Source organism: Pseudomonas sp. BF-RE-22, from assembly GCF_019956155.1.
Lineage (GTDB): Bacteria > Pseudomonadota > Gammaproteobacteria > Pseudomonadales > Pseudomonadaceae > Aquipseudomonas > Aquipseudomonas migulae.
In genome coordinates this window covers 170,505-223,633 of sequence record NZ_JAHBDD010000086.1, presented here as the reverse complement: position 1 = coordinate 223,633, position 53,129 = coordinate 170,505, and the positions used below count along the sequence as shown (strand labels likewise).

The following is a 53,129-nucleotide window of genomic DNA, read 5'->3' as shown; positions in this document are numbered from 1 at the left end:
GAACGATAACGCGGACATTCAGACAGACCGCGTTATCGTTCTTCGCGGGCAAGCCTCGCTCCTACAGGGGCGTCGTTAGCCGTTAGATGTTGGCGCGCAGCACGGTCGCTGGAAGCGGCTCGCCGCGCTCGACACTCGCTGCCACCGCCGCCATCAACCCACTCAACTCATACCCCTGCGCCTTGAGCCAGGCCTGATCGTAATAACTGGTCTCATAGCGCTCGCCGCCATCGCACAGAATCGCCACGATCGACCCCGTTTCCCCCGCCGCCACCATCTGTTGCGCCGCCATCAACGCACCAATCAGATTGGTCCCGCTCGACCCGCCCACCCGACGTCCCAAACGCTGCGCCAGGTAATGCATGGCCGCCAGTGACAGATCGTCCGGCACCTTGACCATCGCATCGATCACCTTTGGCAGAAACGACGCCTCGACCCGTGGCCGACCGATGCCTTCGATCCGCGAACCGTGATCCAGGCGAAGACTGGCATCGCCAGTCAGGTAGTAATCGAAAAACACCGAGCGCTCGGCATCGGCACACAGCACACGAGTGCAATGCTGGCGATAACGCACGTATCGCCCGAGGGTCGCCGTGGTGCCGCCGGTGCCGGGGCTGGAAATCAGCCAGCTCGGCTCCGGGTGCTGTTCAAAACGCATCTGATGGAAGATCGATTCGGCGATGTTGTTGTTCGCCCGCCAGTCGGTGGCGCGTTCGGCGTAGGTGAACTGATCGATAAAGTGCCCGTCGTGCTCGCGCGCCAGGCGCTCGGATTCGGCATAGATCTGCGTCGGATCATCCACCAAATGGCTCTTGCCACCGTAGAACTCGATCTGCGCGATCTTCTCTTTGGAGGTGGTGGCCGGCATCACTGCAATAAACGGCAGGCCGAGCAAACGGGCGAAGTACGCCTCGGAAATCGCCGTCGAACCGCTGGACGCTTCGATCACCGGCGCGCCGGGTTTAAGCCAGCCGTTACACAGCGCATAGAGGAACAACGAACGCGCCAGGCGATGTTTCAGGCTGCCGGTGGGATGGCTCGACTCATCCTTGAAATACAACTCGATGCCCGGCAACCCCGGCAGCGGCAAGGGGATCAGGTGGGTGTCGGCGCTGCGCTGGAAGTCCGCTTCGATGATCCGGATGGCTTCCCGGGCCCACTGTCGGTTGTCGCTCATGATGGTTTTCTCGTTGAGTCGGCCTTGGCACAAGGCTCAGCCCACAAGCTTAGGAAAAATCCGACATCGCGCACAGATACAGCTGAGCTTCAATACGTCCGGCAACTGCTAGGCTCAGGTCCGTGTCGCCTTTCGCGCTGTAACGGCATATAACAAAAAAGAATATAACTTTTGTTTTAACAACTAACGGTACGGGTTAGGGTGTGCCACCTTTTTGATTATTCGATGGAGAGCGACCTTGCCTCTGCGTAGCACTTTCACGCGTTTCTTTCAGTTGGAAGCTGCCAGCGGTCTGTTGTTGATCGCCGCAGCAGCCCTGGCTTTGATCATCAACAACTCCCCGTTGTCGTGGCTCTACAGCAGCTTTCTGGACACCCCGGTGGTGGCTCAGGTCGGCGCGCTGCAAATCGCCAAACCGGCACTGCTGTGGATCAACGACGGCCTGATGGCCCTGTTCTTCCTGCTGATCGGCCTGGAAGTAAAGCGCGAAGTCCTCGACGGTCAGCTGTCGAAGCCTTCACAGGTGGTCCTGCCCGGAGCTGCGGCGATTGGCGGCATGGTCGTGCCGGCGTTGGTCTACTGGTTCTTCAACCGTGACAACCCCGCTGCGCTCGGTGGCTGGGCCATTCCGATGGCGACCGACATCGCCTTCGCCCTCGGCGTCCTCGCCCTGCTGGGCAAGCGTGTGCCGGTGTCGCTGAAACTGTTCCTGATGACCCTGGCGATCATCGACGACCTCGGCGCGATCATCGTCATTGCGATCTTCTATTCCGGCGCGCTGTCGACCCTGTCCCTGGCGTTGGCCGCGGCCTGCATCGTCGCGCTGATCGCGATGAACCGGCTCGGCGTGGTCAAGCTCGGGCCGTACATGATCATCGGTTTGATCCTGTGGGTGTGCGTACTCAAAAGCGGTGTCCACGCCACGCTGGCCGGCGTAACCCTGGCCTTCTGCATTCCACTGCGCACCAAAAACGCCGAGCCGTCGCCGCTGCTGACGCTGGAACACGCCCTGCACCCGTGGGTCGCCTACGGCATCCTGCCGCTGTTCGCCTTCGCCAACGCCGGCCTGTCCCTGAGCGGCGTGACCGTCGAAAGCTTCACCCATCACGTGCCGATGGGCATCGCGATCGGCCTGCTGCTGGGCAAGACACTCGGCGTGTTCGGCCTGACCTGGCTCGCGGTAAAAACCGGCATCGCCGCCCTGCCCCAAGGCGCCAATTGGGGCCAGGTGCTGGGGGTTGCGATCCTCTGCGGGATTGGTTTCACCATGAGTTTGTTTGTCGGTTCCCTGGCGTTTGAACCGGGCGTCAGTGAGTACGCCGGGATGGACCGGATGGGGATTTTGACCGGGTCGATATTGGCAGCGTTGATTGGATATGCGGTGACGGCGGCGGCAAGTCGCAAGCAAGGCGAGCGCTAATCCTGAATGGTTGTGGTGGCATCGCTCGCACATTAACCCTGTAGGAGCCGGCTTGCTGGCGATGGCGATGGCGGTGGCGGTGGCGGTGGCGGTGGGTCAATCAACCTGTTTATTGACTGGACGGACGCCATCGCCGGCTAGCCGGCTCCTACAGGAAATCGCCATACGCTTTTGCTTTTCACCACTCAGCAGGCCGAGCGTTAGCTCGCCTTCAGCTTTTGATCTGAGCGCCCCCTCGAGAGGCCGAGCGCAGGTTCTGCGCAGTGGGCAACCCGGCATGGATGCCGGGTTAGCCGCGCACGGCCAAGGATGGCCGATCGCGGCGGGCCCACGGAGCAGGACCGGAGCGAGGGCATGGCGAGCATTAGCGAGCCACCGAACGAAAGGGGCAAAAGCGCTTGGTTACTTGGCGCTTCTCCAAGTGACTCGCCGTAAGGGCGAAACCGATGGAAGCCGTTACCGCAGAAACGGATATCCCCCCAATCCAAAACCCCGCCTCAAAAAAAACCCCAACCAGCTCACGCTGATCGGGGTTTTCTTTTACCCGCTTTCCCGCTTAGTGCGTAACGCGGCTCGTACCATCTACAGTAGCAATCCGCACCCGCTCACCCACACGGAACACTTCATTCTCCTGAACCTGCTGCACATAGGCACGCATGCTGCCGTCGTCTTCACGAACGGTGATTTCCACACCTTGGGTACGGGTCAGGCCTTCTTCAGTGGCCGAGCCGATCAGCCCGCCAGCCACGGCGCCGATGACTGCAGCGACGATGCTGCCTTTACCACCGCCGATGGCGCTGCCGCCAACACCACCGACCGCCGCGCCGGCGAGGCCGCCGATCGGAGTCTTGGTGCCTTCGATTTTCACCGGACGCAGGGATTCGATGGTGCCCATGCGAACGGTCTGCACACGACGCGCTTCGTCACGGGAATAGGAGTCACCGGTCAAGCTCGATTGGCAGCCAGTGAGCAACATTGCCATCGTGGAAAAGGAAGCAACCAGCAGAACAGACTTACGCATAACATCAACTCCAAAGGACAGGTAACCATTAAACTCCGCAGCTTGACGTGTGTCACGACGTCGCCCCGATAATATTGGTTTGATTCAGGCCCGGTACAGGGACCTCCACGAACTCATCAAACAGTAGCGGCAAATGACGAGATCTGCGCCGCTGCCCCAAGGATTTTCATGGATTACTTCATCATTGTCGTCACCACGGTCGCCGGCCTGTACTTCCATGGGTGGTTGTACGTACGGATCAAACGCTGGATGGACCGCGATATGGCGCTAGCCCTGGCGGGGAGCGATGAGCAGAAAAGAGCCTACATGCTCCAGCAACTGGCGAACGCTCAAGCGCAGAAAATCAAGCGTCGGGACCTGCCGCAGTGGCTGGAGGCCGCTGCCGCAGGCTATCCCGGTCGGTAGACTGCTCAGGGCGCCAGACGTTCAAGAATCCAGTCGGCGCCTTGCAAACGATAGTTGAGGCGATCGTGCAGGCGGCTCGAACGGCCCTGCCAGAATTCGATGCGCTCAGGCAGCAGACGATAACCGCCCCAGTGCTCAGGGCAATGAGGCTGCGTATCGCTGAAACGTTGCTCGGTGTTCTTGAGCAACGCTTCCAGCTCGGCGCGATCGGCGATCACGCGGCTTTGCGGCGAAGCCCAGGCACCAAGGCGACTGCCCAGCGGCCGGACCTGGAAGTAGGCATCGGACTCCTCAGGCGTGACCTTCACCACCCGACCTTCTACACGGACCTGACGCTCAAGGGCCGGCCAGAAAAACGTCATGGCCGCGAACGGGTTCGCGGTCAGATGCTGGCCCTTGGCGCTGTCGTAGTTGGTGAAGAAGGTGAAGCCCTGCGCATCCAGGCCCTTGAGCAGCAAAATGCGGCAATGCGGCCGACCGTCCTGGTCGACGGTGGCCAGGGTCATGGCGTTGGCTTCCACCGGCGGCTGCTCGGTTTTCACCGCGTCGGCAAACCACTGATGGAACAGCGCGAACGGCTCGGCCGGGGCTTGTGCCTCGGTCAGGCCGTCTCGGGTGTAGTCGCGACGCATATCAGCCAGGCCCTGGGTCATGGCGCATTCCTTTTGGTTAACGAATCACTTTTTCACAGGATCGGCGACAACGACTTTTTTGTCAGCTGCCGCGGCTTTGGCCGGCGTGGTCTTTTTGGCCGGCGTCGCGGTTTTAGCCGGAGCCTTCTTGGCGGCGGCTTTCTTGGCCGGCGCTTTTTTCGTGGCAGGTACAGCGGCTTTCTTCGCGGCCGGTGCCGGGGTGACCGGCTTGGCCACTGGCTTGACGTCCTGGGCAGCGACCAGTTTCACCGGTGCAGGAGCTGGCATGTTGTACTTGCTCAACAGCGCAACCATGGTGTTTTGCGGAGTCACCAGCAGTTCGACACGACGGTTCAAGGCACGGCCTTCAACGCTGTCGTTAGCCGCACGCGGGGCTTCGCCGCCCATGCCGCGCAGCATCAGGCGATCACGCTGCAGACCGCTGAGGCGGAAAATCGCCGCCACGGCTTGTGCGCGTTCCTGGCTCAGTTTCACGTTGGCCGGTGCGGCGCCCGAGGTGTCGCTGTGACCCAATACCAGCACGGCGGTCTTCGGATCGACTTCAAGGATTTTCGCAACGCGAGTGAACGGGCCGAGAGTCACCGGCAGCAACATGGCCGGACGGTCCGGGTTGAACGAACCTTCTACTGGCGCGGTGACCACCAGCACGTTTTCACGGCGCTCGAGTTGCAGGTTGCTGTCCTTGATCGCGGTGCGCAGGCGCGGTTCGTAATCGTCGAGCCAGGCCTGAGTGACTTTAGGGTCAGGCATCGGCACGACTTTGGCCGTGCTCTGCTCTTTGCCGCCGAACGGCCACCACCATTTGCCACCGGCGTCGGCTTCAACCTTGGCAACCGGGGCCACCTCGGCAGGCTTCACAGGTGCCGGCGCGGGAGCCGGCTCTTTCGCCGCGACTTTGTCGGAGGAACCGAACGGCCACCAGCTGCTGCCATCCGAATCATTTTTTGGTGTCTGCGCACAACCGGTAACAGCGACACACAGGGCCAAAGCGAGGGTGGTTTTATTGAGTGACATTGGAAATCCACAAAAAAGAAGTCATAAAAATTCAGGCCGGCATGACCCGGATAAACAGACGGTTGGAAAACATAAAGGCTTTCGGGTTCCGGCCCTGGAACCCTTCAGCGCGTTTTACAGACAAGTGGCCAGTACCCGCGCGAGCTTTTGCGCGCGCGGATCCATCAAGACGTAAGGCCCCAGTGTATTTGTCACAAAACCGAAGGCGACATCGTGTTCAGGGTCAGCAAAACCGATGGAGCCGCCAGCGCCCGGGTGACCGAACGCACGTGGGCCGAGACCGTATGTGGCGTTCGGGACATCCGGTTGATCGAGCATGCAACCCAGACCGAAACGGGTCCGGGTCAGTAAAGTCTTGTCTTCGCCGAGGCTGTGTTCGCGGGTCAGCTCATCGAGCATCTCGCTTTCCAGCAGGCTGCCGTCGAGCAGCCCGGCGTAGAACCCGGCCAGGCTGCGGGCATTGCCGTGGCCGTTGGCCGCCGGTTGTTGCATGCGCCGCCATTCCGGTTTGTTGGTGCTGGTCAGGACCGACGGCGGGTTAGTAAAGGCCCGCGTGGTCATGGCCGTCGGTTCACGCATCGTCACTTGCAGCAGACGCTGGGCCGCGGCATCGCCGACGTTGCCCTTGCCACGGGCGATGTGCGCCACGCGATGGAATTCTTCATCCGCCAGACCGACGTGAAAATCCAGGCCCAACGGTTTGGCCACGCGGGCCACAATGGACTCGCCCGGCCCACGGCCGTCGGCACGGCGCAGTAACTCGCCGACCAGCCAGCCATAGGTGATCGCGGCATAACCGTGACCGGTGCCCGGCGTCCACCAAGGCGATTCGGCGGCCAGCGCATCGACCATGGTTTGCCAGTCGTAAAGCGCTTCCGGAGCCAGCAACTCGCGCAACGCCGGCAAACCAGCCTGATGGCAGAGCAGTTGACGCAAGGTGACGGATTCCTTGCCGGCGGCAGCGAATTCGGGCCAATAGCGGGCAACCGGGGCATCCAGTTGCAGCTTGCCTTCGGCGACCAGTTGCAGGGCGGTGACGGCGGTGAAGGTCTTGGTGCAGGAAAACAGGTTGGCGATGGTGTCGCTGTGCCAGGCCTCATGGCCATCCTTGTCGGCGGTGCCGGACCAGAGGTCGAGAACGGTTTCGCCGCCGACCTGGATGCACAACGCTGCGCCACGCTCCTGGGGATCGTCGAACAACGCCGCGAACGCTTCGCGAACCGCTTCGAACTTAAGCTCGTAATGACCCTGAATCTGCACCCGCTACTCCCTCGGACAAACGTTCTACAAAGTGGCCGGCATTGTTCCAGCCATTGATGGTTTTGGGAACAGGGTTGGGCCGGGCGGTCGGATTGCCGATCTATTGGATCTGGAATTCATGGTGTTTTTGAGGACGCCTTCGCGGGCAAGCCTCGCTCCTACAGGAGCACCACCGAACCTGTAGGAGCGAGGCTTGCCCGCGAAGAACGATAACGCAGTAGATCAGGCCTTAATGACCATTCCCCGAATGCCCACCCGCCTGCCCGGCGCCCTTCCCCGGGCCCTTGCCGGCTTCAGCTTTTCGCCCGCCTTCGGCATCGTGGCTGGCTTTATCCGCTTCAGCCTTGGCCTTCTCGGCCTCTTTGCCCAACTGATCAACGGCCGCCAGGTTGCTCTTGCGCACGCTTTCGACGAAGCCCTGAAACGGCAGATCGGTAATGCCGACCAAACCAAAGTGCCCGTTTTCACCGTCCAGCAGACGACCGGTCACCGGTTGATCGAGGTACTGGAACCAGTGCGCGCCGACAATCGACGGCTCGCTCAGTGCCTGTTTCAGGAAGTTGGCGTAAGCCGGGCCACGATCCTCTTCCTTCGCCAGTTGCGTCACGCCGCCCCAGAACGGGCCGCGATCGGCCGAGCCGAAGTTGAATTCGGTGATCAGCACCGGTTTGTCCAGGCTGCGCAATTTGGCGAAGTCGTAACCGTCTTGCGGTTGCAGGGTGTACATGTTGAAGCTCAGCACATCGCAATACTGCGCACAGGATTCCACGGCTTCCGGGGTGCTGATGGCGAAACGGCCGCCCAGCAGCAGCTGATTCGGTGCGTGCCACTTGAGCGAGTCGGAAATGGTTTTGAAGTACGTGTCAGCGAAGACCTTCTGGAAGTATTTGAAGTCGGCTTCGATTTCCGGGTACTCAGCACTTGGCAGCGGCGGCACGAAGCCCGGGTCTTCCATCAATTCCCAAGCCGGCAAGTCGATGCCCCAGGCTTTGGACAGGCCTGCCTGATTGCGGTACTTGTCGCGCAGTTGCTTGAGGAACGCGCGTTTGGCCGGCACGTCGGTGGTCATTTTCAAGGTGCCGTAGGCCAGCGCGTAGCGGGCTTTCGGGTCGTCACCAGGACCGGCCCAGGCCAGTTCGTTGTCGGCGAAGTAACCGATCAGCCAAGGGTCGTCTCGATGATCGCGGGCGGCGATGGCCACGGCGCGCTCGGTGGCCATGGCGAAACGCGGGTCGAACGGGTCAGGCATGCCGCCCCACCAGTCGGTGCCGGTGCTGATGCTGGCGTAATCGCCGACGATCGACAGCGGCAAGGTGTAGGGCACGCGGTCCGCGTTGCCCAGCTCCGGGGCGCTCCAGTTGCCGATGGTGTTGAAGCCCCAGGCTTGCAGGCGATCCAGGGTGTGGCTGGCCCAGCGTTGTTCATCAATCACGGCGGTGCAAGGTTCGGCGGGTTTCTGCTCGACCGCTTTCGCGACGGTCGCGTCCTCTGCGCCGGCCTTGGCGGCTTCGGCAACACCGGCTTCGGCCGTGGAAGGAACGACGGGTTGTTCAGCGGTCTTCTCGACCGTCGCCTCAACCGCGTCGGCCTTGGCCGCTTCGGCAACACCGGCCTTGGTGTCGCTGCCCGGTGTGCAAGGGGCGCCATACAGACGCTGCAGGTTCGCGCCATAGAAATCGTACCAGCGCCCGGCGTTGTAGCCTCGGCCCTGATCGACGCCATTGCCACCCCGGTTGTCGCCTTCGCCAAAGTGACTGGCCAGCGGTTCTTCGGGTTTAGGCAGCGATTCGAACATCCACTCGCGACCGGCGATGTAAGTCTGGTTGACGTCCGGCGCAACGGTGTTGACCCCGAGCGAATAAAAAGGATGGCCTTCCGGGGTCACCAGATACCAGCGACCGTCACGTTTCTCGCTGCGGAAAAAACCGCTGGCCTTGAACGTCGGGCCTTTTATCCAGCCCCCGAATTTGTCCAGCGACGACTTCTCGCGCTCGGCCAGCCAGGTTTTGGTTTGTTGCTGTTCCTTGGCGGCGGCGCTTTTCAGTTGCTCGTCGCTGCCGACCTTCTCCGGCCACTTGGTCCGGGTCGACTGACCGAAAGCGTCCACCAGGCCGCCATAAACGGCTTGGGTGACCGCCTCGCCTTCCTGCACGCCAAAGCGTTCCAGCAGGATACTTTGCGCGACTTTCGGCTGATCCATCGACAACGTCACCGACACCACCTGGCTGCGATCCAGCTCACCGGCGCTGCTGGCCAACAGGATGCGTTGACCGTCGACAGTCATCGGCATCGGCGGACCGGCCTTCATGCCCAGGCTCAGCGGCGAGCTCGGCTGCAACGGCACCAGCAGCGTCTGCGCAGGGCCGGCCGGCAGATCGACGCGGCTGATCAGCGTCTTGCCGTCGTTGCTCTGGATTTTCACGTAGAGGGTCACGGCCCAGTTCATTGCGCTTTGAATACGCAGGCTCATCACGCCGGACTGCGACCAGTCCCAGGCCCCGGTTTGCGGGGTCAGGCGCAGGGTTGGCTGGGCCACCGGGTTGAACGTCACCCGGCGCAGCACTTCGCCTTCGGCCGTTTGCTCTGCATTGGATTGCGGCAGGCTGGCGTCCTGAGTCGCCACCTGGACCACGTCGGCGGGGCGCACAAAGTTGAACAGCGTCTGCTGGCCTGCGGGAGCGGCGAGCAAAGGCGTGGTGAACAACAAGGCAAAAACAGCAGGCAACGAACGGCGAATCATGAGAACGAAAATCTCCCTAACGACCAACAATGGCCAGTGGAAAAGCGATGGCAGAGAGATAGACAACGCGGTGGGCAGATTTGCCCACCGTCGTATCAGGAAATTTCTCGACGGAATGGCGGCAACGCATTGAGGATCGCTTTGCCGTAACGCTGGGTGACCAGACGCCGGTCGAGCAAGGTGATGGTGCCGCGGTCTTCTTCGGTTCGCAGCAAGCGACCGCAGGCCTGGACCAGTTTCAGCGAGGCGTCCGGTACGGAGATCTCCATGAATGGATTGCCGCCCCGCGCTTCGATCCACTCGGCCAGTGCCGCTTCGACCGGATCATCGGGCACCGAGAATGGAATCTTCGCGATCACCACGTGCTCGCAGTACGCACCGGGCAAGTCGACCCCTTCGGCGAAACTCGCCAGGCCGAACAGCACGCTGGAATCGCCGCCATCGACGCGCGCCTTGTGCTTGTTCAGGGTTTCCTGTTTCGACAGGTTGCCTTGAATGAACACTTGCTTGCGCCAGTCGCGGTCGAGACCGTCGAATACGTCCTGCATCTGTTTACGCGAGGAGAACAGCACCAGCGTGCCGCGCGAACCTTCAACCAGTTGCGGCAGGTCACGAATGATCGCCGCGGTGTGGGCCGCTGCATCACGTGGATCGGCTTTCAGGTCCGGCACCCGCAGCACGCCGGCATCGGCGTGATGGAACGGGCTCGGGACCACGGCGGTCACGGCTTTTTTCGGCAGCCCGGCACGCATGCGGAAGCGGTCGAAGGTGCCGAGTGCAGTCAGGGTCGCCGAAGTCACCAGCGCGCCGTAAGCCACGTTCCACAGATTACGCCGGAGCATTTCCGCCGCGAGGATCGGGCTGGCGTTGACTTCGATGTCGAACAGCGAGCCGCTTTCGGCCAGGGTCAGCCAGCGCGCCATGGGCGGGTTGTCTTCCGGGTCTTCGGCGGTGAATGCGACCCACAACTCCCAGTTGCCCGAAGAGCGCGACAACAGGCTGCCGAACAGCGGATACCACTCTTCGGCCTGGTTGCTGGCGATGCCGATGTTGACCTCGCCGTCCATGCCTTCCTTGAGCAACTCGGTAAGCCGGGTAAACAGGTCTGTGAGACGGGCAAACCCCTTTTTCAGCTCGATGCCCATTTCACGCATGTGCTCGGGAATCACCCCGCCGACGAAGCGGTGACGTGGCCGTTCGCGACCTTCGACGTCTTCGCCGGGTTTGAAATCGGCAGCCTGTTCGCAGGCGGTAAACATGAATTGCTGCTGGGTCTTGATCTCACGGGCCAGTTCCGGCACCTGCTCGATCAACTTGCCCAGATCGCCCGGCAGCGGATGCTGGGCGAGCAACTTGGTGAGGTTCTTGGCGGTGGTTTCCAGCCAGTCGGCGGTGGAGCGCAGGCGCGTGTAATGGGCGAAGTGGCCGATGGCCTTGTCCGGCAGGTGGTGACCTTCGTCGAACACGTAGATGGTGTCGCGCGGATCGGGCAAAACGGCGCCGCCGCCAAGGGCCAGGTCCGCCAGGACCATGTCGTGGTTGGTGACGATCACGTCAACCTTGCCCATGCCTTCGCGGGCCTTGTAGAAGGCGCACTGGCCGAAGTTCGGGCAATGGCGGTTGGTGCACTGGCTGTGATCGGTGGTCAGGCGCGCCCAATCGGCGTCTTCCAGGGCGGTGGACCAACTGTCGCGGTCGCCGTCCCACTTATTGCCGGCGAGCTTCTCGATCATGCTGGTGAACAGCTTCTGACTGGCCTCATCGACCTCGATCTTGAAGCCTTCTTCTTCGAACAACTGCGCGGTAGCGGTTTGTGCGTGACCTTCCTGGAGCAACATGTCGAGCTTGGACAGGCACATGTAGCGCCCCCGGCCCTTGGCCAGGGCAAAGCTGAAATTCAGCCCGCTGTTGCGCATCAGGTCGGGCAGATCCTTGTAGACGATCTGTTCTTGCAGGGCCACGGTGGCCGTGGCGATCACCAGGCGTTTACCGGCGGCTTTCGCAGTCGGGATCGCCGCAAGGCTGTAGGCCACGGTCTTGCCGGTACCGGTGCCGGCTTCCACCGCGACAATCGCGGGGTCGCCACTGCGCCGGCCTTCGTCGTCGGTGTCGATGTCACCGAGGACCTTGGCAATTTCGGCGATCATCAGGCGTTGGCCGTAGCGCGGCTTGAGGCTCTTGGCTTCGAGAAAACGCGAGTAGGCGCCCTGGATCGTGGTTTTGAGTTCAGTGCTGATCATGGATTGTCGGGCGCAAAAAACGCTGGATAAATTTTCAGTGGTTCGGTTCGGCGGCTATCATACCGCGCTAATTAATCCCGCGCAGAACGGAGTACCCCAATGACACCTTTTGGCATCGTTTACACCCTGCATGTCCTGTCCGCCCTGGTGTGGGTCGGCGGCATGTTTTTCGCCTGGATGGTCTTGCGTCCGGCCGCGATGAAGGCGCTGGAAGGCCCGGCCCGGTTGAAGCTGTGGGTAGAAGTGTTTCAAGGTTTTTTCCGCTGGGTCTGGATCGCGGTGGTGCTGTTGCCGGTCAGCGGTGTCGGCATGATTCATTTGCAGTACAGCGGTTTCGAGGCCGCGCCACGTTATGTGCAGGTGATGATGGGCTTGTTCGTGGTGATGACCGCGCTGTTTATCCGGATTCAGGCGTTGCTGTTGCCGGAATTGCGCACGGCGGTGACGGCGCAGGATTGGCCGACGGGGGCTGCGGTGCTGGGGAGGATTCGCCGGTTGGTGGGGATTAATCTGATTGTGGGGTTGGTGCTGGTGGCCATCGCCTCGGCTCGGCCGATGTTCTAAAAGCTAAAAGCTTCGCGGGCAAGTCGGATCGCCGCACCGCTCGCTCCTACAATGGACAGCGTGATCCCTGTAGGAGCGAGCGGTGCGGCGATCCGACTTGCCCGCGAAGGCAATCGTTCAGACGACGAAATTGTCCGAAACCACTTACAACCTTTGAACCGTCACCGAACCCGCCGCGCCTGCAGGCCCCGGCTGGCCGTCAACGCCAGGCTTGCCGCTCTTGCCGCCATCGGCCTTGTAGACGAAGCACCCCTTGGCCTTGCCACCCGCCCCCGGCTTACCGCCAGGACCGGCCAGACCACCCGCACCGCCGGCGACCTGAACCTTGATCTGCTCCGCCGGATAATCACGCGGCACTTCCAGCCTGACCAGCGCACCCGGCGCACCCGGCTGACCGTCGCTGCCATCGCTGCCATCGGCCCCGCGACCGGCCTGGCCCCAGGTGCAACCCGGTGCCTGACCATTGGCGCCGTCGAGGCCGACAAACCCCGGTGCACCTGCGCCGCCGCGAGCATCAACCACCAACTGCGGTGCATTCAGTGCCTTGATCTGCACATTCAGGTTACGTCCCGAGCGAGCCGCCTTGAGGTAAGTACCCGGTGCACCGCGAGCGGTAATCTGGCTGCCTTCGGACAATTGGGCGCGGCTGACCTTCAACTCCAGCGCCGTTTCGCCGGGCACGATGGCGATCCGCGCTTCACGCCCCAGGCGCAATTCGCCGACGCTGACTTCGGTCACGTTCGAGGGAATCAGCAACGTGCCGTAATCGGCCACTTCCAGGCGTTCCAGCTGCAAGGTGCTGGTGGTATTGGGCAAGCGCATCAGCGAGTTGGTTTCGACGCTGACCACCTGGGCGCAGGCGAATGGGCTGACGAGTGCGGCGAGCAGACAGAGTTTACGCATGGGAAGCCTTCGGTACGGCAGGAGCCGGAATGGTTTGCAGGTGGAAAACACCGAAAAAGACAATCTTCAAGCGATCACGCCAAGGGTGGGCGCGGCCCCGGAGACTGCGGAAACAGAACACCGCCTCAAGAAGATGAAGGAACGCCAGCAGGCCGCCGGCCAGATTGACCAACAGGTGCAGCGGATTGACAAAGGGCATCAGCAGATTGACCAACACCACCAGCCAGAACAGCAGGGTCAACAGCTTACCCAGCCCCCAAAACACCTTCATACGCCCCCCCGTTGAGAATTATTCTTTGCACGCACAGTAACGGCTTCCACGCGGGATAAGCCAGAGGGCAACGGAAAATTCTTCATGAAGGCCGCCGAATGGCCGTCGGCGCCACTGCAATCATTGGCCGACGGCTCTATCACGGGGCTCAGCGATTGATGTGCAATTCCACGCGACGGTTTTTCGCGCGGCCTTCTTCTGTTTCGTTATCGGCCACCGGCGCGCTTTCGCCCCGGCCTTCGCTGGTGAGTTTGCCGGGCGCCAGGCCCATGCCCAGCAAGTAAGCGGCCACGCTGCTGGCGCGTCGCTCCGAGAGTGCCTGGTTATAGGCGTCGTCACCCACGCTGTCGGTGTGGCCGATCACTTTGATGCTGACCACATCGGCGCTTTGCAGTTTGGGTATGAACGAGTCCAGCTGACTTTGCGCCGAGGGTGTCAGGTCGGATTTGTTGAACGCAAACAACACATCGCCCGCATCGCTCAGGGTGATGACTTCAGATTGTGCAGGTTCAGCGGGATTCACACTGGCCGGGTATTGCGGCAGCGGACAACCGTGATGTTCGACCGGAGTATTGGCCGGCGTATCCGGGCAGCGATCGCGTCGATCGAAGACACCATCGCCATCTTCGTCGCCATCCTGCGCGTAGCAGATCAGGCCACCGGTCAAGATACCAAGCGCCGCTCCGCCGGCCGCCCAACCGCCACTTTCGATAGCGCCCAGGCCACCACCGACCAGGCCACCGATAACGCTGCAGATCGGCCAGGTACGTTGATTGAGGGGGGCAGTGCCATCGCTGTGAGTAGCGCAACCGGTCAACAGGCTGCCAAGCAGCACAACCGGCCAGACGGTCCGTGTGAGAAGGCTCATGGTGAAAGCTCCTGTGTTACCGGCCGACGCCGGTTACACAGGAGTAAAGACCCGCATCCGTGACTGCACAAGCCACGGATGCGAGGGATCTAGCGTTGGATTTTGATTTCGGTGCGACGGTTCTGTGCACGGCCGTCGGCGGTTTTGTTATCGGCCACCGGCTGACTTTCACCGGCACCGGAAACAGACACGAAGTTGCTGCGCGGCACGCCTTCCTGAATGAGGTACTCAACCACCGAGTGAGCGCGTTTATCCGACAGTTTCTGGTTGTAGGTATCACTGCCCACGCTGTCAGTATGGCCAGTAACGGTCAACTGAGCAGTAGGGGCTTCAGCTTTCAAACGAGTGGCGATCTTATCGAGCACCTGTTTGTCAGAAGGGGTGAGTGTGGCTTTGTCGAACTGGAAGTGAACATCGCGGATGACGATGGTTTCTTCCTTGACCACAACCGCCTCTTCAACCACTGGCGCAGGGACTGGTGGTGGGCAACCGTCGGCATCGACCTTCACGCCTCTAGGCGTGCCCGGGCACTTGTCGCGGCTGTCCGGCACGCCATCGCCGTCTTCGTCGCCATCACCGTGAACCCAGCAATAGGCAGCGGCCGTACCGCCAACCAGCAGAGCGCCGTACCCTGCCCATGCCGAGCTCTCGGTCGCGCCGAGACCCGCACCGATTACACCGCCGACTGCCGCACAGGTCGGCCAGTCGGTTTTCTGCAAACCTGCGCAACCAGTCAACACACTGGTTAGCAGAACCAAGGGTAATGCTGTCCGAACTATGCTCATCTAGTTTTCTCCTGAGGGATCGGCTTAGAACCGATTCAGGTAGTAAAGACCCGAGCTTTAATCTCCGCCAGCAATAGGCCATTGCAGTTTTATCCAGTGTTCACGGCTGATCGACACTTTTAGCGCGACGGCGCTCTATATCTGGACCTTCGGGCAGGCTAGTCTTGGCGCTCTGATTGAGGAACTTCGATGATTTCAGGTATTTCTTCGCGCACGCCCCAGCAGGCGCTGGCCGCTTTGCTGGATCGTTATGCCCCGCTCCGCCTGTTGCTGATCGGCGCGAGCGAATTCCCCGCGCTGGAAGCATTCAAGCTGGCGCACCCGGACACCTGCGTCGCCCACGCGGCGCCTGGACCGTTGCCGGCCGAACTGGCGGCGCGCCGATTTGATCTGGCGCTGGTGGTCGATTGCCTCGAACACTTGCCCAAACGCGATGGCCTGAATTTGCTCGGCGGCATCCGCAACCTCAATGCCAGTCGCATTGCGGTGCTGGCGGATTTGCCGGCCAGTGGCTGGCAGGAGACAGATTTTTTCTCCCTGGCCCTGCAAGCCAGCGAACGCTTCCAGCGCGACGAACAAGTACTGACCTTGTTCACCTACGATCTGCTTGACTACAAACAAGTCCCCGACTGGCTCAACTCACGGTTCTGGGCCAATCCGGAAAACTTCGGGAAATACTGGTGGTAACGCAATGAGTACATCCATTTGCCCTTGCGGCAGCGGCACCCTGCTGGACGCCTGCTGCGGTCATTACCATGCCGGGCATCCGGCGCCTTGTGCCGAAGCGTTGATGCGTTCGCGCTACAGCGCTTATGTGTTGGGCCTGATCGATTACCTGGTAGCGACCACCCTGCCCGCGCAGCAGTCCGGCCTTGATCGTCAGTCCATCAGCGACTGGAGCGCGCAAAGCACCTGGCTCGGCCTGGAGGTGGAAAGCTCCGAGGTGTTCGGCGGTCAACCGGAACACGCGTTCGTGACTTTTACCGCACGCTGGCACGATGGCAGCGGCGAACACAGCCACCGCGAGCGCTCGTCGTTCGTGCAGAACGCCGGCCACTGGTACTTCATCGACCCCACTGTGCCACTCAAGGCCGGACGCAACGATGCCTGCCCATGTGCCAGCGGGCAGAAATTCAAGAAGTGTTGCGCGGGGTATTTCGCCAGTTGAGGTGATTCGTGAAGGGCTAGACTGGGGATCAAGGGAGAAACACAACCATGATCAGCCGACGTCGCGTCCTGCATACGCTCACCCTGCTCCTGTTTCTCGGACTCGGCGGCTGTGCGTCCTGGTTCAGCGACGATGAACCGGAACCTGAAGTGCATCTGGTCAAGGTCGAAGTGGTCCGGGCGAAACTGATGGAGCAACGTTTCCTGTTGTTCTTTCGCGTCGACAACCCGCGCGACAGCGACCTGACGGTGCGCGGCCTCGAATACCGGATTCACCTGGGCGATATGTTGCTGACCGAAGGCGAGCACGAACACTGGTTTACGGTCGGCCCCAAGCACAGCGCGTATTTCAAGGTGCCGATCCGCACCAACCTGTGGCCCAAGGTGCGGGATCTGGTGAAACTGTTGAAAAAACCCGAGCAACCTATCCCCTATCGCCTGGAAGGTGAGCTGGAAACCGGTGTGTTCATCGCGCACTACGTGCACCTGGCGCGCAAAGGCGTGATAATCCCCGCCGATTTAATTCCGGAGCACACCCGATGACCCAGCAACCCCACGTCCATGGCCCTGACTGCAACCACGATCATGACCATCACGACCACCATGATCACGACCATGGCCATGTCCACGGCCCGAACTGCGGCCACGCTCACCAGGAGCCGGTGCGCAACGCCCTGAAGGACGTCGGCCGCAACGACCCTTGCCCGTGCGGCAACGGCAAGAAATTCAAGAAGTGCCACGGCGCTTGATGCTTCGGACGATGTTTTTCATCGCCTGTTGAATCGCTTCGCCGGCAAGCCGGTCTCGCTCCCACACTGGATTCGTGAATGACACAATCCCCTGTAGGAGCGAGGCTTGCCCGCGAAAAAGGCACCGCGATTATTCAGGCAAACCGCGTCATCTTCTTCGCGGGCAAGCCTCGCTCCTACAGTCATTCAGTCGGTCATCAGGATCAGCGCACTGCTGACGACCGTGGCGTATTCGCCGTGCAGATTGCCCAGCGACATCGCATGCACCTCTTCAGCTGAATGCGCATTGCCGAAATAATCCGCTTTGTCGAACGTGAAGCACGCATCCTCCGCCACCCACGTATCAAACCCCAGGTTACCGGCCGTTCGCGCCGTGGACTCCACCGAGTTGTGGGTCGCGACGCCCACGATGACCAACTGATCGATCCCCGCCTCGCGCAAACTTGCCTCCAGCGCCGTCGTACAAAACGCATCCGGCACCTGTTTCTGAATCAGTTGCTCGCCGGCCAATGGCTGGAACCGCTCCTGAAACTCCACGCCCGATTGCTGCGGCCAGAACACTGAGTCCGGTGAACGGGACAGGTGCTGTACGTGGATCACCGGCCGCCCGGTTCGCCGCCATAGCCCCAGCAAATCCAGGATCCGCGCCTCGGCCTGAGGGTTATTTCGCCGGCCAAGCCTTGGTTCCAAAATGCCTTTTTGTTGATCGATGATGATCAGTGCTGCGTTGATCTTGAGCTCCATGCTGACTTTTCTCACGCGAGGTCATTGAGTTTCACGCACTTGAGCATCACCGCCTCCTACAGGCAAGTCCTCGATCGCAAACGGGACGATCTGATGTTCGCGGTTGCTGTCTGAACTTCACGATGCCGCAACGAATACAGCAAGGTGAATTCGGCTAAGGCTTGAGAGTGATCGATTGGGTGTATATCCGGTTCTTCGGTAACGGCGGCTATTGGTTTCGCCCTTACGGCGAGTCACTTGGAAAAGCCCCAAGTAACCAAGGGCTCTTGCCCCTTTCGTTCGGTGCCTCGCTCCGGCCTCTCGAGGGCGCGCTCAGATCAAAAGCGGAAGGCGAGCTAACGCTCGGCCTGATGAGTGGTGAAAAGCAAAAGCAAACGCGATTTCCTGTAGGAGCGAGGCTTGCCCGCGAAAAACGACCGGACAACGCGTTCATTCAGACAGTACGCGTTATCGTTGACGTCCATCGCCAGCAAGCTGGCTCCTACAACTTCGACCGTGTGAACCCGATCCCTGTAGGAGCCGGCTTGCTGGCGATGGCGCCCTTCCAGTCAGTAAATGCGTCGACTGACCCACCGCAATCGCCAGCAAGCCGGCTCCTACAGAGGATCGGTGTACAGGTCCGGAATGAGTGGCGCACCACGATGCGGGAGAGTGCGCACGATTGATGAGCCAGGTCGGCTTTCAGGCCGCCTCGGCGGCTGTGGCGGTAGTCGCCCCCTCGAGAGGCCGAGTGGAGGTTCTGCGCAGTGGGCAACCCGGCATGGATGCCGGGTTAGCCGCCCCCGGCCATGGATGGCCGATGGCGGCGGGCCCACGGAGCAGGACCGGAGCGAGGGGACCCTGAGCCTTAGCGAAGGGCCGAACGAAAGGGGCAAAAGCGCTTGGTTACTTGGCGCTTCTCCAAGTGACTCGCCGTAAGGGCGAAACCAATAGAAGCCGTAACCCCAGGAATGGATATGTACTCCGAACCAAAAAACAACAGCATCAACCCCAACCATCACGGTTTATCCGACAAATCCTGAAATAACCCCCTACCCTGCTTGCGCGGCCACCTCCTGCTCTCTAACGTAGCGCCTTTACTGACGCTACCCCCCCGCAGGAGCTTTGCCATGGCCTCGCCAGCCCTCACACATTTTCTTCCCCGGTTCGGCGTTGCCGCAGCAGTGGCCGGTGTTTTGAGCCTGTCCGGTTGTCAGACCTGGAACGCCCAAGACACACTCCCGCCCACCACCGGCGTACAGCCGCTCAAAGGTCTGGCGCAAAACGTTTCGGTGCGCCGCAACGCCATGGGCGTGCCGTTGATCGAAAGCAGCAGCTTCCACGACGCGCTATTCACCCTCGGCTATGTACACGCGAGCGACCGCATCACGCAGATGGTCACCCTGCGCCTGCTGGCCGAAGGCCGGTTGTCGGAGATGTCCGGTTCGGACCTGCTGGACGCCGACCGCTACATGCGCGCCGTCAACCTGAAGAAAAGCGCCGGCGAGTTGTACAAGGCCTCTTCGCCGCGCCTCAAACGCTTCTTCGAAGTCTATGCGCGCGGGGTCAACGCCTACCTGTTCCGCTACCGCGACAAGCTGCCGGCCGATCTCACCGCCACCGGCTACAAACCCGAATACTGGAAACCGGAAGATTCAGCGCTGATTTTCTGCCTGCTGAACTTCAGCCAATCGGCGAACCTGCCCGAGGAAGTTTCCTCGCTGGTACTGGCCCAATCGGTCACCACCGACAAACTCCCGTGGCTGACACCGTCCGCCCCCGACGAAAAACTGCCGGTGGCCGAAGCCGAAAAACTTCAGGGCCTCAAGCTCAACGGGGCGATTCCAGGTCTCGCCGAAATCAGCAAAGCCACCGGCCAACTGTCCGATCTGAATCTGCTGGGCGCCACATCATCGAACAACTGGGCGATTGCCCCGCAACGCAGCCGCAGCGGCAAAAGCCTGCTGGCCAGCGACAGCCATGGGCCGCTGGGCGTGCCGTCGCTGTTCAGTTACGTGCAGATTCGTGCGCCGAAATACCAGGCGTCCGGCGTGACCATCGCCGGTTTGCCGATGGTGCTGGGCGGTTTCAACGGCAAAGTCGCGTGGAGCATGACCTCGGTCATGGGCGACAACCAGGACCTGTTCCTGGAAAAAATCCAACGCCAGGGCAACGGTCTTTCCTACGAAGTCGGCGGCAAATGGCAGCCGGTTATCGTTCGCAACGAAACCTATTTCGTCAAAGGCCAGCGGCCGATTCGCGAAGCAGTGTACGAAACGCGCCACGGGCCGCTGCTCAACAGCGCCAAAGGCACGGCGCTGGGCAACGGTTTGGGCCTGGCGTTGCAAACACCGAACTTCACCGATGACAAATCCCTGGACGCGTTTTTCGACCTGTCTCGCGCACAAACCGTGGAGAAAGCCTCGGACGCCAGCCGTGAAATCCGTGCGATCACCCTGAACCTGGTCTTTGCCGACGCCAGCAATATTGGCTGGCAAGTCACCGGTCGTTACCCGAACCGCCGCGAAGGCGAAGGCCTGCTGCCATCGCCCGGCTGGGAAGGTCGTTATGACTGGGACGGTTACGCCGACGCAATGCTGCACCCGTACGATCAAGACCCGGCGCAAGGCTGGCTCGGCACCGCCAACCAGCGGGTCATTCCCCATGGTTACGGCATGCAGTTGTCCAATTCGTGGTCGGCACCGGAGCGTGGCGAACGCATGGCTGAACTGGCCGGCGTGGGCAAACACGACACCCGCAGTGTGATCGCCATGCAATACGATCAGACCACCACGTTCGCCGCCAAACTGAAAAAGATGTTTGCAGCGCCGGGCATGGCCCAGCCGCTCAAGCAGGCCATTGAAGCCCTGCCGGTCGCCGATCGCGGCAAGGCGCACGAAGCGTTTACCCGCCTGATGGCGTTCGACGGCAAACTCGCCGCGACCTCCACCGATGCAGCGATTTACGAGCTGTTCCTGCAGGAAAGCGCCAAGCAAACCTTCCTCGACGAACTGGGCCCGGAAAGCAGTCCAGCGTGGAAAGCCTTTATCGCCAACGGCAAGTTGTCCTACGCGGCGCAGGCCGATCATCTGTTGGGGCGTGAAGACAGCCCGTTCTGGGATGACGCACGCACACCGCAGAAAGAAGACAAACCGGCGATTCTCGCCCGCAGCCTCGCGGCGGCCATCACCGCAGGCGACAGTCAGTTGGGCGGCGATCACAAAGCCTGGCAGTGGGGCAAACTGCACCGCTATGAATGGAAGAACGCCAGTGGCCAGACCGTACGCGGTCCGCTCGCGGCCGGCGGCGATCACACCACGTTGAACACGGCGGCGTTCGCCTGGGGCCAGGACTTCAACACCACGCTGGCACCGGCCATGCGCTTCATCGTCGATTTCGGCCAGACCGAACCGTTGATGGGCCAGAACGGTACCGGCCAGTCGGGTAACCCGGCCAGCCCGAATTACCTCGACAGCGTTGATCCGTGGTTGAAGGGGCAATACGTGAGTCTGCCGATGCAGCCGCAGAACTTCGACAAGGTCTACGGGACCAAGCGGTTGACGCTGACACCCGGTAAATAACGCAATCCCCCCTGTAGGAGCTGGCTTGCCGGAACGCCGCACCGCAGCGATGGACTCACATGCACCGCGTTTAACCAGGCAGTGCGCGTAATCGTTAACGACCATCGCCAGCAAGCCGGCTCCTACAAAAGCCATACTGCGTGTTCAATGACGGTGCAGCTATTTCCCGGCGCCCGTTTTCGTGCATAAATCCCGTCCAGCCATTTCTTGAATCACCTTTTAAAACGCTTGTTCGGGACTCTGGTTCGGAAATTGCTACTTTCAATAGGTCTTACGCTTTCCAGTAACAATAATTCTGCGCCACAAGCGCTCATATTGGTTCTTAGGGATTGAATAATGAAAAAAGCATTGCTGACCCTTTCTGCACTGGCGTTGTGCATGGCTGCCGGCTCCGCGCTGGCCAAGGAATACAAAGAACTGCGTTTTGGCGTTGACCCTTCCTACGCACCGTTCGAGTCGAAAGCGGCCGACGGTAGCCTGGTGGGCTTTGATATCGATCTGGGCAATGCCATCTGTGCCGAGCTGAAGGTCAAGTGCAAATGGGTCGAAAGCGATTTCGACGGCATGATTCCGGGCCTGAAGGCCAACAAATTCGACGGTGTGATCTCTTCGATGACCGTCACCCCGGCCCGCGAAAAAGTCATCGACTTCTCCAGCGAGCTGTTCTCCGGCCCAACCGCTTATGTGTTCAAGAAAGGTTCCGGCCTGACCGAAGACGTCGCGTCCCTGAAAGGCAAGACCGTAGGCTACGAGCAAGGCACCATCCAGGAAGCCTATGCCAAGGCCGTGCTGGACAAGGCTGGCGTGAAAACCCAGGCCTATCAGAACCAGGATCAGGTGTATTCGGACCTGATGTCCGGTCGCCTCGATGCCGCGATCCAGGACATGTTGCAAGCCGAACTGGGCTTTTTGAAGTCGCCAAAGGGCGAAGGCTACGAAGTCAGCAAGCCGGTTGACAGCGAATTGCTGCCAGCCAAAACAGCTATCGGTATCTCCAAAGGTAACACTGAGCTGAAAGCGCTTTTGGATAAAGGTATCAAAGCGTTACACGATGATGGCACCTACGCCACCATTCAGAAGAAACACTTTGGCGATCTGAATCTGTACAGCGGCAAATAATGCCCGGCGCCCATCTCGCGATGGGCGCTTTTTTTATCCGATCAGGTTGCTGATTTATGTTCGAAAACCTATTACAAAATCTGGGGCTCTCAGCCTTCAGCCTCAAGGGCTTCGGTCCGTTGCTGATGGAAGGCACCTGGATGACCATCAAATTATCGGCGTTGTCGCTGCTGGTGGCCGTGTTGCTCGGCCTGCTCGGCGCCAGTGCCAAACTGTCAAAAGTCAAACTCGTGCGCGTCCCGGCGCAGGTCTACACCACGCTGATTCGCGGCGTGCCGGACCTGGTGCTGATGCTGCTGATTTTCTACAGCCTGCAAACCTGGTTGACGTCGTTCACCGATTTCATGGAATGGGAATACATCGAGATCAACCCGTTCAGCGCCGGGGTCATCACCCTGGGCTTCATTTATGGCGCGTATTTCACCGAAACCTTTCGTGGCGCGATTCTCGCGGTGCCACGGGGCCAGGTCGAAGCGGCCACCGCCTATGGCCTCAAGCGTGGCCAGCGGTTCTGGATCGTGGTGTTCCCGCAGATGATGCGTTTCGCCCTGCCGGGTATCGGTAACAACTGGATGGTGATGCTCAAGGCTACCGCGCTGGTGTCGATCATCGGCCTCGCCGACCTGGTCAAGGCTGCCCAGGACGCCGGCAAAAGCAGTTATCAACTGTTCTACTTCCTGGTGCTGGCTGCGCTGATTTACCTGCTGATCACCAGCGCCTCCAACGTCATCCTGCGCTGGCTTGAACGCCGCTACGCCGCTGGTTCCCGGGAGGCCGTACGATGATCGAACTCCTGCAGGAATACTGGAAACCCTTCCTTTACACCGACGGCTACAACATCACCGGCCTGGCCATGACCCTGTGGCTGCTCAGTGCGTCGATCTTCATCGGTTTCCTGGTGTCAATCCCGCTGTCCATCGCCCGGGTGTCGCCGCACTTCTACATTCGCTGGCCGGTGCAGTTCTACACCTACCTGTTTCGCGGGACGCCGCTGTATATCCAGCTGCTGATTTGCTACACCGGCATCTACAGCCTGGCCGCCGTGCGAGAGCAGCCGATACTCGATGCGTTCTTTCGCGACGCGATGAACTGCACCATCCTCGCCTTCGCCCTGAACACTTGCGCCTACACCACGGAGATTTTCGCCGGGGCGATTCGCAGCATGGCCCACGGAGAAGTCGAAGCGGCCAAAGCCTACGGCCTGACCGGCTGGAAGCTGTATGCCTACGTGATCATGCCGTCAGCCCTGCGTCGCTCGCTGCCTTATTACAGCAACGAAGTGATCCTGATGCTGCACTCGACCACCGTGGCGTTCACCGCGACCATCCCGGACATCCTGAAAGTCGCGCGGGACGCCAACTCGGCGACCTTCCTGACCTTCCAGTCGTTCGGCATCGCCGCGCTGATCTACCTGACCGTCACCTTTGCGCTGGTCGGCCTGTTCCGCCTCGCCGAACGCCGATGGCTGGCGTTCCTCGGGCCGACCCACTAGGACTTTTCGCACATGCGCCACCAGATACATGACTTGCTGGCCCCGCTGCCGGGGACCGCACGACAGATTCACAGCTTTCACTTCGGCCCGACGTCGGCCCAGGGCAAGATCTACATCCAGGCGTCACTGCACGCCGATGAAATGCCCGGCATGCTGGTCGCCTGGCACCTCAAACAGCGCCTGGCCGAGCTTGAAGCCGCCGGCCACCTGCGCAGCGAAATCGTGCTGGTACCGATTGCCAACCCGGTCGGACTAGAACAAGTGCTGATGGATGTACCGCTGGGCCGCTACGAGCTCGAAAGCGGGCAGAACTTCAATCGCTGGTTCGTCGATTTGAGCGAGGAAGTCGGCAATGAGATCGAAGGCCAGCTCGGCGACAATCCGCAGCGCAACCTCGAACTGATTCGCAACAGCCTGCGCCAGGCTCTGGCGCGACAGACTGCCAGCACTCAACTGCAATCCCAGCGCCTGATCCTGCAACGACTGGCCTGTGACGCGGACATGGTGCTGGACCTGCATTGCGATTTCGAAGCGGTCGCGCACCTCTACACCACGCCCGAGGCCTGGCCACAGGTCGAGCCGCTGGCCCGCTACATCGGTGCCGAAGCGAGTCTGCTGGCCACCGATTCCGGCGGTCAGTCGTTCGACGAGTGTTTCACCTTGCTCTGGTGGCAGTTGAAAGAGCGCTTCGGCGAACACTTCGACATTCCGCTCGGCAGCTTCTCGGTCACCGTCGAATTGCGTGGCCAGGGCGACGTCAATCACCCGTTGGCCAGCCTCGACTGCCAGGCGTTGATCGATTACCTGATTCACTTCGGCGCGATCGCCGGCGAACCGGCGCCACTGCCGGAACTGCCGTATCCCGCCACGCCGCTGGCGGCCGTCGAACCGGTGGCCACGCCCGTGGGCGGTTTGCTGGTGTTCACCGCGCTGCCGGGGGAATACCTGGAGGCCGGGCAACTGATCGCCGAAATCGTCGACCCGATCAACGATCTCGTCACCCCCGTTCACTGCACTGTCGCCGGGCTGATGTACGCCCGCTCGCTACGGCGCATGGCCACTGCCGGCATGGTGATCGCCCACGTCGCGGGCACCGAAGCCTATCGCAGCGGCTACCTACTTTCGCCTTGAGGATGCATGCCCCATGTACAAACTGACCATCGAAGGCCTGCATAAAAGCTATGGCGATCATCATGTGCTCAAAGGCGTTTCACTCAAGGCCAACACCGGCGACGTCATCAGCCTGATCGGCGCCAGCGGCTCGGGCAAAAGTACCTTTCTGCGCTGCATCAACTTTCTCGAACAGCCCAACGACGGCGCCATGAGCCTGGACGGCCAGAACATCCGCATGATCAAGGATCGCCACGGCATGCACGTGGCCGACGCCGATGAACTGCAACGGATCCGCACCCGCCTGGCCATGGTGTTCCAGCACTTCAACCTGTGGAGCCACATGACCGTGCTGGAAAACATCACCATGGCTCCGCGCCGGGTGCTGGGTTGCAGCAAGCAGGAAGCCGAGGACCGCGCACGTCGTTACCTCGACAAGGTTGGCCTAGCCGCACGCGTGGCCGACCAGTACCCGGCGTTTCTTTCCGGGGGCCAGCAACAACGGGTCGCCATTGCCCGCGCATTGGCCATGGAGCCGGAAGTCATGCTGTTCGACGAACCGACCTCGGCGCTCGACCCGGAGCTGGTGGGTGAAGTGCTTCGAGTGATCCAGGGCCTCGCCGAAGAAGGCCGGACCATGATCATGGTGACCCACGAAATGAGCTTCGCCCGCAAAGTGTCGAGTCAGGTGCTGTTTCTGCACCAGGGCCTGGTCGAGGAAGAAGGTGCGCCGGAAGACGTGCTGGGCAATCCGAAGAGTGAGCGGCTGAAGCAGTTCCTCAGCGGCAACCTCAAGTAACACGTAGCTGTTGTAGGAGCGAAGCTTGCTCGCGAAAGCGGTGGATCAGGAGAGAAAGATGTCGGCTGACCCACCGTCTTCGCGAGCAAGCTTCGCTCCTACAAATACAAGCCATTCATTCGCGTGGTTGATCACACAACCGGCGCGGGAGGCGGCTCATCCGGCAGGGTCGGCTCACCGGGTTCGGTCGGTTGTTCGTTGGGGGTATCGGGATCAGGCTGGCCGGGGATGCCCCCCGCCATGCTGATGGGCGGATGTGCCAGCAACGACCAGGCCAAAACGCCAACCTGATTGGGCTCAAGCCTTGCCAGTTCGGCACTTATACGCGGGTCGATCTTCATATAGCACTCCTGAGCGATGGCCCGATCCGCCTTGCGCAGATCGGAGCAGTACACCCCATAGAGTGTACGCTCGCCCAGGAATTCCCACGGTTTGTCAGACGGTTGACTCAGGTGCGTGGCAGCGTCACGCCGCGTTGGCCCTGATACTTGCCGCCACGGTCCTTGTAGGACACTTCGCACTCTTCGTCGGACTCAAGGAACAGCATCTGCGCCACGCCTTCGTTGGCGTAGATCTTCGCCGGCAGGTTGGTGGTGTTCGAGAATTCCAGGGTCACGTGGCCCTCCCACTCAGGCTCAAGCGGGGTGACGTTGACGATGATGCCGCAGCGGGCATAGGTGCTTTTGCCCAGGCAAATGGTCAATACGTTGCGCGGAATACGGAAGTACTCGACGGTGCTGGCCAGGGCGAAGGAGTTCGGCGGGATGATGCAGACGTCGCTGTGGATATCGACGAAGCTGCCGGCATCGAAGTTTTTCGGGTCGACGATGGCCGAATTGATGTTGGTGAACACTTTGAAGTGATTGGTGCAGCGAACGTCGTAGCCGTAACTCGACACGCCGTAGGAGATCACTCGGCTATCGTCGCTGCCGCGCACCTGGCGCTCGACGAACGGTTCGATCATGCCCTGCTCTTGCGCCATGCGGCGAATCCACTTGTCCGATTTGATGCTCATGGCGGGTGTCCTGAATAGCGAGGTGGAAAAAATCTGTCCGGCATCTTACCGGGGCGCGCCGCCGGTTCAAAGTCCGGGGCACAATTCTTGGCGATCCCCCTTAAATTCCGGACCTCGACGGCAATACAATGCACCGTCAGTCACGAAAACAGAGAAACCTTCGCAGGAAGCATTGGCACGTTCCGGAAAAAGGGTTAAGGTGGCGCCACTGTGCTGCTTGTGTCACTGAGAATCTCTACACGATATGTTGAATTTCGATCCAACCATCTACAAGAATTTTTCCTGCTCTTTGCACTCAGTCTCGGCCAGGGTTCTTCCTGAGTCGCAGTTATCTTTGTTCAAGGAGTTACACCATGTCTAATCGCCAAACTGGTACCGTTAAGTGGTTCAACGATGAAAAAGGCTTCGGCTTCATCACTCCACAATCCGGTGACGACCTGTTCGTTCACTTCAAAGCTATCCAATCCGACGGCTTCAAAAGCCTGAAAGAAGGCCAACAGGTTTCTTTCATCGCTACCCGCGGTCAGAAAGGCATGCAAGCTGAAGAAGTTCAAGTTATCTAACTTGTACTTGCTTTAGTAAAAAGCCCCGCCCTTAAAAGCGGGGCTTTTTTGTGGGTGGGTGTTTTGTAGTGATCCAAACGCTATGGACAGTACTGACGCCTTCGCGGGCAAGCCTCGCTCCTACAGGTTTTGCGTCGATCGCGATTTCCGATACCGACGCAAAACCTGTAGGAGCGAGCGGTGCGGCGATCCGACTTGCCCGCGAATGGATTTACCAGGCCACACCGAACCCAGCGGTGTAGCGGGTCTTGTCCAGATCGGCATCGTCTGTACCGCTGATGATGTCTCGCTCGGCCTTCAGGTTAAGCGACGCCCACTCGGTCACTTTGTAGCGCAAGCCCATTTCGGCATCGAGCGCATAATCCGCCACACCCGACAACGGCTTGCCCACTTCGCCATTGGTGAAGAACTCCACCTTCTTGCCGATCAGGTAGCGGTTGTAATCCCACTTCATCGCCAGGGAATAGAAGTTGTCCTTGCTGCCGTCGGAGAACTGGTAGTCCGTGTGGTTGAACAGCGAGCCGAGCGAGAATGCGCCTAGCTCGTCATCCCAGAACTGGTAACCCGGACCGGTACCGACGGTGCGCTGACGGGAGAGCTCTTCAACCTTGTCGCGCTTATAAACCGCGCGACCCTGCCAGAACCATTTCTCGGTCAGGAAGCGGTCGAGCGAGTACTCGCCCCGCCAGTTGTCGGTGGTGACCACGTCATCCTGGAATTCACGGTTGTACTCGCCTTCGGCGATATGCCGCCATCTGCCATGGCGTGCAGTGGTCTTGAAGTCGACATCGTAGTCGTCGGTGTCCTTTTCCGCCCGCTGGTAATCCAGCGCCGCATCGATATTGCCTTTCCAGACCAGATCCTCAACCACCGGCTTGGGCTTGAGAATCTGCTGGATGCTCGCCAGCTCGACGGTCTTCGGTGCCTCGCCGTTTTCCAGCGTCACCTTGCCGTCGTCTGCCGCGTGCAGCGACTTGGCCTTCTCACCGCTGTAGGCATCCTGCTTGACCAGCAACTCCTGATCGCTCTCCAGGGTTTTGACCTGCTTCCAGTCGATTGGAACCGAACCGGCGTATTCGGTCTGGATCACCAGCTTGCCGCCGTCAAACAGAGTGATCTTGCCACTCAGCTTGTCACCGTTCTTTAACCACACGGTATCGGCGAGCAAGGGCGTGGAAGCACTCAGGACAGCGAGGCACAACAGGGTTCTGGACACCATAAGCAAAGACAGGCTCAAGTTTGCGAAAAAAGTCGGCATTATCCATAGGAATAAGGCCCTAACAAGGACTGACCCGCCCATCTCTATTGAGTTCATTTCTCAATTACTGATCGAGGATTTACCCTACAGACGGTCAGCCACTGTAGGTGCGAGCCTGCTCGCGATAAACTCAGGATCGACGCGTTTTCCCAGACAGCTCGCGTTATCGTTAACGACCATCGCGAGCTGGCTGGCTCCTAAAAGGATCCCGGATGTGACCGACGCCGATGCAGAAACCGAAAGCCCTGCGCAAATCCGACGCACGGCGCTGTACCTCACTCTGGCGCAGGTGCCCGAGGGCAAAGTCGTGAGTTATGGTCAACTTGCCGAACTCGCAGGACTGGGTCGCGCCGCGCGCTGGGTCGGTCGTACGCTCAGCCAGTTGCCCGGCGACACCAAACTGCCCTGGCACCGGGTGCTCGGTGCCGGCGGTCGGATCAGCCTGCCCGTGGGCAGTCCTTCAGGGGACGAGCAACGCGCACGATTGCGCTCTGAAGGCGTCAGTGTCCTGAACAATCGTGTTGATATTCAGCGCCATGGCTGGCGCCCGGTAGAGCACAGCGGTTAGAGTGCGCGCTTTGTTTCCGTAATCTTGAGGCAGACTTCAGCCCATGCCCCGTAAAACCTGGCGCGCCGCGCTCGCCGCCTATGCCAGCCCATCGACACTTGTGCTGTTGTTGCTTGGTTTCGCCGCCGGCCTGCCCTACATGCTGGTGTTTTCGACACTGTCAGTCTGGTTGCGTGAAGCCGGTGTGGCTCGCGAAACCATTGGCTATGCAAGCCTGATCGGTCTGGCCTACGCCTTTAAATGGGTCTGGTCACCGTTGCTGGACCAATGGCGCCTGCCATTTCTCGGCAAGCTCGGTCGCCGTCGCTCGTGGCTGGTACTTTCCCAGGCACTGGTAATCCTCGGCTTGATCGGGATGGGTTTCTGCGACCCGCAAAAACACCTGTCCTGGCTGATCGCCATTGCTGTAGTCGTGGCCTTCGCCTCGGCGACGCAAGACATCGCGGTCGACGCCTATCGCCTGGAAATCGCCGAAGACAGCCGCCAGGCTGCCCTGGCCGCCAGCTACATGTCCGGCTATCGGATCGCGGCACTGCTGGCCACTGCCGGCGCCCTGTTCTTCGCCGAAGGCTTTGGCTCCACTGGTTTCAACTACAAGCATTCGGCATGGGCCGGCACTTACCTGCTGTTCGGCGCCCTGATGGTTCCGGCGCTGCTGACCTCTTTCTTCATGCGCGAACCGCCGGTGCCATTGCGCACGCAACTGCAGGCCGGGCGCTACAGCTTCGTTCATCAACTGGCCTCGGTGTTCGTACTGATCGTGCTGCTGGTTTCCGTGCCGGCCATGTTCACCCAGCTCTACAACACCGACTTCGCCAGCGTGCTGTTTGACGGCGTCAGCCTGCTCGACCTGCTGCTCCAGGACCGCGCATTCCTGCGGGCGATCCTCTACACCTCGCTCACCGCGATGTGCCTGTCGGCCATAGGCCGTCGTGGCCTGGCGCCGGTGCTGACGCCGGTCAACGACTTCATTCTGCGTTACCGCTGGCAAGCGCTGCTGCTGCTCGGGCTGATCGCCACGTATCGGATGTCGGATACGGTGATGGGCGTGATGGCCAACGTGTTCTATATCGACCAGGGCTTCACCAAGGATCAGATTGCCAGCGTCAGCAAAATCTTCGGCCTGATCATGACGCTGGTCGGCGCCGGCATGGGCGGCCTGCTGATCGTGCGTTTCGGCATCCTACCGATCCTGTTCATCGGCGGCGTGGCGTCAGCGGGCACCAATTTGCTGTTCCTGATGCTCGCCGACATGGGCGCCAACCTGAACATGCTGATCCTGACCATTTCCCTGGACAACTTCAGCTCGGGCCTGGCGACCTCCGCGTTCGTCGCCTACCTGTCGAGCCTGACCAACCTCAAGTTCTCCGCCACCCAATACGCCCTGCTCAGCTCGATCATGCTCCTGCTGCCGCGCCTGATCGGTGGCTATTCCGGGGTCATGGTGGAAAAATTCGGCTACCATGATTTCTTCCTGATCACCGCGCTGCTGGGCGTTCCGACGCTGGTGTTGATCGCCTTGCACTGGTTCCAGGAGAGCCGCCGCGAAGGCCCAACCCCAAAGCCTGAGCCGGTTCCAGCCCAGGTCGCGGAAGAATCGTAGGAAGCATCGCAAAGGGCGTGGAGATTCCCGCCCTCCTGCCACACCACCGACCGCGCGCCTGTACGCCAGCAGATCTCGCCCGTACAATGCTCCGTCATTTCTCGTCATCAGCAACCGACAACGGCCAACCATGCGCACCAGTCAATTTTTGCTCGCCACACAGAAAGAAACGCCTTCCGACGCGGTCGTCATCAGCCATCAGCTGATGCTGCGCGCCGGCATGATCCGCAAACTCGCCTCGGGCCTGTACACCTGGCTGCCGATGGGCTTGCGAGTAATGCGCAAGGTCGAAGCCATCGTTCGTGAAGAAATGAACGCCGCAGGCTCTCTTGAAGTGTTGATGCCGAGTACACAACCGGCTGAGCTGTGGCAGGAATCCGGTCGCTGGGAAGAATACGGCCCTGAATTGCTGCGCTTCAAGGATCGCCACGGTCGCGACTTCTGCGCCGGCCCGACCCACGAAGAAGTGATCACCGACCTGATGCGCAACGAGTTGAGCAGTTACAAGCAGCTGCCGATCAACCTGTATCAGATCCAGACCAAATTCCGTGACGAAATCCGCCCACGCTTCGGTTTGATGCGCGGCCGCGAATTCATCATGAAGGACGCCTACTCGTTCCACGCGGACCAGGCTTCGCTGCAGGTTACCTACGACCGCATGCACCAGGCGTACTGCAACGTGTTCACCCGCCTGGGCCTGAAGTTCCGCCCGGTTGAAGCCGATAACGGCTCCATCGGCGGCGCCGGCTCCCACGAATTCCACGTACTGGCCGAATCCGGCGAAGACGATATCGTCTTCAGCAACGGTTCCGACTACGCCGCGAACATCGAAAAAGCCGAAGCGGTACCGCGTGAAACCTCCCGCGCCGCGCCGACTGAAGAGATGCGCCTGGTCGACACGCCAGATACCAAGACCATCGCCGCGCTGGTGGAAAAATTCAATCTGCCGATTGAAAAGACCATCAAGACCCTCGTGGTTCACGCTGAAGAGAAAGGCAAGCTGATTGCCCTGATCATCCGTGGCGACCACGAGCTGAACGAAATCAAGGCCGCCAACCAGCCTGGCGTTGCCAGCCCGCTGGTCATGGCGTCCGAAAGCGAACTGCGCGACGCCATTGGCGCCGGTGCAGGCTCCCTCGGCCCGTTGAACCTGCCGCTGCCGATCATCATCGACCGTTCCGTCGAGCTGATGAGCGACTTCGGTATCGGTGCGAACATCGACGACAAGCACTACTTCGGCGTGAACTGGGAGCGTGACCTGCCGGTTCCGACCGTTGCCGACCTGCGTAACGTCGTGGCCGGTGATCCGAGCCCGGACGGCAAAGGCACCCTGGAAATCAAGCGCGGCATCGAAGTCGGGCACATCTTCCAGCTGGGCAACAAGTACAGCAAAGCGATGAAGTGCGAAGTGCTGGGCGAGAACGGCAAGCCGGTCACCCTGGAAATGGGTTGCTACGGCATCGGCGTTTCCCGCGTGGTAGCTGCGGCCATCGAGCAGAACAACGACGCCAACGGGATCATCTGGAGCGACACACTGGCTCCATTCCAGATCGCACTGGTGCCGCTGCGCTACGAAACCGAACAGGTTCGCGAAGCGACCGACAAGCTATACGCAGAGTTGACTGCGGCCGGCTTCGAAGTGCTGCTGGACGATCGCGACAAGAAAACCAGCCCGGGCATCAAGTTCGCGGACATGGAGCTGATCGGCATTCCTCACCGGATCGTGGTCAGTGACCGCGGCCTCGCCGAAGGCAATCTGGAATACAAGAGCCGCACCGAGCCCGAGGCGCAAGCGCTGCCGGTCGCTGACGTGCTGTCCTTCCTCCAGGCCCGTATCCGCCGCTGACACCAGATAGAGAAGTCATGTTCAAGCGAAACACCTTAGGCCTCGGTGGTGCCGCCCTGTGCGGCACCCTGCTGGTCAGCGGCTGCGCCAATCACATGTCGCAACGCAGCGAGCACGAGGCTCGTGTCGAGCGTAAATTGCTCGATCACAGCCTGCAGATCGATGTCGGTGAGCCCAAGGTGCTTGAGCTGCCGCAACGTCGGGTGAAGATCCACGAGCAGAAGACCTTCGAAGTCACCGAGTTCGAAGTCACCCGTCATTACGATCGCTACACGCCTTACCAACCCTGGCGGGAGGTCTACGAGATCCCGCTGGGCGCGGTGGCCGTGGTGGCCGGTGTCGGCGCGAACGTGGTCAACGTGTTCGCCCTCGGCAACCTGCCGGATAGCGTGACCAAGGACTGGTTCAGCTACGGTTTCGCCGGGCTCAACCCGTTCATGAACGCGCCGTCCCACGGTCGTGCGCAGCAGAACCTCGCCGGCATCGACGAAGTCCAGCTCGACAAGCGCACCGAATACTCGAGCCTGCCCTGGAGCGAGCGTCCGGTGGAGGTCAAGGCCGGCAAGGATACGTTCGAGCTGAGCACCGACAAAAACGGTGTGTTGCGCCTGAACCTGCTGGACAGTCCGTTCGCCGAACATGACATCAATCACCTGAGTCGCCTGCTGATCAAGGTCGAAGATAGTCAGGACGATGTGCACACGGATTCGACCCTGGCGGTCAGCAGCTCGTTGCGCGGCAAGTTGCTCGAAGCCCACGGGCTGATTTACGACGATCTTGAAGACGACGAAGTGAGCCAGTGGGTACACCGGGTCAAGCGCCTGTCGGAGCTGGGTCTGGAAGAAGAAGCCAGTGAGCTTGAACAGAGTTTGATTGAGCTGACGCGTAACGATCCTGAGTTGCAGACCGAATTCCTCAAGTCGTTGACCAAGGATGCCGGGCGGCTCGTCGCGGATCCGGGACCGAACTAAAAGCAAAAGCTTCGCGGGCAAGCCTCGCTCCTACAGGTATTGCGTGCACCCCTGTAGGAGCGAGGCTTGCCCGCGAAGAGGCTCTGATAGTCACCGCAAAAACTACCGCTCAAACAACTCCATCTGCTCAAACCCTCCGCGCAAATCCTCCAGCCTCACCCCGATCCCCAACAACCGCACCGGTTTCCCGCCGCGATTGAACGCCTGGGTCAGCAGCAACTGATAACTCCCCAGATCCCGCCCTGCCCCGGCCTGCTCCAGCGTGGTCTGGGTAAAGTCATGGAATTTCACTTTGACGAACGGTTTGCCTGGCCGATAGCTGTTGTCGATTCGCGCCATGCGGCCCGCCAGGGTTTCCAGCAATTCGGGTAATTTATCCAGACAGCTCACCAGATCCGGCAGATCCACGTCATAGGTGTTTTCGACACTGATCGATTGCCGCCGGCTGTCGTTGTGCACCAACCGATCATCGATCCCACGGGCCAGACTCCACAATCGCTCGCCAAAACTGCCGAATTCACGCACCAGCGCCAACTTGTCCCATTCGCGCAAATGCGAGCAATCGACAATACCGAGCCTGCCCAGCTTGTCGGCAGTCACTTTGCCAACGCCGTGCAGCTTGCTGACGGGCAAACCGCTGACGAAATCCTCGACCTGATCCGGCGTAATGACAAACAAGCCATTGGGCTTCTTCCAGTCGCTGGCAATCTTGGCCAGGAATTTGTTCGGCGCCACGCCGGCCGAGACAGTGATGTGCAACTGATTGGACACCCGACGACGGATGTCCTGGGCAATTCGCGTGGCGCTGCCGCCGAAGTGCGCACTGTCCGACACGTCGAGGTAAGCCTCATCGAGGGAAAGCGGCTCGATCAGATCGGTGTAATCGCGAAAGATCGTGTGAATTTCCTTCGAGGCTTCTCGATAGGCGTCCATGCGCGGCTTGACGATGGTCAGGTCAGGGCACAACTTCAAGGCGTGCCCCGACGACATCGCCGAACGCACGCCATACGCCCGTGCTTCATAGTTACAGGTGGCAATCACCCCGCGCCGATCCGCCGAACCACCCACCGCCAGGGGTTTTCCGGCGAGGCGCGGGTCGTCGCGCATCTCGATGGCAGCATAGAAGCAGTCACAATCGACGTGGATGATTTTTCGCTGGCTCATATAAAAGCGGTGTTCATGGCGTAGAATTGGAGTCAAGGCGTGCCGGATCTGCAGTATCTCACCGACACCTGTATATAGCACCAGTAGTCTGAATGTTCTTACCCAATGGTAGGAAAAGTTACAGATGAATTTATTTTCTCAATCGAAAGTGCCCCTGCGATAGAGCTGCAAGCCTTGCCAGGCCTGACTCACAGCCGATCACACCGCCCTCTTTCAGAGCTAAGCGATTGAACCAGAACAGGTTTTATCTGGATTGAAGGTTGACAGCCCGGCGATCCCCTGTAGAATGCCGACACACAGACGCGGGATGGAGCAGTCTGGTAGCTCGTCGGGCTCATAACCCGAAGGTCGTCGGTTCAAATCCGGCTCCCGCAACCAAACATCAAAAAAGGCTACTCGAAAGAGTGGCCTTTTTTGTGCGCGCGTGTTTTTGGCAGGAAGCAGAAATCGTTCTGATTCCGAAACTTAACGCTCCCCTGCGACCGTTCGCCGCTTATTCACGCTTATTTGACCCGGCGCCGGATTAACGGTTGACACACCGGCGTATCTCTATAGAATGCCGCCACACAGACGCGGGATGGAGCAGTCTGGTAGCTCGTCGGGCTCATAACCCGAAGGTCGTCGGTTCAAATCCGGCTCCCGCAACCAAACATCAAAAAAGGCTACTCGAAAGAGTGGCCTTTTTTGTATCTGTTGAAAAAGTCCTTTCGCAACAATGACCTGTCACTGTGTAGGGAAGCGTTCGGGATCACCTGAGTTCTGAGTTCAGACTATGCTGAATCGCAGACCGAACCCCCTACGACGGATGCCATGCCATCGCCGCTGATCGGTGAGAGGCGTTAATATTTGTGATTATTTTTTTCTACAGGGATTGGTAACTTGGCTGGATACCCCCATCCTGTCGCGCACAATCCAAGAGGTGATTGATGCGCGCCAACTCGTCTGATTCACAAGACACCGTCACAGCGACACAACCGATCAAAGCCGAGCGTCTGCGCTTGCTTGATCTGGTCAGCAAGTACCGTCAGCCCATTGGCCTGGCGGTCACCCTGCTGTTGTTCGCTATCGCGCTGATTGCCTGTCGCCACCTGTTGAGCGAACTCGATCTGTACGCTCTGCACGACTCCATTCTCGACGTACCGAAACCGGCACTGCTCGGCGCATTGGCCGCAACCGTGGTCGGCTTCATCATCTTGCTTGGCTACGAATGGTCGGCCAGCCGCTATGCCGGCGTGACCCTGGCGCCGCGGATTCTTGCCCTGGGCGGGTTCACAGCATTTGCCATCGGTAATGCCATTGGCCTGTCGATGCTCTCGGGAGGCTCGGTTCGCTACCGTTTATATGCGCGTCATGGCCTGGGGGCTTCCGATGTCGCGCACATGACGCTGTTTGCCAGCCTCTCGCTCGGCTGTGCCCTGCCCCCGCTGGCCGCCCTCGCCACGCTCAGCAACCTGCCTGCCGCCTCTGCCGCCCTGGGCCTCTCTCAGATGCTGCTGGGTGCGATTGCCGCCGCTGTATTGCTGCTGTTTACCGTATTGGCCGTCGGCATCTATCGCCGACGCCTGCCAGAGCAGCCTTATGCAGACAACCTGTTGGTCAAGGTCGGTCGTCGCACCTTGCGCCTTCCTGGCCGTCGCCTGACGTTCCTGCAACTGGTCATTACCGCCCTCGACGTAGCCGCCGCCGCGACCGTGCTGTATCTGTTGCTGCCGGAAGCTCCGCCCTTCGGTGCATTCCTGCTGGTGTACTTGCTGGCGTTGGCCGCAGGTGTGCTCAGCCATGTTCCCGGTGGCGTCGGCGTATTCGAAGCGATTCTGCTGGCCGCCTTCGCCGACAAACTTGGCGCCGCGCCGCTGGCCGCCGCGTTGCTGCTCTATCGCCTGATCTACGTGGTGCTGCCGCTGCTGGTCGCGTGCTTGCTGCTGTTGGTCAATGAAGGCCAGCGTTTGTTTCAAACGCGTCAGTCCTTGCGTGCAGCCTCCGGCCTGGCCGCGCCGATTCTGGCGGTGCTGGTGTTTCTGTCCGGCGTGGTGCTGCTGTTCTCCGGCGTGACCCCGGAAATCGATACGCGCCTGGAACACATCGGTTTCCTGATTCCTCATCGACTGGTCGACGCTTCGCACTTCGGCGCCAGCCTGGTCGGCGTGCTTTGCCTGCTGCTGGCCCAAGGCCTGCGTCGACGCCTGTCGGCCGCGTGGATGCTGACCACCATTCTGTTGCTGGTCGGCGCCGTGCTTTCGCTGCTCAAGGGTTTCGACTGGGAAGAAGCCTGCCTGATGACCCTGACCGCGAGCCTGCTGGGGGTTTTCCGGCGCTCGTTCTATCGCCCGAGCCGCCTGACCGAACTGCCGTTTTCGCCGCTGTATCTGGTGTCGAGCCTTTGCGTACTCGGTGCGTCGATCTGGCTGCTGTTGTTCGCTTATCAGGACGTTCCCTACAGCCATCAACTTTGGTGGCAGTTCACCCTCGACGCCGACGCCCCGCGCGGCTTGCGCTCGCTGCTCGGCGCCGCCGTGCTGCTGGTGGTGGTGTCCCTGACCTGGCTGCTGCGCACCGCACGCCCGGTGATCCACTTGCCCACGCCGGACGAACTGGACCGCGCGGTAAAAATCCTGATGGCTTCCGCACAACCGGACGGTGGCCTCGCCCTGACCGGTGACAAGGCGCTGCTGTTTCACCCTAACGATGAAGCGTTCCTGATGTACGCCCGCCGTGGACGCAGCCTGGTGGCCTTGTATGACCCGATCGGCCCGACCCAGCAACGGGCGGAAATGATCTGGCAGTTCCGCGACCTCTGTGACATCCACCACGCCCGCCCCGTGTTCTATCAAGTACGCGCCGAGAACCTGCCGTACTACATGGACATCGGCCTGACTGCGATCAAACTCGGCGAAGAAGCCCGGGTCGATCTGCAGCGCTTTGATCTCGAAGCCAAGGGCAAAGAGATGAAAGACCTGCGCTACACCTGGAACCGTGGCACCCGTGATGGCCTGTCGCTGGAGATCCATGAGCCAGGGCATGCGCCGATGGATGAGCTCAAGGTGATTTCCGATGCCTGGCTGACCGGCAAGAACGTGCGCGAGAAAGGCTTCTCCCTCGGTCGTTTCGGTGATGACTACCTCAAGCATTTCCGCATCGCTGTCATCCGTTTCGAAGGGCGCCCGGTGGCGTTCGCCAATTTGCTCGAGACTTTCGGCCATGACCTGGCCAGCCTCGACCTGATGCGCGCACACCCGGACGCCCCCAAACTGACCATGGAATTCATGATGGTCGGCCTGATTCAACATTATAAAAATCATGGATACGCGCGTTTCAGCCTGGGCATGGTGCCGCTGTCGGGGTTGCAACCCCGTCGTGGCGCACCACTGACCCAGCGTCTGGGCTCGATGGTTTTCCGCCGTGGTGAGCAGCTGTACAACTTCCAAGGCTTGCGCCGCTTCAAAGACAAGTTCCAGCCTGACTGGGAACCCCGTTATATGGCTGTGCCCGCCGGACTCGATCCGCTGGTTGCCCTGGCCGACACTGCTGCCCTGATTGCGGGCGGCTTGACTGGATTGGTGAAACGCTGATGATTCAACGCTCCTTGCGGTACGTACTGGGCACACTGGTAGTGCTGGCCCTGATTCTCGGTGGCGGTTACTGGTACCTCAAACGCCCGGCGCCAGAACCGACGCTCGAACGGCTGACACCGGCCGACGGTGCCGCGATGACCCGCGTCATCCCCGGCAACACGCCACGCGCCCAAGTGCTGGTGGCGGTCAATGACGACCAGAAGCTCAGCGACAAACAATTGATGACCCTGAGCCGCAGCGGCTCGGCGCAGATCGTTCAGGTGATCCTGCCCAAGGACTGCCTGTTGCAAAGCCGCGCCCTGCAATCCGGCCTGAGAGAACTCAAAGGCCCGGCGACGCTGGTCAGCGGCATCGGCCCTGGCGCCGTACTGGCATGGCGCTGGTTGTCCGAGCAGAAGGACGACAAGTCCCAGGCCGTGTCGGTGGACCTGGCCCTGGAAAAACCCGGCTGCACCCACCTGCTGCCGAAAAGCGCCGCTCACGGTCACTGGCTGGTGGCATGGAACGACAACCCGGACGACACCAGCGCCGGCTTCGTGCGCGACCAACCCAACGCCGAAACCAGCATCAGCGACTACGACATCAACCTGCCGCAAGTGCTGAACAACGAACTGCGCAAGCTCCTCGTCGGTGGCGACAAAGCCGCTGGCGGCCTGCAAATCCCAGTGGTTGAAGTCCCGGCCGGCCAGGCCAAGGACACCGTCACCCTGTTCCTCTCCGGTGACGGTGGCTGGCGCGACCTCGACCGCGACGTAGCGGGCGAAATGGCCAAGATCGGCTACCCGGTCGTCGGCATCGACACCCTGCGCTACTACTGGCAGCACAAAAGCCCGGAGCAAAGTGCCCTGGACCTCGCTGAACTGATGCAGCACTACCGGCAGAAATGGGGCACCAAGCGCTTCATCCTGACGGGCTACTCGTTCGGCGCCGACGTCCTGCCGGCGATCTACAACCGCCTGGAAGCCTCGGAACAGCAACGCGTCGACGCAATCATCCTGCTGGCCTTCGCCCGCACCGGCAGCTTCGAAATCGAAGTCGAAGGCTGGCTCGGCAACGCCGGCAAAGAAGCCGCCACCGGCCCGGAAATGGCCAAGCTGCCACCGGAGAAAGTGGTGTGCATCTTCGGTGAAGAAGAAATCGACGAAAGCGGCTGCACCGACAAAACCGCAGTAGGCGAAGCCATCAAACTGCCCGGCGGCCACCACTTCGACGAGAACTACCCGAAACTGGCCCAACGGTTGGTGGATGTGATCGAGAAGCGCCAGGCGAAGGAGACGGCGGCTCAGGAATGACCTGAACCCGCCCACAAAAAAGCCCCCGCGGCCTTACGGTAGCGGGGGCTTTTTTATGGTTCTTCACGGATTACCGGGAAACACAGAACCTGTAGGAGCCAGCTTGCTGGCGATGGTCGTTAACGATTACGCGTACGGACTGGTTCACCGCGGTGCACTTGAGTCCATCGCCAGCAAGCCGGCTCCTACAATGGACCGTGTAAACGTTGAAAATGAATTGCTCTTCAAGTCAAAGAAAGTCCCCAAAAAAGGTTCGTACAGACATGAAGCACTAACGGCTAGAAGGATTTTATGGCGTGCAGGCTGGCCAGTTTGAACAATGCAAAATGTCTTGACTCTCCACGATGCTGAAAACCCAAGTGTCCACATTCCATAAAACGTGGACACTTGTCTCAATGAAAATATCGAGTCGTCAATATCAATCGATACTTGTCGGAAGCTTCTTAGAAACACGCCACCCCCTGTTGCTTCAGCCTTTCCTGGCGTGCCGTCCCCGCATATCTTCGTGGTCGATTGCGCTGGTCTCATCAAAGCCGGTCAGGCGTTCCAGAACAGCTACTTCAATCCGAAGGTCATCCAGCTCGTCGAGCATTTCTTGATACGCCTCAACGTTGATGATGACCGCTGCCGGTTGATTGTCTTTGAAAATAACCAGGCGCTCGATGGCTCGAGTGGAGATTTCAGTGAGTCTGGTACTGAAGTCCTTGACCATCGCGACCACTGATATTGCCTGTTCAGCACGTTCTAGTAACGCCATCATGTTTTTCCCCCGACACTCATTTAATTTTTTGCGCCCATGTCCTCGGCTCGTAGAATCACTTGCGGCGTTTAGTTTTTGTTTGTTTCAGACGGCGCGATATCGGATGACGCCCGCAGACCTTGTAGGCAAACTCCGAATCGTGTTTTTTGGGCACTTTGATGCCTTGTTGCGCTTTTCTTTGACGGGATAGTCTCCGGACGTCGCTGACCATTCAGCGATCGGGCTTGGAAACCCGTCGAGCGTAGGCAACAACGTGCCCAACATGACCGCAGACATTTACGGCTGCAATTCTGTGTCATGGCGGTTGTGCGTGGGACGTCTTCGGACGTGCCGGTTTCCTAGGCTCCCGGTTTTCCAACCTGCGCACAGCTGCCACCCATTCGCTTGGAAACGAACGTGGCGGCTCCTCAGTTTAGGAGATACACCATGAGCAAAACAGATTCACCTGCCCCCTCAGAACTAAAAACCATCGGCCTCACCCCGGTCCTCTACTGCTCAAACCAACCCCTATTCCATGTCACGCGAGACGTTCCCCTCAGCGATGCGTTAGCCATGGCCTCCGACTTCCTGTACCTGGCCAAGGAGCTGACCAAAGATGCTGCCTACGCCCGAGACACCGACCGACACGCCTGGGCCGCGCATTATTTGACGGCGATGAGCAAGGCAGTGGTTGATGATGCAGTGAAGGTGCTGGAGCGGCCGGTTTGGACAAAGACCGAATCCAAAAAACAATGACCTGAGCGCAACTAAAAACGACGGGCCACACTCACAAAAAACCAGCAACACGGTCCCTGTAGGAGCAAGCTTGCTCGCGATAGCGGTCTGTCAGGCAACATTAATGGTGCATGTCAGTCCGCCATCGCGAGCAGGCTCGCTCCCACAGGGGATCGTTGTCAGCCAACGTCAGGCGTCGGGCAATAAAAAGCCCCCGCTGCCTTCACGGCAACGGGGGCTTTTTGATGTCGCGGGATTACATCTCGACCTGCGTACCCAACTCAATCACCCGGTTCAGCGGCAGATTAAAGAACCGCAAATTGCCATTCGCATTCTTCAACATGAACGCAAACAACGCCTCGCGCCAGCGCGCCATCCCCTCAAGTTTGGAGGCGATGACCGTCTCGCGGCTGAGGAAGTAGGTGGTGCGCATCGGGCTGAAGTCGAGGTCATCGAGGTGACACAACTTCAGCGCTTGCGGCACGTCCGGTTCGTCGATAAAGCCAAAGTGCAGGATCACCCGGAAGAACCCTTCGCCGTGGGATTCCACCTCGAAGCGCCGTGTCGTCGGTACTCGCGGGATGTCTTCGTACACCACCGTCAGCAGCACCACTTGCTCGTGCAGCACCTGGTTATGCAGCAAGTTGTGCAACAACGCGTGGGGCACGGCGTCTGGCCGCGCAGTGAGGAACACGGCGGTGCCCTGGACGCGATGCGGCGGTTGCACGGCAATACTGCTGATGAAAATCGGCAGCGGTAGCCCGCCTTCGTCCATGCGCTCCACCAACAGTTGTTTGCCGCGCTTCCAGGTAGTCATCAGCACGAACAGCGCAATACCGGCGATCACCGGGAAGGCCCCGCCCTGTACGATTTTCGGCACGTTGGCGGCGAAGTACACGCCATCGACCAGCAAAAATCCCAACAGGACCGGCACCGCAAGGACCGGTGGCCATTTCCATAGCAGCAGTATCACTGCCGACACCAGAATGCTGGTCATCAACATGGTCCCGGTAACCGCAACGCCGTAAGCCGAGGCCAGGGCGCCGGAAGATTCGAAACCCAGCACCAGCAGCACCACGCCGACCATCAGCGCCCAGTTCACCGCACCGATGTAGATCTGGCCTTGCTCGGCGCTAGAGGTGTGCTGGATGTGCATGCGCGGAATGTAGCCGAGCTGGATCGCCTGGCGGGTCAGGGAGAACGCGCCGGAAATCACCGCTTGCGAAGCAATCACCGTGGCCAGGGTCGACAGGCCGACCAGGGGAATCAACGCCCAGCTTGGCGCCAACAGATAGAACGGGTTGCGCGCCGCTTCCGGGTCACCGAGCAGCAAGGCACCCTGGCCGAAGTAGTTCAGCACCAGCGCCGGCAGCACGAGGATGAACCAGGCGCGGGCAATCGGCTTGCGCCCGAAGTGGCCCATGTCGGCGTACAGCGCTTCGGCGCCGGTCAACGCCAGCACCACCGCGCCGAGGATCGCCACGCCCATGCCCGGGTGAACGATGAAGAAGCGCACGCCCCAGACCGGGTTCATCGCTTGCAACACTTCCGGATGCTGCATGATGCCGTAGACGCCCAGCGCGCCCAGGACCAGGAACCAGGTGACCATGATCGGCCCGAACAGGATGCCGATTCGCGCGGTGCCGTGGCTCTGGATCAAAAACAGCGCCACCAGCACGATCAACGACAGCGGCACCACCCAATGGTCGATGCCTTCGAAGGCCAGCCCGAGACCTTCAATCGCCGAAAGCACGGAGATCGCCGGAGTGATCATGCTGTCGCCATAGAACAGCGCCGCGCCGATCAGCCCGCAGACCACCAGCAACGTGCGCAACTTCTTGTGCCCTGCCGCTGCCCGCCGCGCCAGCGCGGTCAACGCCATGATCCCGCCTTCGCCCTGGTTGTCGGCGCGCAGGACAAACATCATGTACTTGATCGAGACGACCCAGATCAGCGACCAGAAGATCAGCGCCAGGATGCCCAACACGCCGTCATGGTTGACCGGTACGCCGTAACCACCGGAAAACACTTCTTTGAGGGTATACAGCGGGCTCGTGCCGATATCGCCGTAAACCACCCCGACCGCCGCCACCAGCATGCCGATCGGCTTTGCCGCCGAATGCTCGGCACCCGCCGCCTGACTACTTGCCTGACCCATCCAACACTCCTACTACCCAGACCGGACTTCTTGGAAGAAGCACTATGCTTTGTCACGCAGCATGCGCTGTTTTACATGACGTTACAGACGTTTTGTTGACTGTAAAAAATCGGTAAAGCTTAACGGCGCGAAGCATAGCGCAGCACTCGTCGTATTTCCCTTCATAAAGCTGGTCAAGTGAACGTCTCATCGCTAGAATTGCGCACTTTTTGATCAGAGGCGCAACAAGCGCCCGTCTGTCGCCTTGCCGTCTTCGGCTGGAGGCGTCACAAATACCGAGGTTAGACATGTCCACCACTCCTGCGCCGGCCAATCCAAAGGTTGGCTTCGTATCCCTGGGTTGCCCCAAAGCACTGGTCGACTCCGAGCGCATCCTTACCCAGCTGCGCATGGAAGGTTATGACGTTGTGTCCACTTATCAGGACGCCGATGTCGTGGTGGTCAACACCTGCGGTTTCATCGACTCGGCCAAGGCTGAATCTTTGGAAGTGATCGGCGAAGCCATCAAGGAAAACGGCAAGGTCATCGTGACCGGCTGCATGGGCGTCGAAGAAGGCAACATCCGCAACGTGCACCCGAGCGTGCTGGCCGTGACCGGTCCGCAGCAGTACGAGCAAGTGGTCAACGCCGTGCACGACGTCGTGCCGCCGCGTCAGGATCACAACCCGCTGATCGACCTGGTGCCGCCGCAAGGCATCAAGCTGACCCCGCGCCACTACGCGTACCTGAAGATTTCCGAAGGCTGCAACCACAGCTGCAGCTTCTGCATCATCCCGTCGATGCGCGGCAAGCTGGTCAGCCGTCCGGTCGGTGACGTGCTCGACGAGGCCCAGCGCCTGGTCAAGGCCGGCGTCAAAGAGCTGTTGGTGATTTCGCAAGACACCAGCGCCTACGGCGTCGACGTGAAGTACCGCACCGGTTTCTGGAATGGCGCGCCGGTGAAAACCCGCATGACCGAACTCTGCGAAGCCCTGAGCACCCTCGGCGTCTGGGTTCGCTTGCACTACGTTTACCCGTACCCGCACGTCGACGAGCTGATCCCGCTGATGGCCGCCGGCAAGATCCTGCCGTACCTGGACATCCCGTTCCAGCACGCCAGCCCGAAAGTCCTGAAATCGATGAAACGCCCGGCGTTCGAAGACAAGACCCTGGCGCGCATCAAGAACTGGCGCGAGATCTGCCCGGACCTGATCATCCGTTCGACCTTCATCGTCGGCTTCCCGGGCGAAACCGAAGAAGACTTCCAGTACCTGCTGAACTGGCTGACCGAAGCCCAGCTCGACCGCGTCGGCTGCTTCCAGTACTCGCCGGTCGAAGGCGCACCGGCCAACGACCTGGACCTGGACATCGTCCCGGACGACGTCAAGCAAGACCGTTGGGACCGCTTCATGGCGCACCAGCAAGCCATCAGCTCGGCACGTCTGCAAATGCGCGTCGGCCGTGAAATCGAAGTGCTGGTCGATGAAGTCGACGAGCAAGGCGCGGTTGGCCGCTGCTTCTTCGACGCCCCGGAAATCGACGGTAACGTGTTCATCGACAACGGCAGCAACCTGAAACCGGGCGACAAAGTCTGGTGCAAGGTTACCGACGCCGACGAATACGACTTGTGGGCTGAACAGATCTAAACGCAAAAAATACGCAAAGCCCCGCTCTCTTGACGAGATGCGGGGCTTTTTTACGTCTATCGTTTTGTGGGAGAAAGGACTCGCGCCATCCACTGCAAAAGGGGCATTCGGCCATGCGCCAACATTCGGTCATCCACACGCCGAAACAGAGCGACTACCAGGAACTGACTCGGGTCTGGGAAGACTCGGTGCGCGCCACCCATGACTTTCTGCCGGACAGTTACATCGAACTGCTGAAGAATCTGGTGCTGACGCGCTACCTCGACGCGGTGATGCTGATCTGTACCAAAGACTCGCGCCAGCGCATCACCGGGTTCGCCGGCGTGGCAGCGGGCAAAGTTGAAATGCTCTTCATCGACCCGGCCCACCGTGGCCAGGGCCTGGGCAAGCAGTTGCTGCGTTATGCCATGGAACACCTGAACGCCGATGAACTGGACGTCAATGAACAGAACCCGCAGGCGCTGGGGTTCTACTTCAAACAGGGCTTCGAGGTGATCGGCCGCACCGAGCATGACGGCATGGGGCAGCCTTATCCGTTGTTGCATATGCGGCTGCGCCAAACCCGGCAACAGTCGAGCAACGGCTGACCTGTGTAGGAGCCGGCTTGCTGCGGGCGGCGCTCCGGCGATGGCATCACCGCGGTGCATTTGATAGACCGAGGAGATGCCATCGCCAGCAAGCCGGCTCCTACAAAAAGCTGTACGGCGTAAATGGAGCCGGGATTAACCGGCGCCCAGCAGGTACAATGCCCACCCCTTTTTTGTTACGGCCCTGTCATGACTGACCCGATACGTCTCTCCAAACGCCTCATCGAACTCGTCGGCTGTTCCCGTCGGGAGGCTGAGCTGTTCATCGAGGGCGGCTGGGTCACCGTGGACGGCGAAGTCATCGACGAGCCGCAGTTCAAGGTCGACACCCAGAAAGTCGAGCTCGACCCGCAGGCCCAGGCCACCGCGCCAGAGCCGGTGACCATCCTGTTCAACGTGCCGGCAGGCATGGACGCGGACACGGCCATGGCCACCATCAGCGCCGAAACCCTGAGCGAAGAACATCGCTTCAGCAAACGTCCGCTCAAGGGCCATTTCCAGCGCCTGACCGCCAGCACCGACCTGCAGGCCAACGCCAGCGGTCTGCTGGTGTTCACCCAGGACTGGAAGATCCTGCGCAAACTCACCGCCGACTCCGCGAAAATCGAGCAAGAGTATGTGGTCGAGGTTGAAGGCGAGATGGTGGCTCACGGCCTCAACCGCCTGAACCATGGCCTCACCTACAAGGGCAAGGAACTGCCGCCGGTCAAGGCCAGCTGGCAGAACGAAAACCGCCTGCGTTTTGCGATGAAGAACCCACAACCGGGCGTGATTGCCCTGTTCTGCCAGGCCGTCGGCCTGAAGGTCGTCGCCATCCGCCGCATCCGCATCGGCGGCGTGTCCATCGGCAAAGTGCCGCTGGGCCAATGGCGCTACCTGTCCGGCAAAGAGAAGTTCTAAGACTTTTCACGCCGCCACACATTCTGGCGCCGCGGCTTATGCGGCGCCCACTGCCGACTATCAGGATTGCACACCATGATTCATAACGACGTACTGCGCAGCGTGCGCTACATGCTCGACATCAGCGACAAGAAAGCCATCGAGATCATCAAGCTCGGCGGCATGGACGTGTCCCTGGAAGCCCTGCTGACCTACCTCGACAAGAAAGAAGAGGACGAGGAAGGCTTCGTACGCTGCCCGGACGAGGTCATGGCGCATTTCCTCGACGGCCTGGTGATCTTCAAGCGCGGCAAGGACGAAAGCCGTCCGCCGCAGCCAATCGAAGTGCCGGTGACCAACAACATCATCCTGAAAAAACTGCGCGTGGCCTTCGAGCTGAAAGAAGACGACATGCACGCGATCCTCAAGGCCGCCGAGTTCCCGGTGTCCAAGCCTGAGCTGAGCGCGCTGTTCCGCAAGTTCGGCCACACCAACTATCGCCCGTGCGGAGACCAGTTGCTGCGCAACTTCCTCAAGGGCCTGACCCTGCGCGTTCGCCCGCAGTAAGCGACGACGGCCTATGGGCCACCACCCTCACCTGTAGGAGCCGGCTTGCTGGCGATAGCGTCCTCAAAATCGCCATCGCCAGCAAGCCGGCTCCTACAGGTGAGGGTGGTGGCAGGTCTGGCTGTATGAATCCCCATTCCGCGCAAAAATAGTGGCTCCGCTTCCAGCGGCTGACGACTAGGGTGTATGCACCCTCAGCTCTCAGGACTCGCCATGCACCCGTACTTTTCCCTGCAAGGCCGCACCGCTCTGGTGACCGGCGGCACCCGTGGTATCGGCAAAATGATCGCCAAGGCCTATGTCGAGGCCGGCGCCACCGTGTACGTCTGCGCGCGCGATGCCGAAGCGTGTCAGCAAACGGCTGACGAGTTGAGCGCCTTCGGAACGTGCCACGCGGTGGCCGCCAACCTGGCCACTGAAGAAGGTGTGCTGCAACTCGCGACGCAGTTGGGCGAGCAGATCGGCCATCTGGATATTCTGGTGAACAACGCCGGCACCACTTGGGGCGCGCCGCTCGAGAGCTATCCGGTCAAGGGCTGGGAAAAGGTCATGCAGCTCAACGTGACGTCGGTGTTCAACTGCATCCAGCAGTTCTTGCCGCTGCTGCGCAAGGCCGGGTCAGAAGCCAATCCGGCGCGGATCATCAATATCGGCTCGGTGGCGGGGATTTCTTCCTTCGGCGAACAGGCTTATGCCTACGGGCCGAGCAAGGCGGCCCTGCATCAATTGTCGCGGATTCTGGCGCGGGAACTGGTGAGCCAGCACATCAACGTCAACGTGATCGCACCGGGGCGCTTTCCGAGCAAGATGACCCAGCACATCGGTAATGATGAGCAGGCGCTGGCGGAAGATACGGCGTTGATTCCGATGAAGCGCTGGGGCCGGGAGGAAGAGATGGCGGCGTTGGCGATCAGTCTGGCGAGTACGGCGGGGGCTTACATGACCGGGAATATCATTCCTCTAGATGGTGGGTTCAGTCTCTAGATCGGCGGTGCGGCCTTCGCGGGCAAGTCGGACTGCCGCACCACTCGCTCCTACAGGTTCTTTGGCGTACACAAACTCTGTGTTCGCTCGAGAACCCTGTAGGAGCGAGTGGTGCGGCAGTCCGACTTGCCCGCGAATAGGCCCGCTCAGCCACCACCAGTCTTGAGGCCCGTCGGGTTATCATGCCCGCCTCAATCCTGCTTCGACCCTAAACCAATGACCTACAGCGTTTCCCCCATCGGCTTCGTGCGCTCCTGTTTCAAGGAGAAGTTCGCCATCCCGCGCCAGCCGCAACTGGCGCCTGCCGCTCGCGGCGTGCTGGAACTGGTGGCGCCGTTCGATCAGGGCGACGCCGTGCAGGGTCTGGAGCAAGTCAGCCACGTCTGGCTGCTGTTCCTGTTCCATCAGGCCCTGGAAGAAAAACCACGCCTGAAAGTCCGCCCGCCTCGCCTCGGCGGCAACAAATCCATGGGCGTGTTCGCCACCCGCGCGACGCACCGGCCCAACGGCATCGGCCAATCCGTGGTGAAGCTGGACAAGGTCGAGGCCAATCGCCTGTGGATATCCGGCATCGACTTGCTGGATGGCACACCGATTCTCGACATCAAACCTTACGTGCCTTATGCCGACATCATCGACACGGCGTCCAATAGCATCGCCAGCGCTGCGCCGCAGCTGATTCCCGTGCAGTGGACGGACTCGGCGTTGCAACAGGCGCATGGGCACGCTCAGCGTCTTGAAGAGCCTTTGGTAGAGCTGGTTGAACAGTGTTTGGCGCAAGATCCGCGGCCGGCTTATCAGACGCCCGCGCCTGAGCGGGAATATGGCGCGCAGTTCTGGGATGTGGATGTGCGGTGGCACTATCCCGAAGCAGGCATGATCCGCGTTCTCGAAGTCATTTCGGCGAAGGTCTGAACACCAAAAACAACTGTGGGAGCGAGCCTGCTCGCGATGGCGGTGTGACAGTCAACATTGATGTCGACTGACACTCCCCAATCGCGAGCAGGCTCGCTCCCACAGGTAGAGCAGAGCGGTTGAGCGGTATTCTTATTTCTCGACGAACGCACGCTCGATCAGGTAATCACCCGGCTCGCGCATCCGCGGCGAAACTTTCAGGCCGAAGCTGTTCAGCACTTCGCTGGTTTCGTCGAGCATGCTCGGGCTGCCGCACAGCATGGCGCGGTCGTCCTGCGGGTTGATCGGAGGCAGGCCGATGTCGCTGAACAGCTTACCGCTGCGCATCAGGTCGGTCAGGCGGCCTTCGTTCTCGAACGGCTCGCGGGTCACGGTCGGGTAGTAGATCAACTTGTCACGCAGGGCCTCGCCGAAGAATTCGTTCTGCGGCAGGTGCTCGGTGATGAATTCGCGGTAGGCGACTTCGTTGACGTAACGTACGCCGTGGCACAGGATCACTTTTTCGAAACGCTCGTAGGTTTCCGGGTCCTGGATGACGCTCATGAACGGCGCCAGACCGGTACCGGTGCTGAGCAGGTACAAATGTTTGCCAGGCTTCAAGTCGTCCAGTACCAGCGTGCCGGTAGGCTTCTTGCTGATGATGATCTCGTCGCCTTCCTTCAGGTGCTGCAACTGGGAAGTCAGCGGGCCATCAGGCACCTTGATGCTGAAGAACTCGAGATGCTCTTCCCAGTTCGGGCTGGCAATCGAATAAGCGCGCATGAGCGGCCGGCCGTTTGGCTGTTGCAGGCCGATCATCACGAACTGACCGTTCTCGAAGCGCAGGCCCGGATCGCGGGTGCACTTGAAGCTGAACAGAGTGTCGTTCCAGTGGTGAACACTGAGGACACGCTCGTGGTTCATGTTGCTCATGTACGTGGGACTCCTGGAGATTTTGCCTGCGCCTGTGGTCTGCGCAATTGCATCGCATTCTAATGGCAGCGACAATATCTGTTAAATGGATTATTAAGATAAGGGTTATCGGTTATATCGATATGCGATTTACTCTCCGTCAACTTCAAGTCTTCGTCGCCGTCGCCCAGCAGGAAAGCGTATCCCGTGCTGCGGGCCTGCTCAACCTGTCGCAATCGGCGGCAAGCACCTCGATCACCGAACTGGAGCGCCAGTCCAGCTGCCAGCTGTTCGACCGCGCCGGTAAACGGCTGAGCCTCAACGCCCTCGGCAAGCAATTGTTGCCGCAAGCGGTGGCGTTGCTCGACCAGGCCAAGGAAATCGAAGACCTGCTCAACGGCAAATCCGGTTTCGGCTCGCTGGCGGTCGGCGCGACCCTCACGATCGGCAACTACCTGGCCACGCTGCTGATCGGCAGCTTCATGCAGCGCCACCCGGAAAGCCAGGTGAAGCTGCACGTGCAAAACACTGCCAACATCGTGCAACAAGTTGCGCATTATGAAATTGATCTGGGTCTAATCGAAGGCGACTGCAGCCATCCGGACATCGAAGTGCAGAGTTGGGTCGAGGATGAGCTGGTGGTGTTCTGCGCGCCACAGCATCCGCTGGCCCTGCGCGGCACGGCGACCATGGAAGAACTGAGCCACGAGGCGTGGATTCTGCGTGAGCAAGGCTCGGGCACGCGCCTGACCTTTGACCAGGCCATGCGTCATCATCGCAGCGCGTTGAATATCCGCCTGGAGCTGGAACACACCGAAGCGATCAAGCGCGCGGTGGAATCAGGATTGGGGATTGGCTGCATTTCACGGCTGGCACTGCGCGACGCGTTTCGCCGCGGCAGCCTGGTGCCGGTAGAGACGCCGGATCTCGATCTGGCGCGGCAGTTCTATTTCATCTGGCACAAACAGAAATTTCAGACACCGGCGATGCGCGAATTCCTCGACCTGTGCCGCGCTTTCACCGCCGGGGTTCAGCGCAGCGACGAGATCGTGCTGCCCACCATCGCTTAAAGCAGGATCACCGCCCACACCAGCGCGATCATGGTCAACGCCACCAGCTGCGCGGCGCTGCCCATGTCCTTGGCGTTCTTGGACAGTGGGTGCAGTTCCAGGGAGATGCGGTCGATGGCCGCTTCCACCGCTGAATTGAGCAACTCGACGATCAACGCCAACAAGCAGACGGCTATCAACAGCGCCTGCTCGACACGGCTGACGTTCAAAAAGAACGAAATCGGAATCAGGATGACATTGAGCAACACCAGTTGCCGAAAAGCCGCTTCGCCGGTGAAGGCTGCGCGCAGGCCGTCCAGCGAGTAACCGGAAGCGTTAAGGATGCGTTTCAGGCCGGTCTGGCCTTTGAAAGGGGACATAAAAGTGGCAACTGACCAAAAAGGAGTGGGAAAGCTAGATCAACCAAAGTCAAAAAAGCGTGAAGACGCCAACCTTCAGTGGCTTGAAATTGACTCAAGTTGTTGCAGGAGCAACGCCGCCTGGGTTCGGGTCCGTACATTCAGCTTACGGAAAATCGCCGTGACGTGGGCTTTGATCGTCGCTTCGGACACGCTCAGTTCGTAGGCAATCTGTTTGTTCAGCAGGCCTTCGCAGACCATGGTCAGCACCCGGAACTGCTGCGGTGTCAGGCTGGCGAGGCCTTCACTGGCGGCCTTGGCTTCATCGGAAACGCTGACTGCTTCGAACGCCTGAGGCGGCCAGAACACATCGCCATCCAGTACCGAACGCACGGCTTTCTGGATCACGCTCAGGTCACTCGATTTAGGAATGAAACCGCTGGCACCGAACTCACGGGACTTGACCATGATCGAGGCTTCTTCCTGGGCCGACACCATCACCACCGGAATTTGCGGGTACTGACCACGCAGCAGCACCAGCCCGGAAAAACCGTAGGCGCCCGGCATGTTCAGGTCCAGCAACACCAGGTCCCAGTCGGATTTTTCGTCGAGGCGGGTTTCCAGCTCGGCGATGCTCGCCACTTCCACCAGACGGACGTCCGGGCCAAGACCCAGGGTCAACGCTTGATGCAAGGCGCTACGAAAAAGAGGGTGGTCATCGGCAATCAGGATTTCGTATGTGGCCATTTTTCAAATGATCCTGTTCTTCTAACAGCTCAAGGCGCAGCCACGGAGCTGCACCAACAGGGCACGTTCAACGCCAACGACGTGGCAATCACGTAAAGAATACGGCGTCTGAAACTACAGCCGCGCCCCAATCGGCGCCAAGCATGCCCAGCGAAACCGGGGTGGTCAAGGTGCCTGGCCGCTACAGTTCTTTGCAGTATGGGCGACAATCAGGCCGTGACGACGGCCGTTTTCGGTACGAAAGGCATCAGCTCGGCATGTGCCGGTGTTGCGACGTTCATTTCCAGCTGATGCTTGGCGTCGAGGTAATGTTGGCTGAACACGTCGAAATACGCGTCCAGTGCCGATGCAGCTTCGACATCGCCCGCCAGATCGAGGCACAACGCCGCCACTTCCGCCGTGCACAAATGCTCGCTACGAGTCGACCGGCGCAGACGATAGCGCGACAGTTTCTCGGGCAGCAGGCTCAGGATCGGCAATGTTTCAAAATACGGGCTTTTGCGGAAAATCTTCCGGGCTTCGGTCCAGGTCGCGTCCAGCAGAATGAACAGCGGTCGCTTGCTGCTATCCACCTCGACGGTGTTGGTCACGCGCTCAGGCTCGACGTACTCGCCCGGAAACACCAGATACGGCTGCCATTGCGGGTCGGCAAGCAACGCCAGCAGCTGCGGGTCGGTTTCTGTGCGCGACCAGATGAACGCATGGTTGTCGCGCACTACGTCAGCGATCAGCCACCCCGTGTTACTCGGTTTGAACACTTCCTTGTTGGTCATGATCAGGCACACGCCCGAGCGGGTCTCGACCTGCGGACGCCAGGCACACAGGCAATGGCTCTCGATCACGCGGCAGGCACGGCAACGCGTCGCCCTCCAGCCTCGGGCCTGAATCGGCTTGATGCCCTCCTCTTCGCGCTGGTCGCGCAAGCGGGCTACGGCGTTGGGGGCGTGGTTCATCGTGGGCAACACCGGCAGACAGGAAAAC

General features: G+C 60.3%; 50 protein-coding genes and 2 tRNA genes. 30 read left to right on the top strand and 22 right to left on the bottom strand.

Features of this window, described 5'->3' with window-relative positions; all coding sequences use genetic code 11:
• Positions 1 to 82 precede the first annotated feature (82 nt).
• Complete coding sequence (locus tag KGA82_RS28290; protein ID WP_177318900.1) at positions 83 to 1,180, bottom strand: PLP-dependent cysteine synthase family protein; 1,098 nt, start codon at positions 1,178 to 1,180, stop codon at positions 83 to 85.
• A gap of 235 nt (positions 1,181 to 1,415) precedes the next feature.
• On the opposite strand from KGA82_RS28290, the gene nhaA reads away from it, so the two are divergent.
• The gene (nhaA, locus tag KGA82_RS28285; protein WP_008034612.1) at positions 1,416 to 2,597 is read left to right on the top strand and encodes a Na+/H+ antiporter NhaA; all 1,182 of its coding nucleotides are present in this window, start codon (positions 1,416 to 1,418) and stop codon (positions 2,595 to 2,597) included.
• A gap of 556 nt (positions 2,598 to 3,153) precedes the next feature.
• Here nhaA and KGA82_RS28280 read toward each other — a convergent pair.
• Positions 3,154 to 3,618, bottom strand: coding sequence for a glycine zipper 2TM domain-containing protein (locus KGA82_RS28280; RefSeq protein WP_223453236.1), 465 nt, complete (start codon positions 3,616 to 3,618; stop codon positions 3,154 to 3,156).
• A 168-nt stretch (positions 3,619 to 3,786) separates the two neighbouring features.
• On the opposite strand from KGA82_RS28280, the gene KGA82_RS28275 reads away from it, so the two are divergent.
• The gene (locus tag KGA82_RS28275; protein WP_008040840.1) at positions 3,787 to 4,023 is read left to right on the top strand and encodes a hypothetical protein; all 237 of its coding nucleotides are present in this window, start codon (positions 3,787 to 3,789) and stop codon (positions 4,021 to 4,023) included.
• 5 nt (positions 4,024 to 4,028) lie between these two features.
• Here the strand turns inward: KGA82_RS28275 and pdxH are convergent, their stop codons facing one another.
• The 5 genes from pdxH to dinG form a co-directional block, all read right to left on the bottom strand.
• Positions 4,029 to 4,676, bottom strand: coding sequence for a pyridoxamine 5'-phosphate oxidase (gene pdxH, locus KGA82_RS28270; protein WP_008031656.1), 648 nt, complete (start codon positions 4,674 to 4,676; stop codon positions 4,029 to 4,031).
• 24 nt (positions 4,677 to 4,700) lie between these two features.
• Positions 4,701 to 5,690, bottom strand: a complete 990-nt coding sequence (locus KGA82_RS28265) for an OmpA family protein (RefSeq protein ID WP_223453235.1) — start codon at positions 5,688 to 5,690, stop codon at positions 4,701 to 4,703.
• A 114-nt stretch (positions 5,691 to 5,804) separates the two neighbouring features.
• A complete protein-coding gene (locus tag KGA82_RS28260; protein ID WP_223453234.1) occupies positions 5,805 to 6,950 on the bottom strand; it encodes a serine hydrolase domain-containing protein in 1,146 nt (381 codons plus the stop codon).
• A 229-nt stretch (positions 6,951 to 7,179) separates the two neighbouring features.
• A complete protein-coding gene (locus KGA82_RS28255) occupies positions 7,180 to 9,690 on the bottom strand; it encodes a beta-agarase (RefSeq protein WP_223453233.1) in 2,511 nt (836 codons plus the stop codon).
• A gap of 95 nt (positions 9,691 to 9,785) precedes the next feature.
• Complete coding sequence (dinG, locus tag KGA82_RS28250) at positions 9,786 to 11,930, bottom strand: ATP-dependent DNA helicase DinG (protein ID WP_008031664.1); 2,145 nt, start codon at positions 11,928 to 11,930, stop codon at positions 9,786 to 9,788.
• A 99-nt stretch (positions 11,931 to 12,029) separates the two neighbouring features.
• On the opposite strand from dinG, the gene KGA82_RS28245 reads away from it, so the two are divergent.
• The gene (locus KGA82_RS28245; RefSeq protein WP_008031665.1) at positions 12,030 to 12,494 is read left to right on the top strand and encodes a CopD family protein; all 465 of its coding nucleotides are present in this window, start codon (positions 12,030 to 12,032) and stop codon (positions 12,492 to 12,494) included.
• Between the two features lie 144 nt (positions 12,495 to 12,638).
• Here the strand turns inward: KGA82_RS28245 and KGA82_RS28240 are convergent, their stop codons facing one another.
• The 4 genes from KGA82_RS28240 to KGA82_RS28225 form a co-directional block, all read right to left on the bottom strand.
• A complete protein-coding gene (locus tag KGA82_RS28240) occupies positions 12,639 to 13,397 on the bottom strand; it encodes a collagen-like protein (RefSeq protein WP_223453232.1) in 759 nt (252 codons plus the stop codon).
• Entirely contained in the window at positions 13,390 to 13,668 is a 279-nt protein-coding gene (locus KGA82_RS28235) for a DUF1145 domain-containing protein (RefSeq protein WP_008031667.1), read from the bottom strand. Before KGA82_RS28235 ends, KGA82_RS28240 begins: the two co-directional genes overlap by 8 nt.
• Before the next feature lie 148 nt (positions 13,669 to 13,816).
• Positions 13,817 to 14,536, bottom strand: coding sequence for an OmpA family protein (locus KGA82_RS28230; RefSeq protein ID WP_223453231.1), 720 nt, complete (start codon positions 14,534 to 14,536; stop codon positions 13,817 to 13,819).
• 89 nt (positions 14,537 to 14,625) lie between these two features.
• Positions 14,626 to 15,321 (bottom strand): OmpA family protein, encoded by a 696-nt coding sequence (locus KGA82_RS28225; RefSeq protein WP_008031669.1) that lies wholly within the window; start codon positions 15,319 to 15,321, stop codon positions 14,626 to 14,628.
• 189 nt (positions 15,322 to 15,510) lie between these two features.
• On the opposite strand from KGA82_RS28225, the gene KGA82_RS28220 reads away from it, so the two are divergent.
• The 4 genes from KGA82_RS28220 to KGA82_RS28205 are packed head-to-tail and all read left to right on the top strand — an operon-like array spanning position 15,511 to position 17,237.
• Positions 15,511 to 16,008: a DUF6231 family protein gene (locus KGA82_RS28220; protein ID WP_008031670.1), complete on the top strand. Its 498-nt coding sequence runs from the start codon at positions 15,511 to 15,513 to the stop codon at positions 16,006 to 16,008.
• 4 nt (positions 16,009 to 16,012) lie between these two features.
• On the top strand, positions 16,013 to 16,489 hold the full coding sequence (locus KGA82_RS28215; protein WP_008040831.1) for a YchJ family protein: 477 nt from the start codon (positions 16,013 to 16,015) through the stop codon (positions 16,487 to 16,489).
• 47 nt (positions 16,490 to 16,536) lie between these two features.
• Positions 16,537 to 17,031, top strand: coding sequence for an LEA type 2 family protein (locus KGA82_RS28210; RefSeq protein WP_008040830.1), 495 nt, complete (start codon positions 16,537 to 16,539; stop codon positions 17,029 to 17,031).
• On the top strand, positions 17,028 to 17,237 hold the full coding sequence (locus KGA82_RS28205) for an SEC-C metal-binding domain-containing protein (RefSeq protein ID WP_007906737.1): 210 nt from the start codon (positions 17,028 to 17,030) through the stop codon (positions 17,235 to 17,237). The genes KGA82_RS28210 and KGA82_RS28205 overlap by 4 nt, the downstream gene beginning before the upstream one ends.
• A gap of 186 nt (positions 17,238 to 17,423) precedes the next feature.
• Here KGA82_RS28205 and KGA82_RS28200 read toward each other — a convergent pair whose 3' ends face one another.
• Positions 17,424 to 17,981, bottom strand: a complete 558-nt coding sequence (locus tag KGA82_RS28200; RefSeq protein ID WP_223453230.1) for a cysteine hydrolase family protein — start codon at positions 17,979 to 17,981, stop codon at positions 17,424 to 17,426.
• A 1,109-nt stretch (positions 17,982 to 19,090) separates the two neighbouring features.
• Between KGA82_RS28200 and KGA82_RS28195 the strand changes: the two genes are divergently transcribed.
• The 6 genes from KGA82_RS28195 to KGA82_RS28170 all read left to right on the top strand — a co-directional run bounded on the left by KGA82_RS28195 (position 19,091) and on the right by KGA82_RS28170 (position 26,061).
• Complete coding sequence (locus KGA82_RS28195; RefSeq protein WP_223453229.1) at positions 19,091 to 21,541, top strand: penicillin acylase family protein; 2,451 nt, start codon at positions 19,091 to 19,093, stop codon at positions 21,539 to 21,541.
• 336 nt (positions 21,542 to 21,877) lie between these two features.
• Positions 21,878 to 22,660, top strand: coding sequence for a transporter substrate-binding domain-containing protein (locus KGA82_RS28190; RefSeq protein ID WP_223453228.1), 783 nt, complete (start codon positions 21,878 to 21,880; stop codon positions 22,658 to 22,660).
• A gap of 56 nt (positions 22,661 to 22,716) precedes the next feature.
• On the top strand, positions 22,717 to 23,445 hold the full coding sequence (locus KGA82_RS28185; protein ID WP_008030068.1) for an ABC transporter permease: 729 nt from the start codon (positions 22,717 to 22,719) through the stop codon (positions 23,443 to 23,445).
• Complete coding sequence (locus KGA82_RS28180) at positions 23,442 to 24,152, top strand: ABC transporter permease (protein WP_008030066.1); 711 nt, start codon at positions 23,442 to 23,444, stop codon at positions 24,150 to 24,152. The genes KGA82_RS28185 and KGA82_RS28180 overlap by 4 nt, the downstream gene beginning before the upstream one ends.
• A gap of 12 nt (positions 24,153 to 24,164) precedes the next feature.
• Positions 24,165 to 25,283 carry a succinylglutamate desuccinylase/aspartoacylase family protein gene (locus KGA82_RS28175; protein ID WP_223453227.1) on the top strand — a complete coding sequence of 373 codons (1,119 nt, stop codon included), beginning with the start codon at positions 24,165 to 24,167 and terminating at the stop codon, positions 25,281 to 25,283.
• A gap of 13 nt (positions 25,284 to 25,296) precedes the next feature.
• Positions 25,297 to 26,061 (top strand): ABC transporter ATP-binding protein, encoded by a 765-nt coding sequence (locus tag KGA82_RS28170; RefSeq protein WP_008030062.1) that lies wholly within the window; start codon positions 25,297 to 25,299, stop codon positions 26,059 to 26,061.
• A gap of 131 nt (positions 26,062 to 26,192) precedes the next feature.
• Here the strand turns inward: KGA82_RS28170 and KGA82_RS28165 are convergent, their stop codons facing one another.
• Together KGA82_RS28165 and dcd are read right to left on the bottom strand one after the other, a co-directional pair.
• The gene (locus KGA82_RS28165; protein WP_084321795.1) at positions 26,193 to 26,402 is read right to left on the bottom strand and encodes a hypothetical protein; all 210 of its coding nucleotides are present in this window, start codon (positions 26,400 to 26,402) and stop codon (positions 26,193 to 26,195) included.
• 107 nt (positions 26,403 to 26,509) lie between these two features.
• Positions 26,510 to 27,076 carry a dCTP deaminase gene (dcd, locus tag KGA82_RS28160; RefSeq protein WP_008030058.1) on the bottom strand — a complete coding sequence of 189 codons (567 nt, stop codon included), beginning with the start codon at positions 27,074 to 27,076 and terminating at the stop codon, positions 26,510 to 26,512.
• Between the two features lie 353 nt (positions 27,077 to 27,429).
• Here dcd and KGA82_RS28155 point away from each other — a divergent pair, with 353 nt between their 5' ends.
• The gene (locus KGA82_RS28155) at positions 27,430 to 27,639 is read left to right on the top strand and encodes a cold-shock protein (protein WP_002554837.1); all 210 of its coding nucleotides are present in this window, start codon (positions 27,430 to 27,432) and stop codon (positions 27,637 to 27,639) included.
• Between the two features lie 211 nt (positions 27,640 to 27,850).
• Here the strand turns inward: KGA82_RS28155 and KGA82_RS28150 are convergent, their stop codons facing one another.
• Positions 27,851 to 28,858 (bottom strand): DUF481 domain-containing protein, encoded by a 1,008-nt coding sequence (locus KGA82_RS28150; protein ID WP_008039264.1) that lies wholly within the window; start codon positions 28,856 to 28,858, stop codon positions 27,851 to 27,853.
• 253 nt (positions 28,859 to 29,111) lie between these two features.
• Here KGA82_RS28150 and KGA82_RS28145 point away from each other — a divergent pair, with 253 nt between their 5' ends.
• The 4 genes from KGA82_RS28145 (at position 29,112) to KGA82_RS28130 (ending at position 33,885) form a co-directional block, all read left to right on the top strand.
• On the top strand, positions 29,112 to 29,465 hold the full coding sequence (locus KGA82_RS28145) for an MGMT family protein (protein WP_008030054.1): 354 nt from the start codon (positions 29,112 to 29,114) through the stop codon (positions 29,463 to 29,465).
• A gap of 43 nt (positions 29,466 to 29,508) precedes the next feature.
• The gene (locus KGA82_RS28140) at positions 29,509 to 31,068 is read left to right on the top strand and encodes an AmpG family muropeptide MFS transporter (protein ID WP_008039268.1); all 1,560 of its coding nucleotides are present in this window, start codon (positions 29,509 to 29,511) and stop codon (positions 31,066 to 31,068) included.
• A 130-nt stretch (positions 31,069 to 31,198) separates the two neighbouring features.
• Positions 31,199 to 32,914, top strand: a complete 1,716-nt coding sequence (locus tag KGA82_RS28135) for a proline--tRNA ligase (protein WP_008039270.1) — start codon at positions 31,199 to 31,201, stop codon at positions 32,912 to 32,914.
• Positions 32,915 to 32,931: 17 nt separating this feature from the next.
• A complete protein-coding gene (locus KGA82_RS28130; RefSeq protein ID WP_192417943.1) occupies positions 32,932 to 33,885 on the top strand; it encodes a hypothetical protein in 954 nt (317 codons plus the stop codon).
• Between the two features lie 102 nt (positions 33,886 to 33,987).
• Here the strand turns inward: KGA82_RS28130 and dinB are convergent, their stop codons facing one another.
• The gene (gene dinB, locus KGA82_RS28125) at positions 33,988 to 35,049 is read right to left on the bottom strand and encodes a DNA polymerase IV (RefSeq protein ID WP_008030047.1); all 1,062 of its coding nucleotides are present in this window, start codon (positions 35,047 to 35,049) and stop codon (positions 33,988 to 33,990) included.
• 301 nt (positions 35,050 to 35,350) lie between these two features.
• On the opposite strand from dinB, the gene KGA82_RS28120 reads away from it, so the two are divergent.
• The 4 genes from KGA82_RS28120 (at position 35,351) to KGA82_RS28105 (ending at position 39,913) form a co-directional block, all read left to right on the top strand.
• Positions 35,351 to 35,427 (top strand) — tRNA-Met (locus KGA82_RS28120).
• A gap of 193 nt (positions 35,428 to 35,620) precedes the next feature.
• Positions 35,621 to 35,697: transfer RNA gene (locus KGA82_RS28115), tRNA-Met, on the top strand.
• A gap of 278 nt (positions 35,698 to 35,975) precedes the next feature.
• Entirely contained in the window at positions 35,976 to 38,618 is a 2,643-nt protein-coding gene (gene mprF, locus KGA82_RS28110; protein ID WP_223453226.1) for a bifunctional lysylphosphatidylglycerol flippase/synthetase MprF, read from the top strand.
• The gene (locus tag KGA82_RS28105; RefSeq protein ID WP_008030041.1) at positions 38,618 to 39,913 is read left to right on the top strand and encodes a virulence factor family protein; all 1,296 of its coding nucleotides are present in this window, start codon (positions 38,618 to 38,620) and stop codon (positions 39,911 to 39,913) included. The genes mprF and KGA82_RS28105 overlap by 1 nt, the downstream gene beginning before the upstream one ends.
• A gap of 469 nt (positions 39,914 to 40,382) precedes the next feature.
• Here the strand turns inward: KGA82_RS28105 and KGA82_RS28100 are convergent, their stop codons facing one another.
• The gene (locus tag KGA82_RS28100; protein ID WP_223453225.1) at positions 40,383 to 40,673 is read right to left on the bottom strand and encodes a type II toxin-antitoxin system Phd/YefM family antitoxin; all 291 of its coding nucleotides are present in this window, start codon (positions 40,671 to 40,673) and stop codon (positions 40,383 to 40,385) included.
• Positions 40,674 to 41,099: 426 nt separating this feature from the next.
• On the opposite strand from KGA82_RS28100, the gene KGA82_RS28095 reads away from it, so the two are divergent.
• On the top strand, positions 41,100 to 41,408 hold the full coding sequence (locus tag KGA82_RS28095) for a DUF3077 domain-containing protein (protein ID WP_008039277.1): 309 nt from the start codon (positions 41,100 to 41,102) through the stop codon (positions 41,406 to 41,408).
• A 235-nt stretch (positions 41,409 to 41,643) separates the two neighbouring features.
• On the opposite strand, the gene KGA82_RS28090 is transcribed toward KGA82_RS28095, so the two are convergent.
• Positions 41,644 to 43,545 carry a potassium transporter Kup gene (locus KGA82_RS28090; protein ID WP_008030040.1) on the bottom strand — a complete coding sequence of 634 codons (1,902 nt, stop codon included), beginning with the start codon at positions 43,543 to 43,545 and terminating at the stop codon, positions 41,644 to 41,646.
• A 287-nt stretch (positions 43,546 to 43,832) separates the two neighbouring features.
• Between KGA82_RS28090 and rimO the strand changes: the two genes are divergently transcribed.
• The 6 genes from rimO (at position 43,833) to tsaA (ending at position 49,102) form a co-directional block, all read left to right on the top strand.
• Positions 43,833 to 45,170 carry a 30S ribosomal protein S12 methylthiotransferase RimO gene (gene rimO / locus KGA82_RS28085; RefSeq protein ID WP_008030039.1) on the top strand — a complete coding sequence of 446 codons (1,338 nt, stop codon included), beginning with the start codon at positions 43,833 to 43,835 and terminating at the stop codon, positions 45,168 to 45,170.
• Positions 45,171 to 45,283: 113 nt separating this feature from the next.
• Positions 45,284 to 45,757, top strand: a complete 474-nt coding sequence (locus tag KGA82_RS28080) for a GNAT family N-acetyltransferase (protein WP_008030037.1) — start codon at positions 45,284 to 45,286, stop codon at positions 45,755 to 45,757.
• A 189-nt stretch (positions 45,758 to 45,946) separates the two neighbouring features.
• On the top strand, positions 45,947 to 46,657 hold the full coding sequence (locus tag KGA82_RS28075) for an rRNA pseudouridine synthase (protein WP_192228521.1): 711 nt from the start codon (positions 45,947 to 45,949) through the stop codon (positions 46,655 to 46,657).
• Positions 46,658 to 46,732: 75 nt separating this feature from the next.
• On the top strand, positions 46,733 to 47,203 hold the full coding sequence (locus KGA82_RS28070) for a DUF1456 family protein (protein WP_223453224.1): 471 nt from the start codon (positions 46,733 to 46,735) through the stop codon (positions 47,201 to 47,203).
• 213 nt (positions 47,204 to 47,416) lie between these two features.
• Positions 47,417 to 48,187 (top strand): SDR family oxidoreductase, encoded by a 771-nt coding sequence (locus tag KGA82_RS28065; RefSeq protein ID WP_223453223.1) that lies wholly within the window; start codon positions 47,417 to 47,419, stop codon positions 48,185 to 48,187.
• Positions 48,188 to 48,403: 216 nt separating this feature from the next.
• On the top strand, positions 48,404 to 49,102 hold the full coding sequence (gene tsaA, locus KGA82_RS28060) for a tRNA (N6-threonylcarbamoyladenosine(37)-N6)-methyltransferase TrmO (RefSeq protein ID WP_223453222.1): 699 nt from the start codon (positions 48,404 to 48,406) through the stop codon (positions 49,100 to 49,102).
• 132 nt (positions 49,103 to 49,234) lie between these two features.
• On the opposite strand, the gene fpr is transcribed toward tsaA, so the two are convergent.
• Complete coding sequence (gene fpr, locus KGA82_RS28055; protein ID WP_003443014.1) at positions 49,235 to 50,014, bottom strand: ferredoxin-NADP reductase; 780 nt, start codon at positions 50,012 to 50,014, stop codon at positions 49,235 to 49,237.
• 122 nt (positions 50,015 to 50,136) lie between these two features.
• Here fpr and KGA82_RS28050 point away from each other — a divergent pair, with 122 nt between their 5' ends.
• On the top strand, positions 50,137 to 51,063 hold the full coding sequence (locus KGA82_RS28050) for a LysR family transcriptional regulator (RefSeq protein ID WP_008030029.1): 927 nt from the start codon (positions 50,137 to 50,139) through the stop codon (positions 51,061 to 51,063).
• Here the strand turns inward: KGA82_RS28050 and KGA82_RS28045 are convergent.
• The 3 genes from KGA82_RS28045 to KGA82_RS28035 all read right to left on the bottom strand — a co-directional run bounded on the left by KGA82_RS28045 (position 51,060) and on the right by KGA82_RS28035 (position 53,101).
• Complete coding sequence (locus tag KGA82_RS28045; protein WP_008030027.1) at positions 51,060 to 51,422, bottom strand: diacylglycerol kinase; 363 nt, start codon at positions 51,420 to 51,422, stop codon at positions 51,060 to 51,062. The genes KGA82_RS28050 and KGA82_RS28045 overlap by 4 nt on opposite strands.
• Before the next feature lie 75 nt (positions 51,423 to 51,497).
• Positions 51,498 to 52,148, bottom strand: coding sequence for a response regulator transcription factor ErdR (erdR, locus tag KGA82_RS28040; RefSeq protein ID WP_008039285.1), 651 nt, complete (start codon positions 52,146 to 52,148; stop codon positions 51,498 to 51,500).
• Between the two features lie 209 nt (positions 52,149 to 52,357).
• Positions 52,358 to 53,101, bottom strand: coding sequence for a tRNA-uridine aminocarboxypropyltransferase (locus KGA82_RS28035; RefSeq protein WP_192417933.1), 744 nt, complete (start codon positions 53,099 to 53,101; stop codon positions 52,358 to 52,360).
• Between the last annotated feature and the right edge of the window lie 28 nt (positions 53,102 to 53,129).

Excerpts from the sequence above, each read along its gene's own strand:
- KGA82_RS28245 (WP_008031665.1), top strand. The coding sequence starts at position 12,030 with ATGACACCTTTTGGCATCGTTTACACCCTGCATGTCCTGTCCGCCCTG.
- KGA82_RS28170 (WP_008030062.1), top strand. The coding sequence starts at position 25,297 with ATGTACAAACTGACCATCGAAGGCCTGCATAAAAGCTATGGCGATCAT.
- KGA82_RS28175 (WP_223453227.1), top strand. The coding sequence starts at position 24,165 with ATGCGCCACCAGATACATGACTTGCTGGCCCCGCTGCCGGGGACCGCA.
- KGA82_RS28035 (WP_192417933.1), bottom strand. The coding sequence starts at position 53,101 with ATGAACCACGCCCCCAACGCCGTAGCCCGCTTGCGCGACCAGCGCGAA.
- KGA82_RS28185 (WP_008030068.1), top strand. The coding sequence starts at position 22,717 with ATGTTCGAAAACCTATTACAAAATCTGGGGCTCTCAGCCTTCAGCCTC.
- dinB (WP_008030047.1), bottom strand. The coding sequence starts at position 35,049 with ATGAGCCAGCGAAAAATCATCCACGTCGATTGTGACTGCTTCTATGCT.
- KGA82_RS28230 (WP_223453231.1), bottom strand. The coding sequence starts at position 14,536 with ATGAGCCTTCTCACACGGACCGTCTGGCCGGTTGTGCTGCTTGGCAGC.
- KGA82_RS28210 (WP_008040830.1), top strand. The coding sequence starts at position 16,537 with ATGATCAGCCGACGTCGCGTCCTGCATACGCTCACCCTGCTCCTGTTT.
- tsaA (WP_223453222.1), top strand. The coding sequence starts at position 48,404 with ATGACCTACAGCGTTTCCCCCATCGGCTTCGTGCGCTCCTGTTTCAAG.
- KGA82_RS28135 (WP_008039270.1), top strand. The coding sequence starts at position 31,199 with ATGCGCACCAGTCAATTTTTGCTCGCCACACAGAAAGAAACGCCTTCC.
- rimO (WP_008030039.1), top strand. The coding sequence starts at position 43,833 with ATGTCCACCACTCCTGCGCCGGCCAATCCAAAGGTTGGCTTCGTATCC.
- KGA82_RS28190 (WP_223453228.1), top strand. The coding sequence starts at position 21,878 with ATGAAAAAAGCATTGCTGACCCTTTCTGCACTGGCGTTGTGCATGGCT.
- KGA82_RS28065 (WP_223453223.1), top strand. The coding sequence starts at position 47,417 with ATGCACCCGTACTTTTCCCTGCAAGGCCGCACCGCTCTGGTGACCGGC.
- KGA82_RS28150 (WP_008039264.1), bottom strand. The coding sequence starts at position 28,858 with ATGGTGTCCAGAACCCTGTTGTGCCTCGCTGTCCTGAGTGCTTCCACG.
- KGA82_RS28240 (WP_223453232.1), bottom strand. The coding sequence starts at position 13,397 with ATGCGTAAACTCTGTCTGCTCGCCGCACTCGTCAGCCCATTCGCCTGC.
- KGA82_RS28255 (WP_223453233.1), bottom strand. The coding sequence starts at position 9,690 with ATGATTCGCCGTTCGTTGCCTGCTGTTTTTGCCTTGTTGTTCACCACG.
- dcd (WP_008030058.1), bottom strand. The coding sequence starts at position 27,076 with ATGAGCATCAAATCGGACAAGTGGATTCGCCGCATGGCGCAAGAGCAG.
- KGA82_RS28070 (WP_223453224.1), top strand. The coding sequence starts at position 46,733 with ATGATTCATAACGACGTACTGCGCAGCGTGCGCTACATGCTCGACATC.
- KGA82_RS28275 (WP_008040840.1), top strand. The coding sequence starts at position 3,787 with ATGGATTACTTCATCATTGTCGTCACCACGGTCGCCGGCCTGTACTTC.
- KGA82_RS28180 (WP_008030066.1), top strand. The coding sequence starts at position 23,442 with ATGATCGAACTCCTGCAGGAATACTGGAAACCCTTCCTTTACACCGAC.
- KGA82_RS28265 (WP_223453235.1), bottom strand. The coding sequence starts at position 5,690 with ATGTCACTCAATAAAACCACCCTCGCTTTGGCCCTGTGTGTCGCTGTT.
- KGA82_RS28195 (WP_223453229.1), top strand. The coding sequence starts at position 19,091 with ATGGCCTCGCCAGCCCTCACACATTTTCTTCCCCGGTTCGGCGTTGCC.
- KGA82_RS28080 (WP_008030037.1), top strand. The coding sequence starts at position 45,284 with ATGCGCCAACATTCGGTCATCCACACGCCGAAACAGAGCGACTACCAG.
- KGA82_RS28215 (WP_008040831.1), top strand. The coding sequence starts at position 16,013 with ATGAGTACATCCATTTGCCCTTGCGGCAGCGGCACCCTGCTGGACGCC.
- mprF (WP_223453226.1), top strand. The coding sequence starts at position 35,976 with ATGCGCGCCAACTCGTCTGATTCACAAGACACCGTCACAGCGACACAA.
- KGA82_RS28220 (WP_008031670.1), top strand. The coding sequence starts at position 15,511 with ATGATTTCAGGTATTTCTTCGCGCACGCCCCAGCAGGCGCTGGCCGCT.
- dinG (WP_008031664.1), bottom strand. The coding sequence starts at position 11,930 with ATGATCAGCACTGAACTCAAAACCACGATCCAGGGCGCCTACTCGCGT.
- KGA82_RS28235 (WP_008031667.1), bottom strand. The coding sequence starts at position 13,668 with ATGAAGGTGTTTTGGGGGCTGGGTAAGCTGTTGACCCTGCTGTTCTGG.
- KGA82_RS28225 (WP_008031669.1), bottom strand. The coding sequence starts at position 15,321 with ATGAGCATAGTTCGGACAGCATTACCCTTGGTTCTGCTAACCAGTGTG.
- KGA82_RS28105 (WP_008030041.1), top strand. The coding sequence starts at position 38,618 with ATGATTCAACGCTCCTTGCGGTACGTACTGGGCACACTGGTAGTGCTG.
- KGA82_RS28205 (WP_007906737.1), top strand. The coding sequence starts at position 17,028 with ATGACCCAGCAACCCCACGTCCATGGCCCTGACTGCAACCACGATCAT.
- KGA82_RS28050 (WP_008030029.1), top strand. The coding sequence starts at position 50,137 with ATGCGATTTACTCTCCGTCAACTTCAAGTCTTCGTCGCCGTCGCCCAG.
- KGA82_RS28155 (WP_002554837.1), top strand. The coding sequence starts at position 27,430 with ATGTCTAATCGCCAAACTGGTACCGTTAAGTGGTTCAACGATGAAAAA.
- fpr (WP_003443014.1), bottom strand. The coding sequence starts at position 50,014 with ATGAGCAACATGAACCACGAGCGTGTCCTCAGTGTTCACCACTGGAAC.
- KGA82_RS28090 (WP_008030040.1), bottom strand. The coding sequence starts at position 43,545 with ATGGGTCAGGCAAGTAGTCAGGCGGCGGGTGCCGAGCATTCGGCGGCA.
- KGA82_RS28095 (WP_008039277.1), top strand. The coding sequence starts at position 41,100 with ATGAGCAAAACAGATTCACCTGCCCCCTCAGAACTAAAAACCATCGGC.
- KGA82_RS28280 (WP_223453236.1), bottom strand. The coding sequence starts at position 3,618 with ATGCGTAAGTCTGTTCTGCTGGTTGCTTCCTTTTCCACGATGGCAATG.
- KGA82_RS28140 (WP_008039268.1), top strand. The coding sequence starts at position 29,509 with ATGCCCCGTAAAACCTGGCGCGCCGCGCTCGCCGCCTATGCCAGCCCA.
- KGA82_RS28130 (WP_192417943.1), top strand. The coding sequence starts at position 32,932 with ATGTTCAAGCGAAACACCTTAGGCCTCGGTGGTGCCGCCCTGTGCGGC.
- KGA82_RS28045 (WP_008030027.1), bottom strand. The coding sequence starts at position 51,422 with ATGTCCCCTTTCAAAGGCCAGACCGGCCTGAAACGCATCCTTAACGCT.
- KGA82_RS28075 (WP_192228521.1), top strand. The coding sequence starts at position 45,947 with ATGACTGACCCGATACGTCTCTCCAAACGCCTCATCGAACTCGTCGGC.
- KGA82_RS28165 (WP_084321795.1), bottom strand. The coding sequence starts at position 26,402 with ATGAAGATCGACCCGCGTATAAGTGCCGAACTGGCAAGGCTTGAGCCC.
- KGA82_RS28100 (WP_223453225.1), bottom strand. The coding sequence starts at position 40,673 with ATGATGGCGTTACTAGAACGTGCTGAACAGGCAATATCAGTGGTCGCG.
- KGA82_RS28200 (WP_223453230.1), bottom strand. The coding sequence starts at position 17,981 with ATGGAGCTCAAGATCAACGCAGCACTGATCATCATCGATCAACAAAAA.
- pdxH (WP_008031656.1), bottom strand. The coding sequence starts at position 4,676 with ATGACCCAGGGCCTGGCTGATATGCGTCGCGACTACACCCGAGACGGC.
- erdR (WP_008039285.1), bottom strand. The coding sequence starts at position 52,148 with ATGGCCACATACGAAATCCTGATTGCCGATGACCACCCTCTTTTTCGT.